Consider the following 55,506-nt stretch of genomic DNA (forward strand, 5'->3'; position numbering starts at 1 on the left):
AGAGGGCATCTGATCTATAACTGACAGATAATGTCCGTATTTGTTGGGGTGGTGCGCCACGTCGATGTTGATTCTCCGGTTAACCGCCGGGACATGTTGTCGATCATTGCCCAGAGAATCATCGTCCGGGATCGGGCCGGGTCGGCCTCGTAGTCCCGGACCAGCCGGCGATGAAGCATCAGCCAGCCCAAGGTCCGCTCGATCGCCCACCGCTTGGGTTGCGGTTTGAACCCGCGCTGGTCGGGATCCTTGGTCACCACCACGACATCGATGCCGTGTGCCGCGCCCTGGTCGATGACGCTCTGCTTGTAGCCGGCATCCACCCACACCCTGACCACATCTGGTCGGTGGGCGGCGAGCTCGTCGACCACGTATCGGCCGCCGGCCGTGTCGTGCACACTCGCCGCAGTGACCAACACGACCAGCAGCAGGCCGAGCACGTCTGTGGCGATGTGCCGTTTCCGGCCCTTGATCCGCTTGCCGGCGTCGATTCCTTGCGATGACTCTGGAACATTGTTGGAGGTCTTGACCGTCTGCGCGTCGATGATCGCCGCGCTGGGCTCCTCGGCCCGCCCGGCGGCCCGCCGCACCCTGCGGCGCAGCGCCTCGTGGATCGCTTCAGTCGTGCCGTCCTTTTCCCACAACGCATAGTAGTGGTAAACCGTCTTATGTGGAGGGAAGTCGTGCGGCAGGTACTCCCATGGAATCCCGGTCCGGTTGATGTACAGGACCGCGTTCACGATCTCGCGTAGGTCATGTTGTATCGGCGCTATCCCCAACCCGACCCGGTCCGCCCGCCACCGCGTCAGGATCGGCTCGATCAACGCCCAGCGCGCGTCGGACAGGTCGGTTCGGTACGGGCGTCGGGAAGCGGTCACCCACGTGCTGTACCAGACCAGATGGACTACGTGTGGGATGTTGTTTTCGAATACATCGTCGCGCCTATACCAAATTATCCCGTATTGAGATCAGATGCCCTCTTAGAGGGACTTGAAGGGAGCTTCGATCACGGACGGAGGGGTCGGCCGAGCCTCAAGCAGCCGTCGCGGTGATGGCCGGCAGGGTGGCGGCGTCGGCACGGGCCAGCACCAACCGGGCCAGTTCGGCGGCGCCCTCCAGCGGCTGGGCCGCCGCCACTGCGCCCGCGTCGAGGGCGGAGCGGATCACGGTGTCGTAGAGCAGGCCGGGCGCCAGGAAGTAGGCGGCGACGCCGATCCGCTCGGCCCCGGCCGCACGTAGCTCGGCCACGGCCTCGGCGCCGGTGGGTGCGGACGCCGAGGCGTACGCCACGCGGGCCGGCAGGCCCAGCGACGCACCGAGCGCGTCGGCGGCCCGTTCCACGGTCTGCCGGGCACCGGCGTCGCGCGTGCCCGCCGCGGCCAGTACCACGGCGTCGAAACCGGAGCCGGCGGCGGCCAGCCGGCGGCGCAGGCCGGCGAGCAACAGGTCGTCGACCGGGCCGGCGCCGGGCGGGCCCAGCACGTCCGCCACCGCGACCGGGACGCGCAGGCCGGCGGCGCGGGCGGCGCGCACCGCGTCGGGCACGTCCACCCGACCGTGGTACGCGGCCGTGAGCAGCAGCGGCACCAGCGTCACCCGCTCGTGGCCGGCCGCCTCCAGCGCGCTCAGCACCTGCCCGGGGCGGGGCAGCGTGTGGTCCAGGTACGACGCTCGCACGTCCACCCCGGGCCGGGCGGCCGCGACCGCGCGGACGAGGGCACGGGTCGCCCGCGCCGCCCGCGGATCGCGGCTGCCGTGCACGACGAGGAGGACCGGGGTCACGTGTGCAGGCCGCACTCGGTCTTGTCGAACATCGCCCACCGGCCGGCCCGCGGATCCTCGCCGGCCTTGGTCCGCCGCGTGCACGGCCAGCAGCCGATCGACGTGTACCCCTTTTTGAAGAGCTCGTTGACCGGCACGTTCCACCGCGAGATGTACGCGTCGACGTCGGCCTGGCTCCACGCCGCGATCGGGTTGACCTTGACCTTGCCGCGCTTGGCGTCGAACGTCACCACCGGCGTGTTGGCCCGGGTCGGCGACTCGTCGCGGCGCAGCCCGGCGGCCCACGCGTCGTAGTCGGCGAGCGCCCGCTCCAGCGGCTCCACCTTGCGCAGGAAGCAGCAGTCGTCGGGGCTCTTGTTGAACAGCCTCGGCCCGTACTCCCCGTCCTGCTGGCCGACGGTCAGCCGCGGGCGGATCGAGCGCACGTTGACCGGCAGCGTGGCGGCCACGGTGTCGCGCACCTTGAGCGTCTCGGGGAAGTGCAGGCCGGTGTCGAGGAAGATCACGTCGACCCCGGGCGCCACCCGGGACACCACGTGTGCCAGCACCGCGTCGGCCATCGAGCTCGTCACGCAGAACCGGTCGCCGAACGTCTCGGCGGCCCACCGGGCGATCTCCTCGGCCGGCGCGCCTTCGAGGGCGACGGCGGCCTCCTCCGCGAGGGACCGCAGCTCCGCCGTGCGATCACGGGCCGGCCCGAGGAGCCCCAGACCGGCGGCGTTCACGACGCTCACGGCGCCTCCCAGTTCGCTCGCTCATGCGGCGCCCAAGGCGCCGTCTTCCCTCGCCACGCCGAAACCCCGACTTCGTCGGCGGCGCAGCTCAGTCCAGACGCCGCCGCGCCAACTCGCTCGCTCACCGGGACACCGCCTTTCGGACCAATCCGACGAACTTGACGGAGAACGCGCGGGCGCAGCCACGGCACTCCCAGGTCCCGTGCCCCTCCTCGGACGGGCGCAGGTCTTCTTCTCCGCAATAGGGGCAGTACAGAGGTGCGGCGCGCTGATCGCTCACGGCCGTCCTCGCTTCGCTGCGGGCGGCCATGAGGCTCCAAACGCGCTGAACCCATTGATTCGCTCGCTGCGCTCGCTCACGGCCGTCCTCGCTTCGCTGCGGGCGGCCATGAGGCTCCAAACGCGCTGAACCCGATGATTCGCTCGCTCCGCTCGCTCATCGGAGTGCATCCTCCTCAACCCTCATGACCCAGCTGGCGAACGCCTCGCCCTCGGTGCGGCCGTCCAGGTAGCGGCGGGCCAGGCGCTCGACGTACTCGGGAAGCTCGTCCGCGGTGGTCTTGAGCCCGCGGAGCTTGCGCCCGAACCCGGCTTTCTGGCCCTCGGCCATGCCGAGGCCACCGCCGAGGTGGACCTGGAAGCCCTCGACCTGCTGCCCGTCCGGACCCATCACGATCTGGCCCTTGAGGCCGATGTCGGCGGTCTGGGTGCGGGCGCAGGCGTTGGGGCAGCCATTGATGTGGATGGAGATGTCGGCGTCCATGTCGCCGAGGCGCTCCTCCAGTCGGGCGACGAGCTCCTCGCCGCGCCGCTTGGTCTCGACGATCGCCAGCTTGCAGAACTCGATGCCGGTGCAGGCCATCGTGCCGCGCCGCCAAGTCGACGGCTGGGCTTCCAGACCCACGCCACGCAGCGCGGCCACCAGCGAGTCGACGCGACCTTGCGCCACGTCGAGGACCAGCAGCTTCTGGTACGGCGTCAGCCGTACCCGCCCACTGCCGTGGGCCTCGGCCGTGTCGGCGAGCTGGGCGAGCTGGGTGCCGGACGTGCGCCCCACCACCGGTGCGGCGCCGACGTAGAACCGCCCGTCCGCCTGCTGGTGCACGCCGATGTGGTCGATGGGCTTGCTCGGGAGCTGGGGCGCCGGCCCGTCCAGCAGGGTACGACCCAGGTACTCCTTCTCCAGCACCTCGCGGAACCGCTCCACGCCCCAGTCGGCGACCAGGAACTTGAGCCGCGCGCGGTGGCGCAGCCGCCGGTACCCGTAGTCGCGGAAGATGCCGACCACGCCGGCCCACACGTCGGGCACCTCGCCGAGCGGCACCCACACGCCGAGGCGCTGGGCGAGCATCGGGTTGGTCGAGAGGCCGCCGCCGACCCAGAGGTCGAAGCCCGGACCGTACTCCGGGTGCTCGACGCCGAGGAAGGAGATGTCGTTCACCTCGTACGGCATGTCGGCCAGCCACGAGATCGACGACTTGAACTTGCGCGGCAGGTTGGAGAGCTTCGGGTCGCCTACGTAGCGCTCCACGATCGCGTCGATCGCGGGCGTGGCGTCGACCTTTTCGTCGGCCGAGATGCCGGCTACCGGGCTGCCGAGCACCACCCGCGGGCAGTCGCCGCACGCCTCGGTGGTCTGCAGGCCCACCGACTCCAGCCGCCGCCAGATCTCCGGCATGTCTTCGACGCGGATCCAGTGGAGCTGGATGTTTTGCCGGTCGGTGATGTCGGCCGTGTCCCGCGCGAACTCCCGCGAGATGCCGGCGATCGTGCGCAGCTGGTCGAGGTCGAGCTGGCCGCCGTCGACGCGGACGCGCAGCATGAAGAACTCGTCGTCGAGCTCGTGCGGCTCGAGGATCGCGGTGCGGCCGCCGTCGATCCCGGGCTTGCGCTGGGTGTAGAGCCCCCACCAGCGAAAGCGCCCGCGCAGGTCCTGCGGGTCGATCGAGTCGAAGCCGCGGTGCGCGTAGATGTTTTCGATCCGGGCGCGCACGTTGAGCGGGTTGTCGTCCTTCTTGGTGCGCTCGTTGGGGTTGAGCGGCTCGCGGTGACCCAGCGCCCACTGCCCTTCGCCGCGCGCCTTGCGCGGGCGTGCGGCCGGCCGGCCTTCCGAGCTTGTGACCGCCATCCTGGGCGTCCTCCGTGTGCTTGGTCAGGATGGACGCGCGAAGCTACGGCAGTGATCTTGAGGCCGGCGCTCTCCACGCGCCCGGGAACAGATCAGATCGGGCGACGTCAGTGGGCCCGACAGATGGCGCTGCGCACGCGGCCGTAGTCAACGTGGCGCCGGGAGGTCAATCCCAGCGACACGGCACGGCGCTCGGCAACGGTCACGAGGGCTAGCCTCTCACAGCGACTCCGGCCCGCCAACCAGCGGCCCAGATGCCGGGAGTGTGGTCTGTAACACCTCGTTAATAGATGATCACCCGGCCGCACCCCTCCGGCCCGCCCGAGCCGCGAAGCCGTCCAGGGCGGTGAGGATCTCCGGCGACCGCCATGCCCGGTGTCGCCGCCGGTCGGTGAACTCGGTCAGGACACCGGCCCGCTCCAGCGGCTCGATGTAGCGGTAGACGTTGCGGTCGGCGACGCCAAGCTCGCCAGCCAGGAGGCCGGCGTTGACGACCGGGTGGCGCATGAGCAGGTCGACCACCTGCCAGACCCGTGAGTCACGCCGGGCGGAGACACGCCCGCGCCAGCCGTTGCGGATCTCCCGGAGCTCGATGACGAGCCGGCGCCCGTTGGCGATGGCCAGGAACGAGGCGTTGGACATCTCCTAGACGATCACCGCTGGATCCCCGGCGCGGTACGCACCGAGCGCGTCGAAGTTAGGACTGCGTGTCGGTCAGCAGACCCGCTGAGATCGGTATCGTGACCTGACGGGTCAGTCCCTTGTTTTCTATCTGGGAGCTGGCGGCCGACTCCGAACGCAACAGTATCGAGCCGAACGGGGCGATCTCGCCGCCCATCTCGGCGTCGAACCGGGCGAGCTCGTTCGCCGCGTCGTCGGCGATGGCCAGCACGTCGCCGGGCAGCCGCGGCTCCGCTTTGCCGATCTCCGGCGCGATCGCCGCCTGGTACGCGCCTCGATGACGCTGAAGCTGAGTGCGCGAAAAGGCACCAGGCGGATACTGCCGGTCCCACGGCAGTGTCTCGTACTTCAGCGCCGGCCAGCCGGTGCCGGTCACCCCGCCCTGACGTGATGTCACACCACTACCGTATTCTCACTTAACGCCCTAAGTGAGAATAAGAGCTATCCTTACCATCACTTGGCCGCGGCGCTAGCGCTTCGTCAGCGGCATGGCCAGCACGGCCTCGGTGCCGCCCTCGGGCCGGGCGCGCAGCTCGATCGTGCCGCTCAGCTCGCCGGTGACCAGCGCGCGCACGATCTGCAGGCCCAGCCGCCCGCCGCGCTCCGCGTCGAACGTCTCCGGGAGCCCGGTGCCGTTGTCGACGACGGTGACGTGCAGCTCCTTGCGGTGGCGATGGGCGGAGACCACCACCTCGCCCACCGCGCCCACCCCGTCGATCTCCGGGAAGCCGTGCTCGACCGCGTTGATCAGCAGCTCGTTGAGGACCATCACCAGCGAGGTGGCCATCTCGGCGGGCAGCACCCCGAACGTGCCCTTGCGCCGCATCGCCACCTTGGACGCGGTCGTACCCACCTCGGCGGCGGCCGCCGCCACCCGGTCGACGATGCCGTCGAACTCCACCGCTTCGTCGCTCGACATCGACAGCGTCTCGTGCACGAGCGCGATCGAGGCGACCCGGCGCACCGACTCCTCCAGTGCGGCCTTCGCCGACGGCGTCTCGACCCGGCGGGCCTGGAGGCGCAGGAGGGCGGCGACAGTCTGGAGGTTGTTCTTCACGCGGTGGTGGATCTCGCGGATCGTGGCGTCCTTGGTGACCAGCGCGCGGTCGCGGCGGCGCACCTCGGTCACGTCGCGCACCAGCACCAGCGCCCCGATCGGCACGCCGGCCGGCATGAGCGGGAGCGCGCGGGTGAGCACGGTGGCCCCCCGCGCCTCGATCTCCTTGCGCGAGGGCGCCTCGCCGCCGAGCGCGGCCAGCACCCGGGCCGAGGCATCGGTCCCCTCCAGCGGGTCGTCGGCGAGGCGGGCGGAGAGCGCGGCCAGGTCTTCGCCGACGAGGTGCGAGGCGAAGCCGAGCCGGCGGAAGGCGGACTGGGCGTTGGGGCTCGCGTACGTCACCTTGCCGCTCGCGTCCAGCCGGATCAGCCCGTCACCGACCCGGGGCGCGGAAGTCGTCTCGATGCGGTGGCTGATCGGCGGAAACGTGCCGTCGGCCATCATCTGCGCCAGGTCGTCGGCGGTGGTGAGGTAGTTGAGCTCGAGCTGGCTCGGCGTACGCGCGGTCGAGAGGTTGGTGTCGCGCCCCACGACCCCGATCACCTCGCCCGGCTCCCCGTCGGCGTCGCGCAGCCGCACCGGGATCGCCTCGTGGCGGGCGGGAGTGTCCCCGTACCAGACCGGGTCGCCTTCGCGCCAGATCCGCCCCTGCCGGTACGCGATGGTCAGGTGCGCCACCTCGGGCCCGCCGACCGTGCGGCCGACCTGGTCGTCCTGGTAGGCGGTGGGTGCGGTCGTGGGCCGCACCTGCGCCACGCAGAGGAACGCCTCGTGGCCGTTGACCGGCACCCAGAGCAGCAGGTCGGCGAAGGAGAGGTCGGCGAGCAGCTGCCACTCACCGGCGAGCCGGTGCAGGTGGTCGATGTCGTCCGAGCCCAGCGAGGTGTGCTCTTCGACCAGGTCGCGCAGCGTGGGCACAGCGCAACTCTAGGGCCTGTCCGGCGGGTCTTGTAGGGCCCGCCGGATGCGCCCTAGAGCGTGGACGTCACCTTCTTGAGACCTCGCGGTGCGTCGGGGTCTTCGCCCCGGGCCAGCGCGAGCGCCAGCGCCAGCCGCTGGAGGGGCAGGATGTCGAGCAGCGGGGCCAGGCGCTCGTCGACGTCGGGCACGGCAAGCTCGCCCCGGGCGCCGACGGTGAGCACGTCCGCCTTGCGCTCGCGCAGCCGGGCCAGCACGTCGGCCATCGCCGCCCCGCCCGGCCCGGAACCCACCACCGCCAGCACCGGCACGTCCGGGTCGGTCATCGCGAGCGGCCCGTGGAGCAGGTCGGCGCCGGAGAAGGCGAGCGCCGGCAGGTAGGACGTCTCCATCAGCTTGAGGGCGGCCTCGCGGGCGGTCGCGTACGCGTACCCCCGGCCGGTCGTGACCAGGCGCGCGGCGAACCGGTAGCGGCCCGCGGCGGTCTCCGGCGCGGGGTCGGCCAGCACCCGCGCCGCGAGGTCGGGCAGGGCCGCGAGCTCCGCGGGTGGCCGGCCGCCGCCCGCGCGCACGCTCTCGACGAGCAGGAGCAGGGCCAAAAGCTCAGCCGTGTACGTCTTTGTCGCCGCCACCGCCCGCTCGTGTCCCGCCACCACGTCGATCGAGAGCTCGGCGGCCGCGGCGAGCGGCGAGTCGGGGTTGTTGGTGATCGCGAGCGTGAGCGCGCCGGACTCGCGCGCCACCCGGACCACCTCGGTGAGGTCGGGCGAACCGCCGCTCTGGCTGACCCCGACGACCAGCGCGTGCGAGAGGTCGGGGCGGGCGCCGTAGACGGTCACCGCGCTCGGCGAGGCCAGCCCGGCGGGGAGCCCGAGACGGATCTCCGCGAGGTACGCCCCGTAGAGCGCCGCGTGGTCGGACGTGCCGCGCGCGGTGAGCACGACATGGCGCGGCCGCCGCTCGGCGATGACGGCGGCGGCGCGGGCGATTGCCTCGACGTGGGCCGGCTCCAGCAGGCGTGCGTAGACCTCGGGCTGCTCCGCGATGTCAGCGGCCATGCCCGCTCCCGGCGTCCCCACGATGACCTCCTGGCTTGCTCCCGCGTGCGCAAAACTGCTCGCTACATGCTCATTCTTGCACGCTAGCAAGGTCAAACACAACGCATCGCGCACGGCACAGCCGTTCCCGGTAACTGGTTCCCCTCTGTGCGGGCTTGACCCGCGGACCCGACAGCGAAGGGCGCCCCTCGTGCGGGGCGCCCTTCATCGGATGAGTTGTCGCTACGGCACCGCGGGCGCGTCGGCCAGGGCGCGCTCGGCCTGCTCCTCGGGCGTCGCGGCCCGGGGTGTGTCGTTGGAGCCGCGCAGCGGGATCTCCTTGACGAACCAGGCCAGCACCGGCACCAGCACCGCGAACGCCACCGCCCACCAGAAGACGCCGGCGATCGAGTCGGCCAGGCTGGTCAGCAATCCGTTGCGGGCGGCCGCCGGGAGGCCGGCCAGCACCGCCGGGTCGAAGGTGCCGGCGCCGCCGCCACCGTTGCTGAACTGCTCGGCCGCCTGGGCGCCAAGCTTGTCGGTGAGCTCGTTCTGGAAGCGGGTGGCGAAGACCGCGCCGAACAGCGACACGCCGAACGAGCCACCGATGGAGCGGAAGAACGTCGCCGCGCCGCTCGCGGCACCCAGGTCGCGCTGCTCGACGCTGTTTTGCGCGATGAGCATCGACGTCTGCATCAGGAAGCCCATGCCGGCGCCGAGCACCACCAGGTACGCCCCGAGCTCGACCCGGCTCGTGTGCGCGTCCAGCATCGTCAGCAGCAGCATGCCGACGGTCATGAGCACGCCGCCGACGATCGGGAAGGCGCGGTAGCGGCCGGTGCGGGTGATCGCGCGACCGCTCAGGATCGAGACGATCAGCATGCCGAACATCAGCGGGAGCAGGAGCAGCCCGCTGCCGGTGGCCGAGGCGCCCTGCACGTACTGCTGGAAGATCGGCAGGAAGTTCATCGCGCCGAACATCGCGAAGCCGAGCAGGAAGCCGACCGCCGAGATGAGCGCGAAGTTGCGGTTCTTGAACAGGCCCAGCGGCAGGATCGGCTCGGCCGCGCGCCGCTCGACGAAGCCGAAGAGCGCCAGCGCCACGGCGCCGAGGCCGACCAGTCCGAAGATCTGCGGCGAGGCCCAGTCGTACTCGTTGCCGCCCCACGTGGTGATCAGCACCAGCGCGGTGATACCCACGGAGAGCAGGCCGGCGCCCAGCCAGTCGATCTTGTGCTCGGTACGGTACTTCGGCAGGTGCATCTGGGTGATCAGCACCAGCAGCGCGACGCCACCCAGCGGCAGGTTGATGTAGAACGCCCAGCGCCACGAGAGGTTGTCCGCGATGAAGCCGCCCAGCAGTGGGCCGGCCACCATCGCGATCGCCATGACGCCGGCCATCATGCCCTGGTAGCGACCGCGCTCGCGGGGCGGCACCAGGTCACCGATGATCGCCATCACGCCGACGATCAGGCCGCCCGCGCCGAGGCCCTGCACGGCCCGGAAGCCGATCAGCTGAAACATGCCGTCCTGCGGCCCGCCCAACATGCTGGAGCCGGCCATGCCGGAAAGGGCGGAGCCGACCAGGAAGACCACGATCGCGGTGAGGAAGACGGTCTTCCGCCCGTACAGGTCGCCGAGCTTGCCCCAGATCGGGGTCGAGACCGTGGTGCCCAGCACGTACGCCGTCACCACCCAGGTGAAGTGGTCGAGCCCGTCGAACTCGCGCACGATGATCGGCAGCGACGTGCTGACGATCATGTTGTCGAGCATCGCGAGCATCATCGCGATCATCAGACCGACCAGCACGACCCGGATCTTGGGCTGAGCGGTCGAAGGCTGATCTGTGACGGTCATGTCACGCCCCCCTGGTAGATTCCTTACTTGCCGTACGGTAAGCTGCCAACTAACCGGTCGTCAAGTAAGTTGCTGGGTCAGGTGATGAAGGTGAGCGAGAGCACAGGCGATACACGGTCGCGCATCCAGGCCGTGGCGCTGGAGCTGTTCACCGAGGAGGGGTACGAAAAGACCTCGCTGCGCGAGATCGCCGAGCGGCTCGGTGTCACCAAGGCGGCGCTCTATTACCACTTCAAGAGCAAGGACGAGATCGTCAACAGCTTCGTCCAGGACCGCATCGACATCATGGATCGGCTGGTCGAGTGGGGCGAGAGCCAGCCGCCGACCGCCGAGTCCCGCCGCACGCTGCTCGCCCGGTACGCGGACGACCTCTTCGGCAACAACCGCTTCTCGGTCATGCGCTTCTTCGAGCAAAACCAGACCGCGCTGAAAAGCCTCTCGGCCGGCAAGGAGATGCGCGCACGCATGATCCGGCTGGCCGACCTGCTGGCCCGCCCGGAGACCTCACACGAGGCCCAGGTGCGCGCCGCGCTGTCGCTCTTTTCGGTGCACAGCACCTGGTTCGCGATCCGCGACCCCAACGTCACCAGCGAGCAGCGCCGCGAGATCGGCCTCAAGATCGCCTACGAGCTGCTCGACAAAATCACCGAAGACGCGGTAGCGGTCAAGGCCTAACTGATCCGCACACGGTGATCGTGGTATTTCAGTGCCCCGTGCGGGGCACCCAGGTACCACGATCTCCGATCGACCGCGCCCCACCACGACGCGGACCGGGGCTCCTCAGAGGGCGAGTCGCAGGCCCAGCAGCTGCACGCCAGGCATCGGGGACCAGTCGAGGTCGGGCTCGCGCACGAAGCCGAGCCGGGCGTAGAGGCGCTTGGCCGAGGCGGCGAAGTCGCGCGTGCAGATGACGACGGCGGCGCAGCCGAGCTCGCGGGCCCGGCGCACACAGGCTTGGGCCAGCGCCTCGCCCACGCCCCGGCCCTGCGCGACCGGGTCGACGGCGAGCATCCGAAACTCCGCCTCGCCCGGGCCGGACAGCTCCGCGTAGGGGGAGCCGGGCAGCACGAAGGTCACCGCGCCGAGCACCTGGTCGTCGGCGTCCACCGCCACGTACACCTCGCCGGCGGCCGCCCGTGAGGCTACGTCGGCGAGGGTCGTCGCGTACTGGTTTTCGCCCTTGAGCTGCCCGTCCGCTTCGTACGCCGCGACGCTGATCCGCGAGATCGCCGGGTGGTCCGACGCCTGCGCCGGGCGGACCCGCACGCTCATTCGATCACCGCGATCAGGTCGCCCTCTTGGACGACGTCGCCTTCGTTCACCGCGAGCTGCCGCACCGTGCCGTCGCTCTCCGCGATCACCGGGATCTCCATCTTCATCGACTCCAGGATGACCAGGGTGTCGCCTTCGGCGACCGGGTCACCGGTGGAGGCGACGACTTTCCAGACGTTCGCCACCATCTCGGCGCGGATCTCCTCGGCCATCGTCGGCCTCCCTCGTGAGCGGAGTGTAGGTGCGTCGGTATCAAATCATGCCGGGCTAGGATCTGTGGGTTCCGTAGACCTCTGGGAGGCCCGCATGGCTAAGAAGTCTCGTAAGAAGAAGGCACGCAAGAAGAGCGCGGCCAACCACGGCAAGCGCCCCAACTCCTGACGGGCCTGCTCAGGGCGTCGCCGAGGCCGTGACGGCTTCGGGGGCGCCCTGATCTCGTCGGCGCGATACGAGCAGCGAGTCGACGGCGGCCACCACCGCGATCAGCACCGCCAGGCGCAGACCGATCGCCTCCTGGATGCCAAACCGCCAGTACTCTCCCGCGCCGAACCAGATGCCGGCCAGCAGGCTCACTCCCGAGCTGACCGCGACGACCGCGCCGGCGAGCGCGAGGTCGGGCCGCCGCCGGGCCGCGAAGACGAGCGCCGCGGCCGCGACCAGCAGTGCGGCGCCGAGCACCTTGAGCACCCAGCTTCGCGGCGGGAAGACCAGCTTCTCCACCGACATCGGCAGCACCCGCTCGGTCTTGGCGTAGTCGGAGCCGGCCACCGAGAGGCGCACCACCTCGCGCATCTGCCGCGCGAACACGCCCGGCTCGGCCCGCGCGTACCGCTGCCACACGTCGGCCGCGTTGCGCTCGCCCCAGGCCTTGAACTCCGGGCACTGCTCGTACGCCGCGGCGAACTTGGCGGTCTCCCACGCCGGCCCGGCGGCGATCTCCTCCATGCCCGGGCAGGCCGGCATGCCGAACTCGCGCTGGAAGATCGCCTTCACCTCGGGGTCGGGCAGCACGTGCAGCCGCAGCCGGAAGAGCATCAGCCCCTCCTCGTGCCGCACCTCGGGCGTGGCGCTCCAGCCGGTGTAGGTGCGGTCGACGACCGGCGTGATCGCGGTGCACCAGGCGGTCGCGAGCACCAGCACGCCGGCCGCGACCAGCGCGGGCCGGCGCCGCGCCGGTCGCCGCCACGCGACCACCGCCAGCGCGAGGATCAGGAAGACCACGAAGACCCGGACGTCGGTCCGGGTGAACGTCCACCAGACCGCCGCCGCGGTCGCCCCCGCCAAAGACCAGACCCATCGGGTACGGGTCCAGAGCAGCAACAGCGCCAGTGTGAGCACGCCCAGCGAGATGGAGAGCGACTCGGAGAGGATCGCGAAGTCCCAGTTGGCCACCGGGGGCAGCAACGCGATCGCGAGTACGCCGGCCGCCGCCAGCACGCGGGCCACCAGCGTGCGCAAGCAGCTCCAGAGCGCCCAGGCCAGCAGCGCCCACGCCAGCGTGCTCACCGCCCACTGGGCCACCGCGCGGGCCTGGTCACCCGGGAAGATCGCGTAAAAAATCGGCACGCCCCACAGGCGCGGGGCGTGCCCGGTCAGCGAGACCAGCGGCCCCCGGTCGAAGGCCGGGTCGCCGCGGTGCGCGTACGAGAACGTGTCGAACGAGGTGAAGACGTCGCCCCGTACGCAGATGAGGATCCGTGCGGCCACGAACAGGGCCAGCAGGCCGGCAAGCACCACCTCGGGCAGTCGCACCAGGCGGCGCAACCGGTCTGTCAGCACGGGAGGACTCCAGTGAGCGAGGATCCGATCAGTCGGGCAGATACTCCCGGGAGTCGGCCTCGAACACAAGCTCACTGAGCCGGACCCGCAGCCGCTCGCGCAGCTCGGTGGGGGCGCGCTCGTCTCCGCAGCAGCGGGCGACCAGCGCCTTTACCTCCTGCTCGATCCCGTACTCCCGAAGGCACGGCGAGCACTCGTCGAGGTGGGTGCGGATCAGGTCGCGCCGCTCGTCGGAGCACTCCAGGTCGAGGTAGAGGTAAACCTCGGCGAGCACGTCACGACAGTCGGTTTCGTGTGGTTCACCGCAACTCACGGTCTGTCACACCTCCTGGCCAGCTGCTGCGGTGTCGGGCGAAGGGCTCCGGTTGAAGCCCCGCTCGGCAGCGTAGCGCTCGAGCAGCTTGCGCAGGTTACGCCGGCCACGGTGCAGCCGGGACATCACGGTGCCGATGGGAGTGCCCATGATGTCGGCGATCTCCTTGTAGGAGAAGCCCTCGACGTCGGCGAGGTAGACCGCGAGCCGGAACTCCTCCGGCAGCTGCTGCAGAGCGTCCTTGACGTCACTGTCCGGCAGGCGCTCGAGCGCCTCGGTCTCCGCCGACTTCAGACCGCTCGACGTGTGGGACTCCGCCTCGGCGAGCTGCCAGTCGGTGATCTCCTCAGTCGGTGCCTGGATCGGCTGGCGCTGCCGCCGCCGGTACGAGTTGATGTACGTGTTGGTGAGAATCCGGTACAGCCAGGCCTTGAGGTTGGTGCCCTCTTCGAACTGGTGGAAGGCCGCGAACGCCTTGAGGAAGGTCTCCTGCACCAGGTCTTCGGCATCGGCGGGGTTGCGCGTCATGCGCAGGCCCGCGGCGTACAACTGGTCGACGAACGGCAGTGCGTCGCGCTCGAAGCGCGCCCGCCGCTCGTCGGTCCTCTCCGGTCGGGTCAACCGAACGTCCCCCCTCGACTGTCCCGCCGAGGATACGCGGAACGCCTGGTCGGCGCCGGAGGAAGGCTCACCTGTCGCCGGGTTTGCCGCGAGCCAGTCAGGCCCGTCCAGGAGCTGACGCACGCGCTCGACCTCGGGGTTCACCCGATCAGAGGGTCGCGTACTGGTTTGCACCGATTCTGCCCCTTCCGCAGTTTGTGCTTCCGGGGTCTAGAACACGTACCCCTTGGGGTCCATTCCCCGCACCGCAGGTCAGGCCTCCTACCGCGCGAGACCTCGCCCGCGGAGCCAGTCGACCGCTAGGCCCGCCGTGCCCTTGGGGTCGCGCCGCAGGTCATGCCCCTCACCCGGACGTACCTCGACCAGGGTGTCCGGGCCGCCGGCCGGGATGCCGAACGGATCGCGGTCTCCGTTGAGCACCAGCGTGGGCATCCCGGCCGGCAGCTCGTCCTGCCGGGAGCGCTCCGGCCGGCCCGGCGGGTGCAGCGGGAACGCGAGGCAGACGATCGCCACGGCGCCGAGGGCGGCGGCGGTGCGGCAGGCGACCCGGGCTCCGCTGGAGCGCCCACCCACCACCAGCCGCGCCTTCGGCCGGTCGGCGAGCAACTCGCGCACGACCGCCGTCCACGCCTCGTCGAGCTGCGGCGCGGGCGCCGGGGCGCGCCGTCCGGCGACCCGGTAGGGCTGGGTGACCAGCGCCACGGTCACGCCGGCGGCGCGTGCGGCGTCCCGGAGCGCGACCAGGTCGGGGGCGCCCACCCCACCACCGGCGCCGTGCCCGAGGACGAGCAGGCTCCGGGCGCGGCCGGACGCGGGGGTCAGGTCGACCAGGGCCGGCCCGCGGGGCGTGACGATCTCACGGCTGGTGTCAGACACCCGCCCATCGTGACCCAGACGGGACGGTCAGCGCGTGTGTAACGGGACCAGGGTGAGGAGCTGGTCGCGGACCGGTGGGCCCGCACCCTCCATCGCCTCGCCGTCCCGCTGCACCTGGCCGCGCCAGGCCACGAGCATCGCCCGGCGCTCGCGTGGTGTCGTCGCGCCCCAGACGCCGTGACAGTCACCCACCTCGAGCGCCCAGGCCAGGCAGGCGCCCTGCACGTCGCAAGTGCGGCAGAGCGCCACCGCGGCGTCCGCCGGCTCACTGGGAGCCGGAAAGAACGTCTCGGGGTCAACGCTCTGGCACACGCCTCGCGTGCGCCACGCATCGTCGAGCTGCCGCTCGCTCAGCGCCCGAAGCAACCTCGGGTCACGCCGTGCAGCGGCAACCTCGTGCGGGCGTGGCATCCGCGCCCGTGTCATCCACCCACCTCCCCCGTGGGACCGGCGAAGTAATGGTCGTTGCCGTCCGCCCAGTGCGAATCGACACCTCTGCCGGCGCTGTGTTCTATCGCATTCGCGGCTTGCAATTCAAGAGGTTGCATAGATCCTGGCCGAAAGGCCAAGCGTCCATTCACCACTAATAGTGGAAATCAACACACAGCGTGATGGGAGCGCTCCCGTGCGCTATCGCTCGGTACTTTTTCTGATCACGGTGCGTCAGAAGCGCGGTAACCAATCAGAAACACTAACGATCAAAATAGCGTCAACTCGACCGGTTCCTCGGGAGGCCCGCCGAGTGGCGCCCCGGGCACCCGGGCCACGAGGTGCGGGCCGTCGTTGCGTACGTCGCCGACGTCCGGCCCCACCGGACGGATCTCCAGCCCGGCCAGGAACTCGTCGCTCGGCGCGGCCAGCAGCTCGTCCGGCTCGCCCCCGCCGGCCAGCCACCCGGCCCAGCGCTGCCATGGCAGCAGCAGCGGCATGCGGTCGTGCACCAGCGCCAGGTCGCCGATCGCCGCGGTGGTGACCACGCTGAACGTCAGCCCTTCGCCCCACGGCGACCACAGCCCGGCCATCGCCAGCACGCCGCCGTGCGCGGGCGTCATGAAGTACGCCTGCTTGCGCCCGTCCGGCCGGCGCAGCCACTCGTACCACCCGTCGGCCGGCACCAGGCAGCGGCGCTTGGCGAACGGTGCCGAGTACGCGCCGGAGGTGGCGACGGTCTCCGCCCGTGCGTTGATCATCCGGGCCGCGCCCTTGGCGTCCTTGGCCCACGTGGGTACCAGGCCCCACCGCGCCGGGGCCAGCACCCGCTCCCCGCGCGAGGTGGACATCCGCACGATCGGCACCGGGTCGGTCGGCGCGACGTTGTAGTCGGGCGCCAGGGCGCCGGCCGTGTCGTCGTACGCCTCGAAGAGCGCGCTCAGATCCGCCGCGCTGCGGGTGGTCGCGTACCGGCCGCACATGCCGCTCACGCTACCGCGCCCCGGGCTGGCGACCGCCGATCCGAGGAGCGCAGCGACGAGGCGGCGGAAGCTGGCCGCCCGAGGCGCCCAGCGAGCGCTGCGAGCACAGCCCGTCTCGACACTCGGGAGAAGCCGGAACGGCGATCACCGGTTGTCCGCGGCGGACGGCAGACTGTACGGGTGGCCGACACGACCATCACCCGCGCACCCGTGCCGTGGACCGCGCCGACCGCCAAGGACCCGGTCGCGACCACGGTGCGCCTGCCCGGCTCCAAGTCGATGACCGCCCGGGCCCTGGTGCTCAGCGCGATCGCCGAGGGGCCCTCGACGCTCCGCCGCCCGCTGCGCGCCCGCGACACCGAGCTGATGGCCGCCGGCCTGCGCGCCATGGGGGCACAGGTGTCCACACTGGACGACGACCGCTGGGTGGTCCGCCCCAACCCGCTGGCCGGCCCGGCGCACGTCGACGTCGGCCTCGCCGGCACGGTCATGCGCTTCGTACCGCCGATCGCGGGGCTCGCCACCGGCACGGTCACGTTCGACGGCGACCCCCGCGCCCGGCTGCGGCCCCTCGGCCCGCTGGTCGGTGCGCTGCGCTCGCTCGGCGTCCGGATCGACTCGGCGGAGACCGGCGGGCTGCCGCTGGCCGTGCACGGCACCGGGCGGGTGCCCGGCGGCGAGGTGGAGATCGACGCCTCCGCCTCCAGCCAGTTCGTCTCCGGGCTGCTGCTGGCCGGCGCGGCGTTCGAGCGGGGTGTGGTCGTGCGCCACGCCGGCCCGCCCGTCCCCTCCGCCCCGCACCTGCGGATGACCGCGCTGATGCTGCGCGCGGCCGGCGGCGCGGTCGACGACACCACGCCGGACGTGTGGGCGGTGCAGCCCGGCCGGCTCTCCGGACGCGCCTGGATCATCGAGCCGGACCTCTCCGGCGCCGCGCCGTTCTTCGCCGCCGCGCTGGTCACCGGCGGCCAGGTGACGCTGCTCGGCTGGCCGCGTACCAGCTCCCAGCCGGTCGACCGGCTTCGCACCCTGCTCGACGAGATGGGCGGCCAGGTCTCCCTCGGCACCGACGGGCTGACCGTCCGCGGCACCGGGGCCGTGCATGGGCTGGACGCCGACCTCTCCGACGTCAGCGAGCTGACCCCGGTGCTGGCCGCGCTGGCGGCGCTCGCCGACTCGCCGTCCCGCCTGCGCGGGATCGCCCACATCCGCGGCCACGAGACCGACCGTGTGGCCGCGCTCGCCCGCGAGCTCAAGGCGCTCGGCGCCGACGTGACCGAGAGCCACGACGGGCTGGAGATCCGCCCCCGGCCGCTGCGCGGCGCCCCCTTCCAGACGTACGACGACCACCGCCTCGCCCACGCCGCCGCAGTCATCGGGCTGGCCGTCCCCGGCGTCGAGGTCGACGACGTGGCGTGCACGTCGAAGACCCTGCCCGAGTTCCCGGCGCTATGGTCGGCAATGGCGGCCGGAAGCTAGCAGCAGCGCCTTGGAGGGATCCTGACGGGGAAGCGGCGGGAGTACGACGAGGACGACGTACGGGTCCGCCCGTCCCGTTCCTCGCGCCCGCGCACCCGCACCCGCCCCAAGCACGCCGACGCGGTCGAGGGGTTCGTGGTCGCGGTCGACCGCGGGCGGTACACGTGCCAGGTCGGCGACGTGGGCGTCACCGCGATGCGGGCCCGCGAGCTGGGCCGCAAGTCGGTGGTGGTGGGTGACCGGGTGGCGCTGGTCGGCGACGTCTCCGGGGCGCCGGGCGCGCTGGCCCGGATCGTCCGGATCGCCGAGCGCACCTCGGTGCTGCGTCGCACGGCCGATGACGACGACACCACGACCGAGGGGCGGCTGGAGCGCGTCGTGGTCGCCAACGCCGACCAGCTCGTGATCGTCAGCTCGCTCGCCGACCCGCCGCCACGCACCGGCTTCATCGACCGGTGCCTCGTGGCCGCGTACGACGCCGACATCGACCCGCTGCTCTGCCTCACCAAGGCCGACCTGGCCGGGCCGGACGCCGTTCTCGGCTACTACGCCGAGCTCGACCTCCCGCACGTGCTCTGCCGGCCGGACGCCGACGTCGACGACCTCAGATCCTGGCTCAGCGGACGGATCTCGGTGCTCGTCGGCCACTCCGGCGTCGGCAAGTCCACGCTCGTCAACCGCCTGGTGCCGGACGCCGACCGGGCGGTCGGCGCGGTCAGCGCGGTGGGCAAGGGGCGGCACACGTCGACCAGCGCCGTCGCGCTCCAGCTCCCGGACGACAGGCCCAGCTGGATCATCGACACCCCGGGGGTACGCAGCTTCGGCCTCGCCCACGTCTCCGCGGAGAGCCTGCTGCACGGCTTCCCGGACCTGGTCGAGGCGACCGTCGAGTGCCGGCCCGGCTGCGAGCACACCGCCGACGACCCCGGCTGCGCGCTGGACGCCTGGGTGGCCGCCGGGCACGCCGACGAGCGCCGGCTCCGCTCGTACCGCCGCCTGCTCGCCTCACGATCCGGCGACCCCGACCCCGAGGCCTCACCCTCCGCTCCCTAACGCCCGCACCCGCCCACCTCGCTGGTGATCGCCCCTGAGCACTTTTCCCTTGATCGACACTCCAAGATCAGCCCCCGACGCAGATCGTGGTACCCGACTGCCTCCGGAGGGGCACCGATGCACCACGATCTACACAGAACCAGCCACCACCGACACCGATCACGGAATGGGTTGATCTTCTAGCGAGCGCCACTGCGGACCGTTTGCGCGGGGTCCCTGGGGAAACGTGGAGCGCAGCGGAGCTCTTCTTGGGGTGCTTTTCCGCGGGCACCACTGCGGCCGGCGGCGAGCTGGCGCTCGCCGAGTTCCCCGGCCTCCACTGCCGGCTCCGCGACACAAGCCCAACCCTGGGGCGAGGTCCGCGCTGAGGTCGCGGTCACGCCCACGGCGGGTGCGGGGCAGCTGCGCTGTCGCACGCACAGACGGGGCAGCTCCAGAGCCTCCCGCACACACATCCGCCCGCGCGGCGGCGGCGCGGTGGCCGAAGCCACCCCGACTCCGAAAGCTCGCTAGCGGGCACGGCTGGGCGGGCGGAGTCCGCGCGAGCGGCGGTCAGACCTCGACGTAGCCGCCGCTGCGCCAGTAGACGCCGTCCTCGCGCGACATCAGCCCCTCGTCGATCAGGTAGCGGCGGAGCGAGGCGTGGTCGTCGTGCCAGGCACGCAGGATCGCGTCCACGGCCCGCTCGGGATAGCGGATGCCCGGCTCGAACGAGGCCGCGATGTGCTCCAGGATGATCCGCCGCTTGCTCCGCGCCGCCGGCATGCGCACGATCCGCCCGGCGCGGACGAAGACCCGCAACACCGCCGCCTTGGCCCGGTCCGGGTCGAGGTCCGCCTCGGCGGCCGGCACCGGGGCGTGCTCGCGCACCGCCTCCTTGAACGCGTTGGCCTCGGCCACGATGCGCCCGTCGACGCTGGTCAGCAGCCCACCGGTGGCGAGGCGGCGGAGCGCGACCACGACCTGGCGGGCCGGCAAGCCGGTGCGGGCCGCCACCTCGGAGGGGGTGGCCGCGCCGAGCACCACGGCGGCGAAGGTGGCGAGCCGGTCGGGCTCGGCGAGCAACCCACACAACGCATCCGGTCTCATAACCGGGACGCTATCGCGTACGGGGTGCCGGGATCAGCTACCTTTCCCGCCATGGCCCGGTACGCCGACGACCTCTCCCTCGCCCACGTGCTCGCGGACACCGCGGATTCCATCTCCACCGCGCGGTTTCGAGCGCTCGACCTGCACGTGGAGTCCAAGCCGGACCTCACGCCGGTCTCCGACGCCGACACAGCCGTGGAACGCGCGCTGCGCGCCACCCTCGCCCGCACCCGGCCGCGGGACGCGGTGCTCGGCGAGGAGTACGGCGCGACCGAGGCGGCGGCCGGCCCGGGCACCCGGCAGTGGGTGATCGACCCGATCGACGGCACGAAGAACTTCATCCGCGGCGTACCCGTCTGGGCGACGCTGATCGCGCTGATGGAGGGCGACCAGCCGGTGGTGGGGCTGGTCTCCGCCCCGGCGCTGGGGCGCCGCTGGTGGGCGGCGGTCGGCCACGGGGCGTACGCGGGGCGGCACACCGCCGCGGCCACGCCGATCAAGGTGTCCGGGGTGAGCCGGCTCGCCGACGCCAGCTTCTGCTACTCCGACCTGATGGGCTGGGAGGAGAATGGCCGCCTCGGCGCCATGCTCGGCATTCTCCGGCAGACATGGCGTAACCGGGCATACGGCGACTTTTACGGATACATGCTCTTGGCCGAGGGTGCCCTCGACGCCATGGTCGAGCCCGAACTCTCGCTCTGGGACGTCGCCGCGCTGGTGCCGATCGTGACCGAGGCGGGCGGCTCGTTCACCGATCTGGACGGCCGGCCCGGACCGGGTGGCGGCAGCGCGGTGGCCACAAACGGCAAGCTCCACGGCGACCTGCTCGAACGCCTTTCCACCTCGGGAATTGCGGCGCTCTGACGGGTGGTCGACGCGAGCCGACGAGGCGGGGACTGGACAATCCCGCTAGAGTCGCCGGGTGGCATCCACTGGCGGCTGGTGTTTCCTCGCAGCGATGATCTTGGCGTACGGTGTCGCCAACCTCCTCCAGTCGATGGCCGCCACACGCACCACAGTGCACCACACGTTCGACCCGGGGCTCCTGCTCCGCCTGGCCAGCCACCGTACGTACCTCGTCGGCCTCTCCTGCCAGGCCCTCGGCTTCCTGCTCGCCTTCCTGGCCCGCCGCGACCTGCCGCTCTTCCTGGTGCAGGCGAGCGTGGCCGCCGGCCTCGGGGTGACCGCCGTGCTCGGCGTGCTGATCCTCAAGTGGCGGCTCCCGGCGGCCGAGGTGGGGCTGCTGGTCCTGCTCTTCGCCGGCATCGGCGCGCTGGTGCTCGCCGCCGAGCCGGCCCCCTCCCGGCGGATCGGGCCGCTCGGCCTGGTCGCCCTGGTGGTCGCGCTCGCGCTGATCGGCGTGCTGGGCTTCTTCGCGGCACGGCTGCACGGCGCGCCCGGCTCGGTCGCGCTCGGCTCGCTGGCCGGCCTCGCCTTCTCCGGCGCGGCGGTGGCGGCCCGCCCGCTCGCGGCCGTGCACTCGTTCGAGGCGCTGCTGATCCACCCCCTGCTGTACCTGCTGCTGGCCCACTCGGTGGTCGGCCAGCTGCTGCTCGGCCTGGCCATGCAGCGCGGTTCCACGACCGCCGCGGTCGCCGCCATGGACGCGGCGGGTGCGGTGCCGGCCGCCATCATCGGCCTGCTCTTCCTCGGCGACCGGATCTGGCCGGGCCGGGAGTGGCTCGCCATGATCGGCTTCCTGATCACGCTGGCCGCGGTGATCGGCCTGACCCGCTACGCCGAGCCACAACACCACCACCAGGTCGCGTCCGCCCACCGCCGCCAGCCGGTGCGCCTCCCCCAGCCGGTGCCGGCCGCCCGCCGGTAGCCGCCCATCTGTGATCGCTGGCTAAGGGCCGTCGAGGCCCTGCTCGATGGCGTACCGGGTCAGCTCCACCCGGTTGTGCAGCTGAAGCTTGCCGAGCGTGTTCTGTACGTGGTTTTGCACGGTGCGGTGCGAGAGCGTGAGGCGGGCCGCGATCTGCTTGTACGACAGCCCCTTCGCCACCAGCCGCAACACCTCGGTTTCCCGCTCGGTCAGCCGGGGCGCGCCGCCGTCCTCGGCCGGCCCGCCGCCCTTGGCCAGCCGCCGGTACTCGCCGAGCACCAGACCGGCCAGCCCGGGCGTGAAGACCGCGTCGCCGGCGGCCGTGCGGCGTACCGCCTCGAGAAACTCCTCGGTGCTCGCCGACTTGAGCAGGTAGCCGGTCGCGCCCGCCTTCACCGCGTCGAGCACGCTCTGCTCCTCGCCGCTGGCCGAGAGCATCAGCACCCGTACGCCGGGGAGGGCGGCGAGCAGCCCGCGGATCACCTCGACGCCGGAGATGTCGGGCAGCTGGAGGTCGAGCACCACGACGTCGGGGCGGGCGGCAGGCGCGATCCGCACCGCCTGACCGCCCTCGCCGGTCGTGGCGACCAGGTCGTATCCGGCCTCGGCCAGGTCGCGGGCGACCCCCTGCCGCCACATGGGGTGGTCATCGACAACCATCACGCGGATGCTCACCGGCTCACCCTAAGGCGGAGCTCCACCTCGGTGCCTTCGCCCGGCGCCGAGATGATCTCCACCGCACCACCCAGGTCGGCGATCCGGCCGCGGATCGACTGCGCCACCCCCAGCCGCCCCTCCCGGGCCGCCTCGGCGAGCCGGCCGGCCGGGATGCCGGGCCCGTCGTCGCGTACCGCCACCGTCACCGTGCCGTCCTCCTCTTCCAGCAGGACCCAGGCACGCGCCTCCGGCCCGGCGTGGCGGGCGACGTTGTCGAGGGCCGCGCCAACGGCCGCGCCGACCTCGTGCGCGACGTCCGCCGGCAACCGGACCGGCGTGGCCGGCGCGGCGATCGAGACCGCCGGTGAGGCGTACCCGTCGAGGATCGCGCGGAGGTCGACCTCCGGTCCGGCGCGCTGCCGCGGCCGGGCGCGCCGCCGCGCTTCCTGGCGCGGCGGCTGCCAGCTCCGCGGCGGGCGGCCGGCCACCAGCGCGCGCAGCGCCGCCTCCTGCTCGCCGGCGAGCCGGGCCAGCTCGGCCGCCTCGCCGTCCAGGTGCGCGGCGCGCCGCTGCACCAGGGCGAGCACCTGCAGTACGGAGTCGTGGATGCCGCGGGCCAGCCGCTCCCGCTCGCGGGTGGCGGCCTCCAGCTCGACCGCCCGCTGGAGCCGCTGCTCGGACTCCACGCCGAGGCGGGCGACGTGCCCCACCGCCACGCCGGCGAGCAGCATCAGCATCAGGCCGGTGGCCGAGGCGTGAGTGAGCTTGGCCCGCACGCTCACGTCCGCCAGGCCGACGACGACGGCCGCGACCGCACCCCGGCGGCGGCCCCCGGAGACCGCCCAGGCCAGCACCGGGCCGGCCTGCCAGGCGACGGCGAGGGAGGGTACGCCGTTGTCGATCGCGGTGCGGCCGACCACCCAGGGCGAGGCGAGCAGCAGCACGAGCGTCACGGCCAGGTCGGCGCCGAGCAGCGGCCAGCCGCGCCAGGCCGGGCGGGCGTACAGGTACGCGGCCGCCACCGACCAGCCGACGAGCAGGGCCAGCGCCGGGATGGCGCCGAGCGGGTGAGCGTAGTCGGTGAGGTTGACGGCGGACATCGCCACCACGTACGCCATGGAGGCGAACCGGAACACCGCGATCGCCCGCCACAGCGGCACCTGGAACGTGCCGGACGGCTCGTCAGCCATCGACGACCGCGCGCAGGGCGAGTACGCACGTGTCGTCGTCGGCGCTCGCCGGCTGGAGGCGGGCCAGCAGGGCCTCCAGCGGCAGCTCGGCCGCCCCGGCGACCGCGCGGAGCACGGGGCCGAGCCAGTCGCTGTCGTACGTGCGCCGCTCGATCAGCCCGTCCGTGAAGATCAGCATCGTGTCGCCGGGGGCCAGCTCGGTGACCGCCGTCGCGTATTCGGAGCCGCGGAGGGCGCCGACAAGCATGCCCTCCGGCCGGTCGAGCGGCGTCGCCCCGGCCCGGGTGAGCAGCACCGGCGGTGGGTGCCCGGCCTGGGCCCAGGTGACCGAGGAGGTCTCCGGGTCGAAGCGGGCCACGGCGGCGGTCGCGGTCGGGCCGGTCGGGTCGTCGCAGACCATCTGGTTGAGGTACGCGAGCAGCCGGGCGGGGTCGTCGGTGGTGACGGCGAGCGCGGAGAGCGCGTGCCGCAGCCGGGCCATCGTGGCGGCCGCCGGCATCCCGTGTCCGGCCACGTCGCCGACCGCCAGGAGCGTACGGTCGCCGGGCAGGTGCACCAGGTCGAACCAGTCGCCGCCGACCCGGGCCAGCTCCTCGGCGGGCTGGTAGCGCACGGCCGCCCGCAGGCCGGGGCGGCGCACCGTGCCCTCCGGCACCGGCAGGATGACCTGCTGGAGCGCGGCGACGACCCGGTGCTCGGTCTGGAGGCTGGCCTGGAGCTCGGCCGACTCGGCTTCGATGTCGGCGAGCCGGGCCCGGTCACGCTCGGCCGCCTCGAAGACGCTGACGTCCTGCATGATCCCGTACGCCACGCGGACCCGCCCGTCCCGCCCCCGCTCGGCCTCGAAGATCGCCCGGATGTGCCGTACCCCGCTGGGGACCACGATCCGGCAGGTGACGTCGATCGGCTGGGCGTCGCCGATCAGCGCCTGGGCCGCCTTGTCAAAGCGCCCCACGTCGTCGGGGAGGACGTACTTGCGGACCCGCGCGAGGGTGGCGGGACCGGCCGCCCGGTCCCGCTCGAAGATCTCGTAGAGATGGTCGGACCAATGGACCGTGTCGGTGGTGAGGTCCCACTCCGCCCAGCCCAGGTTGCCCAGCCTCTCGGTCCGCGTGAGCCGGTCGAGGATCTCGGCCGTACTCCTCGCGGTGCTTTCTGGCACCCCTTGACCATCCCACAAGCCGTCCACGGCCGGCGAGAGTCGTCAGACTCGGGGCTGACCGGCGGCGATGGCCCTACCACCAGACGGCGGCGGCCGCACCCCTTCGGTACGGTTGGCCCATCGACACGGTCCCGCTCCTCACTGAGACGTTCGAGCGCAGCCAGGTCACCCGGCTGCGCCATGCGGTCGCGTCGTGCGTGGGCAAGGCGGGGCTGGTCGGGCAGCGCCTGGACGACTTCGTGCTGGCGGTCAACGAGCTGCTCACCAACGCGGTACGGCACGGGGGTGGCAAGGGCCGGCTGCGGCTCTGGCGCCGGGGTGACGAGGTGATCTGCGAGGTCTCCGACCGCGGCGGCGGCTTTGACGACACGCGGCTCTCCACCGGCGCCCCGCCGGCCGCCGACGTGCCGGGCGGGTGGGGCCTGTGGCTGGCCGGCAAGCTCAGCGACCGGATGGAAGTGCACACCGGACCGGGCGGCACCACCGTGCGCATCAGCGCGGTCTTAGCCGAAGAGGGCGCTCACTGATTCTCCATTGTGGATGCGGCGCATCGCCTCGGCGAGCGCCGGCGCCACCGAGAGTACGCGCAGCTTGGGCACCCGCTTCTCGGCCGGGATCGGCACGGTGTTCGTGCAGACGATCTCCAGTACCCCCTCCTGCTCGCTGAGCCGGCGCAGGGCGTTGCTGGAGAAGAGCCCGTGGGTGCAGGCGAGCCGGATCGAGCGGACCTTGAGATCGCGCAGGTGCTCCATCAGCTCGATCATGGTGCTGCCCTTGGCGATCTCGTCGTCCAGCACGATCACGTCCCGGTCGACCACGTCGCCGATCACCGCGCTGATCTGCACCCGGTCGTCCGGGAAGCGCTGCTTGGCCCCGGCCGCCACCGGCGTGCCGATCATGCGGGCGAAGTGCGAGGCCTCCTTGGCGTTGCCCAGGTCGGGCGAGACCACCACGGCTTCGTCGAGGTCGTACTGGCGGAAGTGGGCGGCGAGCTCGCGCAGCGCGTGCAGGTGGTCGACCGGTATGCCGAAGAAGCCGTGCACCTGCGGCGAGTGCAGCGTCACGGCCAGGACCCGGTCGGCGCCGGCCGTCTTGAGCAGGTCGGCCACCAGGCGGGCGCCGATCGAGATGCGCGGCGCGTCCTTCTTGTCCGAGCGGGCGTACGCGTAGTGGGGCATCACGACGGTGATCCGGCCGGCGGAGGCGCCCCGGGCGGCGTCGAGCATCAGCAGCAGCTCGACCAGGTGCTCCTGTACGGGCGGCACGAGCGGCTGGATGAGGAACACGTCGCGTTCCCGGCAGTTGGCCTCGAGCTGGACCTCCAGGCAGTCATTGGCGAAGCGGGACACCCGCACGGGGTGCAGGGGGACGTCGAGGTGGGCGCAGATCTCCTCGGCTAGCTCGGTGTGGGCGGTTCCGCTGAACACGGCGATGTCACGCACGCTCCGGATCCTAGGGGCACGACCGAAAGCGCCCGGTATCGCCTCCAACATGCCACTGGAAAACGCTCTCTTGACATCATGTTTATCGATCTGCCAAGTTTGTTAACTACATATCGAGCCCCGGCGGGACGCGGAGCGGAGCGGAGCATTTCGTTGGGTGGTTCAAGGAGGGTGAGGCCAGATGCGGAGAGCCCTGTTGGTCCTGGCGCTCGTGGCGGCCGGCTTGGTCGTGCCGGCGGCGAGCAGCCCGGCGGTCGCCGCGCCCGGGGCCATGACGTGGTCGGACGAGTTCAACGGTGCGGCCGGCACCGCCCCGGACCCCGGCAAGTGGCGGTATGACATCGGCGGTGGCGGCTGGGGCAACAACGAGCGGCAGTACTACACGAACAGCACGCGCAATGCCGCGATGGACGGCGCCGGCAACCTGGTGATCACGGCCCGCCGGGAAAACCCGTCCAACCTCCAGTGCCACTACGGCACCTGCGAGTACACGTCGGCCCGGCTGCTCACCTCCGGCACCTTCACGCAGACGTACGGGCGCTTCGAGGCCCGCATGAAGCTCCCCTTCGGGCAGGGGATCTGGCCGGCGTTCTGGATGCTCGGCACCCCGGTCAACTGGCCCACCAGCGGCGAGATCGACATCATGGAAAACATCGGCCGCGAGCCGAACACCGTGCACGGCACCGTGCACGGGCCGGGCTACTCGGGCGCCGGCGGCATCGGCGGCGGCTACAGCGGGCCGCGCTTCGCGGACGCGTTCCACACGTTCACGATCGACTGGGCGCCGGACTCGATCACCTGGTACGTGGACGGCAACCAGTACTTCCGCATCACGCCGGCCTCGCTCAACGGCAACCAGTGGGTCTTCAACCACCCGTTCTTCCTGATCCTCAACCTCGCGGTCGGCGGCAACTGGCCGGGCTACCCGGACGGCAGCACGACGTTCCCGCAGACGCTCACGGTCGACTACGTACGGGCCTGGGCCTGGGACACCGGCGGCGGCAACCCGCAGCCAGGTGCCGGCGCGATCGTCGGCCTCGGCGGCAAGTGCGTCGACGTGGCCGGCGCGAACAGCGCCAACGGCACGGCCGTGCAGCTCTGGACCTGCAACGGCACCGCCGCGCAGAGCTGGAGCAGCGGCGCCAGCTCCTCGCTCCGCGCGCTCGGCAAGTGCCTGGACGTCACCGCCGCCGGCACCGCGGACGGCACGGCCGTGCAGTTGTACGACTGCAACGGCACCGGCGCCCAACAGTGGCGGGTCGAGGCCGCCGGCGACATCGTCAACGTCGCCTCCAACAAGTGCCTCGACGCCCGCGGGGCCAGCTCGGCCGACGGCACCCGGCTGCAGATCTGGACCTGCAACGGCACCGCCGCCCAGAAGTGGCGCCGTACCTGAGAGACCGCTCTCAGGCTCGTCCGGCCCTCGCTTCGGCGAGGGCCGGCGCGTCGTGGGCCGGGCGGGCCGGCAGCGGCAGCAGCGTCGCCGCGCGCTGGTCCGGTACGTGCGCCGCCGCGTCGACCTGCGGGTGGGCTCGCGCGTCCGGGACCGGTGGGTCTACCAGGAGAGCCCGGTCAGCCGCTCGTAGACCTCGATGTACCGCGCGCGGGTGGCCGCCACGACGTCCTCGGGCACCTCCGGCGCCGGGGGCCGCTTGTCCCACCCGGTGCTGGTCGCCCAGTCGCGCACGAACTGCTTGTCGAACGAGAACTGCGCCCGCCCCGGCTGCCACGAGTCGGCCGCCCAGAACCGGGACGAATCCGGCGTCAGCACCTCGTCGGCGAGTACGAGCGTGCCGTCCGGCGCCCAGCCCAGCTCCAGCTTGGTATCGGCGATCACGATCCCCCGGTCGGCCGCGATCTCGGCACCCCGCCGGTAGACCGCGAGGGTGATCCGGCGCAGCTCCGCGGCGGTCTCGTCACCGACCTCGGCGGCCACGTCGTCGTACGTGATGAACTCGTCGTGCTCGCCGACCGGCGCCTTGGTCGTCGGCGTGAAGATCGGCTCGGGCAGCCGGTCGGCCTCGACCAGCCCGGCCGGCAGCGGTACGCCGGAGACCGCACCGGACTTCTCGTACTCCGTTAACCCCAGACCGGTGAGGTAGCCCCGCGCGATGCACTCGACCGGCACCATCCGCAGCCGGCGACAGCGGATCGCCCGCCCGGCGAACTCCGGCGGCACGTCGGTCGCGGAGATCACGTGGTGCGGTACCAGGTCGGCGAGCTGCTCGAACCACCACAGCGACAGGCGGGTGAGCACCGCGCCTTTGTCCGGGATCGGGGTGGGCAGCACGACGTCGTAAACGGACACGCGGTCAGAGGCGACCAGTATGAGATCGTCGCCGTCCGCGTACACGTCGCGGACCTTCCCGGAATGCAGCAGCTCCACTCAGTGCTCCTCGATGTGCCCGGCGCTAGAGCGCTACCCTAACGCGGTGACAAATGCAGTCGAGTTGCCCGCCCCGTGGTGCGACGCGCGATTGACGGTCGTCGTTCCCACCTACAACGAGGTGGATAACCTGCCCCGACTCGTCGAGCGGCTCCTCACGCTGCCCATGCCGGGCCTGCACGTGCTCATCGCCGACGACAACTCTCCCGACGGCACCGGCGAGGTCGCCGACAAGCTCGCGGCGGAAAATCCGGGGCGGGTCACGGTGGTGCACCGGGCGGGCAAGGAGGGTCTCGGCCGGGCGTACGTGGACGGGATGGCCCGGGCACTCGACGCCGGCGCCGAGTTCGTGGCGCAGATGGACGCCGATCTGTCGCACCCGCCGGAGGCACTGCCCGGCCTGCTCGGCACGCTCATGTCCACCCGTGCCGGCGTGGTCATCGGCTCGCGCTACGTGCCCGGCGGCGAGCTCGACGAAAACTGGCCCTTCTACCGCCGCGCGCTCAGCGGCTGGGCCAACTTCTACGTCCACACCCTGCTCAACGTGCGGATCCGTGACCTCACCGCGGGCTTCAAGGTGTGGCGGGCCGACGTGCTGCGCGACATCGGCCTCGACCGCGTGCAGTCGAACGGCTACAGCTTCCAGGTGGAGATGCACTACCTGGCGACCCAGCTCGGCCACACGATCATCGAGGTGCCGATCCGGTTCGAGGAGCGCACCAGCGGCGCCTCCAAGATGACCACGAAGACCAAGTTCGAAAGCGCGGTCATGCCGTTTCGCCTGCGCTGGAAGCACCGGGCCAAGGGCGACTGACCCTCAGCGCCCCTTGTTGCGGCGCCCGCGGGTCACCGCCAGCAGGCTGATCACGATGATCGCCACCACAATCAGGCAGCAGAGGCCGGCGAAGAGCCCGAAGCCGCCCAGGCGGGGCCGGCGCCGGGCAGCCTCCAGGACCACCTCGTTGTCGGCCGCCCACGCCGCGGCCGGGACGAGCACCGCGGCCACCATGCCGATGAGCACGGCCGTCGCGCGCGCCCACCATCGAGTCAGAAACGACATAGACCCATGGTCCCCCCTGCGGGCAACACCCGACCGCCTATTCCCAGGCGCGCCGCCGCGGGGTTGTGGACCGCGGACGGTGAGGCCGCGGGAGCGACGGTCCGGACCACCGCGGACGTCGCGGTAGCTCGAAAAGACTCTCTTGAACGGCGACCGGGGCGCCCTCGCGGTGAGAGCGCCCCGGTGCATCTGTCGATCGTGCGCTAGCCGACCGAGCCGATCGCCACGCCGGCGCGGCCCACCACGGCGCCCTCGTCGGTCAGGAGGACCGCCTCGCCGAGGAAGCTCCGGCCACCGGCCGGCGCCGCGTTGACCGTGACCGTGCCGCTGACCGTGGTCGACGCGCCGTTGGCCAGCGGGGCGACCGTCGACGGCACCGCGATGGTGCCGAGCGCCGTCGCGAAGAACACGTCGCGGTAGTCGTACGCCGTCGTGCCGGACGGTACGGCGAAGCCGTCGACCTCGATCCGGTACGTGCCCGGGGTCGGGTTGGAGATGGAGACCGACTCCTCCGAGTCACCGTCGGCGTCGAAGTCCACCTCCTCGTCACCCAGGAACACATAGAGGTCGAGGTCCGCGCCCGGATCGCTCGGGTTGCCGATCCGCACGTCGAGCCGGGTCGCGCCCGCCGGTACCGCCACCTCGAACGTCTGCACGTCGTGGTTGGCGATGGTGGGACGCTGGGTCGAGGCGCTGCCGAGCGGCCCGCCCTGCGCCGACACGTTGATCGGTCCGAACTGGTTGGTCACCTTCCAGCTGACCGGGTTGGCCTCGCCGGCCGTCACGCTCGGCAGGTCGACCACCGGCGGCTCCACCGCGACGCCCTGGATCCGCGCGGTGAGCTGGTACGGGTTGTTGAGCGCCGGCGAGGTGCGCCGGGACTCGACCTCGATCTCCCACACGCCCGGCACCGGGTTCTCGTACGACCGCTCCTGCGGCTTGCACGCGGCCGCGTCGGAGAAGTTCGTGTAGCAGGACAGGCTGTTGTTGTTCTCCTGCCGTACCCCGTGCGGGTTGAACGTGATGAACCGGGTCTGCGAGCCGGTCGCGATGCCGGAGAGGTTGACCTGCAGCGCGGCCGCGCCCGGCGGCACGGTGACGAAGTAGGTCTCGAACGAGTTGCGGTCCACCTCACCGCTCGCGCTGAACGAGTAGTTCGGCTTCTTCACGTCGTTCGACGCGACCACCGTGTTGAGCACCTCGAAGTCCACGATAGACGTCGAGGGATCGTCCACCCGCAGGATCGCGCCGTGCGCGCCCGCCGACGGCTTCGCCCGCACCGTGACGCTGACGGTCTTGTTCAGCGGGAGCGCCACGCTGCCCGGGGCGGAGAACGTGCCGTCGTTGCCGAGCCAGCTCAGCTTGTGCCGGATGGTGCCGGCCGGACCGCTCGTCCGGGTCAGCTTGACCGTGTACGACTTGGACTGTCCGGCCTTGTGCCCGCCGTTCGCCGCGGCGCACCGGTTGTAGATGCCGGTCCCCGTGTCCGGCGGGGTGAGGAAGTCGGACAGCTCGGTGCAGACCGGCGCCGACGAGGTGTACGTGCGGGTCTGTACGCCACCGCGCAGCAGCTGCCACGCGCCCGGCACGTTGACCATGCCGCTGCCCTGCCCGTACGCCGGTACGCCGTCGATCCACTTCGCCGAACTGTAGAGCGCCCGGCGCAGGGCGGCCGGGGTAACGCCCCGGTCGGTCGCCTTCGCGGCGGAGAGCAGCAGTGCCGCCGCACCCGTCGCCTGCGGCGAAGACATCGACGTGCCGTTGGAGTGGAGGTAGCCCGGCGGCAGGGAGTAACCCGCCTCGGCCACCGGCGCGCCGGCCTGCCACATCGGCCCGGTGGAGATCGCCGAGCCCGGTGCGGTGATGTTCGGCTTGGTGCCGCCGTCCTCACGCGGACCGCGCGAGGAGAAGGTGAACAGCGCGTTCTTGACCCGCACCGCCGAGCCGTAGTTGGCCAGCCAGGTCTCCTTGCTGACGCTGGCGGCGACGCCGACCACGTCGGTGGCGACCGCGGGGTCACCGGCCGAGTTGACGCCCGGGCCGTCGTTGCCGGCCGAGATGACCAGCTGTACGCCGTAGTCGTTGATCAGCCGGTTGTAGAGCTGCGTCTGCGCGTTGTTGCCGTCGTTGAACGCCGGCAGGCCGCCGATCGACATGTTGACCACGTCGACGCCACGGTTGATGACCAGGTCGGCCATGCCGTCCATGGTCGCCGCGGCGGTGCAGAAGCCGGTCCAGGTGCAGGCGCGGCCGGATACGATCTTCGCGCCGGGGGCGGCGCCGTCGAAGACCGGGTTGCCGAGCATGTCGTTGGCGGCCGTGATGCCGGCGACGTGCGAGCCGTGTGAGCTCTCCACGAGGCCGATGTTGACGAAGTCGGCGACGCCGGGCAGACCGGCCGGGGTGGTGTCGACGTCCTCGCGGAACTCGACCGTGAACGGCATCCGCTCGTGCACCGCGGTGGCCGGGTTGTCCGTACCGAAGTAGCCGACGTCGAACTTCTCCGCGTACGGCCGCATGACGGCGTCGTCGGTGAAATCGAGGTTCTGGTTGCTGTCGACCCGGATGTCGTTGGTCGCCGGGTCGTACAGCACGCCGAAGAAGTCGCTGGTGTCACCGTCGCGGTTGACGTCGCCGGCGGGGTCGCCGCCCGCGGTGATCCCCTCGTTGAACCGGTTGATCCGGTAGGAGCCGGCCGGCGCGGTCCAGGTGGCACCCGCGAACGTGAAGGACGGTCCGTCCACCGTGGTGAGCATGGCGCGCCAGGTGCCGTCGCCGTCGAAGATCGGATCGGTCGCGGTGAACCAGTCGACGACCTTCCGCTCACCCGTGGACGTGGTCTGCAGGGCGGGGTTGTCGAGGGCGACACCGGAGTCGAGGATGCCGATCGTCACGCCGCGGCCGTCCCAGGTCGGGTGCTGCTGCTTGAACTTGACGGCGCCGGTCTCGTTCGTCGGCATGAAGGGGTTGGCGGCCGGCGTGTCCGCGCCGGGGCCGGCGACGGTCTGCGCCTTCGCGCCCTTGGCGGCGGCCGCGGCCTCCGGGGTCGGGTCGGGCAGCCGGATCGACTCGTTGAGGTCGACGGCGGCGACGCCCGGCAGCTTCGCGGCCTTCTCCACGGAACCGGTGGGGACGCGGGCCCGGACGTAGCCGATCGAGTCGTACCGCTTGGCGACGGTGCCGCCCAGCTTGGCGATCTCGGCCGCGACATCCTTGGCGTCGCCCTTGTCGGTGGCGACGATGAGCATGACGTGCTGCTCACCCTTCGCCTTGGCCTGGGCCAGCAGGTCGGCGTCGTGCGCGTCGAGGGTGTCGGCCGGTGCGCTCTTGACGTTGTCAGGTGAGTCCGTCGGATCGGCGCTGGCGGGCGAGGGAAGACCCGCGATCGTCATGCCTGCCGCTACGCCCGACGCGAGCAGCAGGGCAGCGCTACGCCGACCCCACTTGGGGTGTTTTCTCACGTACCGTTCCTCCGGGAGTGCAGGCGCCCTGTTGTGCAGGGCGCGACAGGCGAGATCCTGTCGCTTTCTGACAATGGGTGTCACTGCATGGAGAACGGTTGTGACCTTCTCGTGACGTTACTCAGTACAATTTAGACAATCACGCTCAGTACAAACCCTTGGCGTACTCGGGGCCGTAGTGCTTTTCCAGCACCTCGATCGGATCGTCGGGGCGCTCGACGCACTGGACGATCCTGGCCCGCGAGGGCAGCGCGTCCGGGTCCCAGGTCTCCGGCCGCCACAGCTTCGAACGCATGAACGCCTTGGCGCAGTGGAAGAAAACCTGGTCGATCTCGACCACGAGCGCCAGCCGCGGCCGATGCCCCTTGACCACCATCTCGTCGAAGAACGGCGCGTCCCGCACCAGCCGCGCCCGGCCGTTGATACGCAGCGTGTCGCCCCGCCCGGGCACCAGGTACACCAAGCCGACGTGCGGATTGCTCAACACGTTGCGAAAGCCGTCGAGGCGGCGGTTGCCCGGCCGGTCCGGGATGGCGATCGTGGTGTCGTCGAGTACGAGCGTGAAGCCGGCCGGATCACCCTTCGGCGAGACGTCGCAGTTACCCTCCGCGTCCGCGGTGGCAATGAGGCAAAACGGCGAGGCCGCCAGCCACTGCCGGTGCACGTCCTGCAACGCCGTGCGCACCTTGTCGACCACGGCCGCCGTGGGCGCGCCGCCGACGATCTCGTTGAGCTCCTCGTCCGACGTGACCTCGACCAGCCCGTCCAGCACCGTCATTGACCGACCTCCCCGTTGTCCGCGGGCAGCTCGAAGCGGGCCCGCTGGTCGAGCGGCACCAGGTCCAGGTACTCGTGGTGCCGCGAGATGTACCGGCGGACGAACGGGCAGAACGGCAGCACCGCCGCCCCCTGCGCCCGGGCCGCGTCGAGCGCGCCGCGCACGAGCACCGAGCCCAGGCCCCGCCCCTCGAACCGCTCGTCGATCTCGGTATGGGTGAAGGAGATCGTGGCCCCGTTCCGCCGGTACGCCGCGAAGCCCGCCGCCTCCCCGTCGACCAGCACCTCGAACCGGTTGGCCGGCGCGTCCTCCACCACTACAGCGTCACTCATGCCCCCGATTCTCCCCCACGTCGTTCGGGCGTCAGCCTCCTGTCACCTGGCGGCGCGAGGCTGGTCTCCTATGAAGAGCGCCGGTGTCGCGGCCCGGGTCCTGGCGACCGTCGCCGGGCTGGCGCTGCTGTTGGCGGGCACCTTCTGGGGGTCGGACGACGACTTTCCGTTCGCGCCGTTCCGGATGTACGCGGGCGTCAACCCGCCGGACGACGACGCGCCGGACCCGCGGGTGGAGGGCACGCTCGCGACCGGTACGCCCGTCCCGCTCGGCCAGGTCGAGACCGGCATCCGGCGGGCCGAGGTGGAGGCCAAGCAGGAGCGGTACCTGGCCGAGCCGGCCCTGCTCGCGGAGATCGCCGAGGCGTACGCCCGGCGGCACCCGGGCGGGCCGGCCGTGGTCGAGGTACGCCTGGTCATGCGGTGGCACGAGATCCGGGACAGCCGCCCGACCGGCCACCACCGCGACGAGGTCCTCGCGGTGTGGCGGGCGCCGTGACGGTCACCCGGTGGGGCGGGTTCGCCGCCGCCGCGCTCCTGGCCGCGGGCTCGTACACCGCGGGCGCCCTCCCGGGCGGCGACCCGGGTGCCGCCCTGCGCCGCTCCGGCCTCGGCGCGACCCCGCTGCCGTTCCAGATCGGGTTGGCCGCCTGCCTGGTGGGGCTGGCCGGGCTGGTCGCGGCCTGGTGGCGGCTCGGCGCGACGGTACGGGCCGGCGAGGTGGGCGGCCGCGCGCTGGCGGTCACCGGCGCGCTGTGGACGCTGCCGCTGCTCGTGGCCGCGCCGCTGGGCAGCCGCGACGTCTACTCGTACGCCTGCCAGGGCTGGCTGTACGCGAGCGGCGCCGACCCGTACGCGCTCGGTCCCGCCGAGGGTGGATGCCCGTGGGTGGCGGCGGTGGCGCCGGTGTGGCAGGACGCGACCGCGCCGTACGGTCCGGTGGCGATCGCCCTCGCCGCCGCCGCGGCCTCGGCCGGCGGCGGCCTGCTCGGGACGGCCGGCCTGCTACGGCTGGTCGCGGTCGCCGGGGTGGTGCTGGCCGCCGTCGCCCTGCCCCGGCTGGCGCGCTCCTGCGGCGTGGAGCCGGCCCGCGCCGCCTGGCTCGGGGTGTGCACGCCGCTCGTGGCCGTACACGCGATCGCCGGCGCGCACCACGACGCGCTCGTCGCCGGCCTCGTGTTGGCCGCACTGGCCGCCGCGCCCCGCCGGCCCGCGGGTGCCGGCCTGCTGCTCGGGCTGGCGGTGGCGGTCAAGGTGACCGCGGTGGTGGCGCTGCCGTTCGCCGTGTTGCTGGTGGCCGCCCCGGTGCGGCGGTGGCTGCTCGGCGGCACGGCCGCTGCCGCCTTCGCCGCCGTGTCGTTGGCGACCGGGCTCGGCGTCGGCTGGGTCGCGGCCGTCTCCGGGACCACCGACCAGACACAGTGGACATCCCTGCCGACCGGGGTCGGGATGAGCGTCGGCTACGTGCTGCGCGGCTTCGGCGCCGGCGCGGGCGCGGACGACGCGGTGCTCGCCGCTCGCCTGTCCGGCCTCGGGCTCCTCGCGCTCGCCCTGGCCGCGCTCGCCACCGGCGCCTGGCGGCGGCGCACCCAACCCCGCACGGTGGTCCTGCACTGCGGCGCCGCCCTCGCCGCGCTCGCGCTGCTCTCCCCGGTCTTCTACCCCTGGTACGCCCTCACCGCCCTGGCCGTGCTCGCCGTGGCGGCGCAGGCCCCGGTGCGCCGCTGGCTGGCGGTCGCCACCGGCGCGCTCGCGTTCCTCACCCTGCCGAACGGGCTGGGCGTCGCCGCGCTCACCAAGCTCCCCGGCGCCTTCTTCGACCTGGCCCTCGCCGTCGTCGTGGCCTGGCTCTGGCTGCGCCCGCAGCTCTCCCGACGCCTTTCCGGCGTCCGGGTGTGAATCGGGCTCCGGCATGCGTCTCGCACCGGTCCCCGCCCGTGATCGAAGCTCCCGCCAAGTCGCTAGAACGACGTGAGGGGAGCTTTGATCACCGTGGGGCGGCGGGGAGGGTGACCGTGACGACCAGGCCGCCGCCGTCGCGCGGGCGGGCGGTCGCCTCGCCGCCGTGCGCCCGGGCCACCGCGCGCACGATCGACAGCCCCAGGCCGGCGCCGGGTGCCGAGCCGAGCCGGTCGCCATCCAGCCGGTGGAACGGCTCGAAGAGGCGCGGCACCTCGTACGGCGGCACGACCGGGCCGGTGTTGCTGACCACCAGCACGGCGGAGCCGTCCGGCAGGGTGTCGCTGGTGATGCCGACCCAGCCGTCGGCGGGCACGTTGTAGCGGATGCCGTTCTCCACGAGGTTTTGCACCAGGCGCTCCAGCAGCACGGAGTTGCCGGCCGTGGGCGCCGAGCCGGCCTCGGTGAGGATCGTCACCTGGCCCTGCTTGGCCTGCTCCGCCACGTGTTCGACGATGTCCACGAGGTCCACATAGGAGCGTTCCACGACCTCGCGCTCGGAGCGGGCCAGCACGAGCAGCCCGTCGAGCAGCCGCTCGTGGCGTCCGTTGATCTCCAGCAGCGTCTCGCCCAGCTGCCGTACCTCCAGCGAGGCGCTGCGCCGGTGCACGGCCACCTCCAGCAGCGCCCGGTTGAGCGTCAGCGGGGTACGCAGCTCGTGCGAGGCGTTCGCCACGAAGCGCCGCTGGCCGTCGAAGGACTGGTCCAGCCGTTCCAGCATCACGTCGAACGTGTCGGCCAGCCGCTTCACCTCGTCGTGCGGGCCGTCCAGCGCGATCCGCTCGTGCAGGCCGCGGTCGGCGGCCGGGGCGTCGGCGATCCGCGCGGCCGTCTCGGTCATCCGCTGCAGCGGCTGGAGCAGCCGGCCGGCGATGAGCCAGCCCAGCGCGGTCGCCGCGACGCCGGCCAGCACCAGCGCGATCCCGCCCTGGGTGAGCAGCGCGTCCAGCGCGTCGTCCCAGGTGTTTTCGACGACCTTCGACTCGACCACGCCACCGACGGGGCCCTCGCCCGGGCCCGGAGTCGCCGGCGCCTCCACCCCGCCGTTGAACGTGACCCGCTGGTCGGGGTCGGGGATCCGCTGGGCGAGCAGCGCGTACGTGACGCCGAGCAGCAGCACCCCGGCCACGAGGAAAAGCCCGCCGTAGACGAGGGTCAGCCGGGCGCGGATGGTGAGCCGGGAGAGTCGGGTGAGCTTCACGGGATCCGGTACCCCACTCCCGGGTCGGTGAGCACGACGGGCGGGTCGCCGAGCTTGCGGCGCAGCTTGAGGATCGTCATCCGCACCGCGTGGGTGAACGGGTCGGCATGCTCGTCCCACGCCTTCTCCAGCAGAAGCTCGGCGGAGACGGCCGCACCCTCGGCCCGCAGCAGCTCGGCCAGCACCGCGAACTCCTTGCGCGACAGCGGGACGTACCGCCCGTTCCGGTACACCTCGCGCCGGTGCAGGTCGAGCCGGATCCCGGCGCGCTGGAGCACCGGCGGGGCGGCCGGGCGGGAGCGGCGGCCGAGCGCCACGACCCGGGCGGCCAGCTCCGGGAAGGCGAACGGCTTGGGCAGGTAGTCGTCGGCGCCGAGGCTCAGCCCGGCGACCCGGTCGTCGATCTCGGCGGAGGCGGTGAGCATCAGCACCCGTACCGGGGACTCGCCGGCCACGATCGCGCGGCACACGTCGTCGCCGTGCACCACCGGCAGGTCGCGGTCGAGCACCACCACGTCGTAGTCGTTGACGTCGATCCGTTCGAGCGCGGACCCGCCGTCGTGCACGACGTCGACCGCGTGCGCGTCGCCGCGCAGCCACTCGGCCACGGCGCCGGCGAGCAGCGGCTCGTCCTCGACCACCAGGATCCGCATACCCCCATGGTGACCCACGGTGATGTCACTTCGGCGTCATCGTTTTCGGAAACGCCCGCGTGATCCCCGCCCCGCTCTACTCGGCCATGGCGGCCGGATGGCCCGGCCGCCGCCATCCAAAGACGGCCGGGGGACAAGACGGCCAGGGACAAGGACGGTCAGGGAGAGATCATGCGGATCAGGACAGGCGTCGTGCTCGGGCTGCTGGTGGCCCTGAGCGCGGCCGGCTGCGGCGGCGGGGACAGCGGCGACCAGGTGGCCACGGCCGGCGGCAAGACCCCGGAGGCCACGGCGAGCGCCGAGCCGGCCGGCGCAGACGAGAAGGACGCGATCCTCGCGTACTCGAAGTGCATGCGCGAGAACGGCGTACCGGAGTTTCCCGACCCGGAGGTGGGCGAGGGCGGCGAGTTCCGGCTGGCGCTGCCCGAGGGGGTCGACAAGGCGAAGGTCGACGCCGCCCAGGCGAAGTGCAAGAAGTACATGCCGAACGGTGGCGAACCGCAGAAGGTCGATCCGGAGCGGCTCGAGCAGATGCGCAAGTACGCCAAGTGCATGCGGGAGAACGGCGTTCCCAAGTTTCCGGACCCGCAGGAGGGCGGCGCCGGCTTCCAGATCAACGGTGACGAGGTCGGCGACCCGAACAGCGCGGCGTTCCGGGCGGCCGAGGAGAAGTGCCGCTCGGTGCTGCCGGACGGGCCGGGTGGCGGCCCGAAGACGACCACCGAACGGAAGGAGTCGTGAGCGGGCGGCGACGGCGGCGGACCGGCCGGGTGGCGGTCGCGGCGGGCGTGGTGGTGGTCGCCGGCGCGGTGGCCGCCACCGGGTTCGGCCTCGGCCTGCCGGGCGGCGACGCGCCCAGCGAGGCGAGCAGCGACCTGCCGCCGGCCACCGCCGAGGTGACCCGGCAGACGCTGGTGGACACCCAGGCCGAGAGCGGCGAGCTCGGGTACGGGGCGACGATCTCGGCGGCCGCCCGCTCGGGCGGGACGGTGACGGGCCTGCCGGCGACGGGGTCGACGGTCGAACGGGGGCAGGCCCTCTACCGGCTGGACAACGCGCCGGTCGTCCTGCTGTACGGGTCGCTGCCGGCGTACCGGGCGCTCGCGGTGGGCACGGAGGGCGCGGACGTCACCCAGTTCGAGAAAAACCTCAAGGCCCTCGGGTACGGCGGGTTCACGGTCGACGACGAATACTCCGGCGCGACCGCCGAGGCGGTGAAGGAGTGGCAGGAGGACCTCGGCCTGCCGGAGACCGGGACGGTGGAGCTGGGCCGGGTGGTCTTCGCCGCCGGCGAGGTGCGGGTCGACAGCCACGACGCCGAGGTGGGCGAGGCCGTCCAGCCCGGCACGGCCGTCGTCTCCTACACGGGTACCGCGCGCGTGGTCACCGTCGAGCTTGAGGTCGCCGACCAGCGGCTGGCCCGCAAGGGCGCGGCCGTCACGGTCACGCTGCCGGACGGCACGGAGACCCGCGGCAAGATCACGAAGACCGAGCTGGTCATCAAGCCGGCCGAGGGGCAGGAGCCGGCCTCGACCACAGTGGAGGTGACCATCGGTGTCGACGACGCCAAGGCGGTGGCCGGCCTCGACCAGGCGACCGTGGACGTGGCGTTCACCGCCTCCCAGCGGGAGAACGTGCTCACCGTCCCGGTCGCCGCGCTGCTCGCGCTCGCCGAGGGCGGTTACGGGGTACAGGTCGTGGAGGGGGCGGCCACCCGGATCGTGGCGGTGGAGACCGGCATGTTCGCCACCGGCCGGGTGGAGATCTCCGGCGACGGGATCGCCGAGGGCGTGACCGTGGGGATGCCGTCGTGACGGCGTCACATGCAGCTCGTCGGAATGGGACCAAGCAAGCGCCTTCAGTGGTCGAGCTGGACGGGGTGACGAAGGAGTACGCCGGCGGCGTGGTCGCCGTGCGCGGCGTCTCGCTGACCGTCGGGTACGGCGAGGTGGCCGCGATCGTCGGCCCCTCCGGCTCGGGCAAGTCGACGATGCTGCACCTGATCGGTACGCTCGACCGCCCCTCGGCCGGCACCGTCCGGATCGACGGGTACGACGTGGCCGCCCTCTCCGACCGCCAGCTCTCCGCGCTCCGGGCACGCCGGATCGGCTTCGTGTTCCAGCAGTTCCACCTCGCGAGTGGACAGTCCGCATTGGACAACGTCGCGGACGGGCTGCTCTACGCGGGCGTACCCCTGAAAGAGCGCAAGCGGCGCGCGGAGGCCGCGCTGGACCGGGTGGGGCTGGCGCACCGCCTGGACCACCGGCCGCACGAGCTCTCCGGCGGGGAACGGCAGCGGGTGGCGATCGCCCGCGCGGTGGCCGGCGAGCCCGCGCTGCTGCTCGCGGACGAGCCGACCGGCAACCTCGACTCCGCCGCCGGCGGCGGGGTGATGGCGCTGCTGCGCGAGCTGCACGCCTCGGGTACCACGGTGCTCGTCATCACCCACGACCGGGACATCGCGGCGAGCCTGCCCCGGCAGGTGTCCATGTTGGACGGGGCGGTGGTCTGAGTGGCCACCGTGCTCTCCCCCGCCCGGCTGCGCCCCCGCGACGTGCTCCGGGTCGGCGGCGCCGGGCTGCGCACCCGGCCGCTGCGGGCGTTCCTCTCCGCGCTCGGCATCGCGATCGGCATCGCCGCGATGACCGCCGTGGTCGGCATCTCCTCGTCCAGCCGGGCCGAGCTCGACCGCGAGCTGGCCACGCTCGGCACCAACCTGCTGACCGCCGGGCCGGGCAAGACGATCTTCGGTGGCGACGCGAAGCTGCCCACCGAGTCGGTGGCGATGGTCGCCCGGATCGGCCCGGTGAACGAGGTCGCCGCGACCGGAAAAGTACCGGATACGAAGGTCTACCGCAGCGACCGGATACCGGAGGCGGAGACCGGCGGCATGAGCGTGCAGGCGGCCCACCTCGACCTGCTCGGCACCGTCGGCGCCAAGCTCACCAGCGGCACCTGGCTGAACGCGGCCACGTCCCGCTACCCGGCGACCGTGCTGGGCGCGTCGGCGGCCCGCCGGCTCGGCATCGGCGCGGCCGGCCCGGACATCCAGGTGTCGGTGGGGGGTGTCTGGTTTACGGTCGTCGGGATCCTGGACGAGGTGCCGCTCGCGCCGGAGCTCGACAGCGCCGCGCTGGTCGGCTGGGCGGCGGCGGAGGGCTACCTGGACTTCGACGGCCACCCCACGACGCTGTACACCCGCTCGGACGACGCGGCCGTGGAGGCGGTCCGGGCGGTGCTCGCCGCGACCGCCAACCCGGAGTCGCCGAGCGAGGTCGAGGTCTCCCGCCCCTCCGACGCGCTGGAGGCGCAGCGGGCGACCGACCGGGCGTTCACCGGGCTGCTGCTCGGGCTCGGCGCGGTCGCGCTGCTCGTCGGCGGCGTCGGGGTGGCCAACACGATGGTCATCTCCGTGCTGGAACGGCGGGCGGAGATCGGCCTGCGCCGCTCGCTCGGCGCCACGCGGGGGCAGATCCGGGTCCAGTTCCTGGCCGAGTCGCTGCTGCTGTCGGCGCTCGGCGGGGCGGGCGGGGTGGTGCTCGGCATCGCGGTCACGACCGTGTACGCCAGCACCCGCTCGTGGCCCTCGGTGGTACCGGCCTGGGCGATGGCCGGCGGGGTGGGCGCCACGCTCCTGATCGGGGCGGTCGCCGGCCTCTACCCGGCGATCCGGGCCGCCCGCCTCGCACCGACGGAGGCCCTGGCCACGCCCTGAGTCGCGGATGGCGCCGTGCCGCGCTCGTCAGCGGCGCGGCGCCTGGTCGAGCATGGCCCAGACGACCTTGCCGCCCTCGGTGGGCAGGCTCCCCCAGTGGCGGGAGACCGCGTCGACGAGGGCCAGGCCGCGGCCGGCGAGGGCGGTGTGCGAGACGTCCCGGCGGAGCACGGGCTCGACCGGGCTGCCGTCCCGTACGGCGATGTGCAGGTAGGGGTCACGCAGGGAGAGCCGGAGGGTCATCATCGTGTGCGCGTGCGCGACCACGTTGTTGACGAACTCGGTCACGACCGTGCACGCCGGCCCCACCAGGCCCGGCACCTCCCACTGGAAACACACCTCGGTGGCGAGCTCGCGGGCCCGACGGCCGGCGCCCACCACCGGGAGCAGCTCCTCGCTGACCGAGGGCGCCGCCGAGCCGGGCTCGAGCGAGCGCACCGCGTCGGCCAGGCTGGGCAGCACGGGCAGCTCGCAGTCGAACGCGCGGCGCTGCAGGAACTCGGCCGCGTCCGCCTGGGGCGCGCAGAGCACGAGGGGTACGGCCGGCCAGCGCTCCGCCTGCCGGGCCACGGCGAGGAAGACCGAGAGCGCACTCGGATCGGCCAGGCGCATCTCGGACAGGTCGACGAAAACCGCCTCCGGCTGCTCGGCCAGGCACTTGATCAGAGCCGACCGCACCGCGACCGCGCCCATGCCGTCCAGGACGCCCACGACGCGCGCGACCGCGTACGCCTGGCGATCGTCGATCAGACACTGGACGGCTGTCGGCATGGCACCTCGTTGTCCGCAGGGGGCCCTCAAGCGAGGTTACCCGCCGTTCGCCCAGGAAAACCGTGATCACTGTGGGTTAGCAGGGCCGCTGGCGCCAGCCACCGATCACCAAAAGGTGACGATACGCGGAGGCTCGCGGCGGGTCCTGACTCAACGGGCGTTACGGCCGAGCGGTCCTCGGGTACGGTCCCTTGCGGAGGGTTGGTCGATGACATACGACTTCGACCTCCGGGTGGAGATGCCGAGTGGGGGCACCGCACGGGTGGTGGTCAGCGGCGAGATCGACATGGCTGTCGCAGAGGCGCTTTCGGCGAGTGTGCTTGGCGTTCTCCGCGCCGACGGGGTCCGGCTTGTCGAGGTGGAGCTGTCCGCGGTGGGGTTCATCGACGCCTGCGGCGTGGGTGCCCTGGTCGCCGCGCGCAACGACGCGCGGGGACAGGGCAAGACCCTGGTGGTACGCGGCGCCCGCGGCCTGCCCCGGCGCGTCCTGGAAATGACCGGCGTCTTCGGCGTACTGGTCGGAAAGCCGGTCGGAGCCAGGTGATGCTCCAGCGCCTGCGGTGCACGACCGCCCACGAGCCGCCGCTCGCGGTGCTCCGCGCCGACGGCGCGCTCACCCTCCGCACCGCCGCCCAGCTCCGCGCCGCACTGCTCAAATGCCTTGCCGAGCAACCGATCGCGATCCTCGTCGACGCGGCCGGGCTCACCGTCGGCGAAGACCTGAGCCTCACCGCGTTCATGGCGGCGGCCCGGCACGCGGCCGCCTGGCCGGCGGTGCCGCTGCTGGTCTGCGCGCCCCCGCGCGACATGCGGGCGGCGCTGCGCCGGCTCGGCGCCGACCACCATCTGCGGCTCTGCACGGATCTCGACCACGGCCGCGCCGTCGCCACCCGCCGCGAGCCGCCCGCCCAGGTGCGCGACGAGTTTCCGGCCGCCGCCGCATCGGTACGGGCGGCCCGCTCCCTCGTCTCCGGCCTCTGCGAGCGCTGGCGGCTGCCGGTGGTCGAGCCGGCCCGCCTGGTCACCACCGAGCTTGTCGACCACGCGGTCCGCCACGCCGGTACCCCGATCGAGCTGACCGTCACGCACGGCCGGCGCCACCTTCACCTCGCCGTACGCGACTTCCGCCAGCGGCGCTCGCGGCTCCTGGGTCCAGAGGGGACAGCCGCGCCTGGTGGCCGCCGTCCACCGCTGATCGAGGCGGTCTCGGCAAGTTGGGGTTGCACTCTCTTGCCCGACGGTAAGGTCACGTGGGCAAGCCTTCATTTAACGGCACGTTCGCGTATCTGATCCGGTGGGATATTCCGCCAGCCGACTGGGTAGGAATCGCGAGTCCGCCCGCGCCCGTTCGGGGCCGTGCCATCCCAGGCTTCTGTCGTAAGGAGGCGGTGAATGCACTCGGAACAGGACACTGCCCAGCTGAACCTCGACGAGGAAGCGGCGCGGTACGGGGAACGCGCCGCGCGTGAACCGTCCGCTCGGGCGGAGTTCGTGGAGCTGTGCCTGCCGCTTGCCCATCGGCTCGCCCATCGCTACCGCGGAAGGGGTGAGCCGTTCGCGGACCTGGAGCAGGTGGCCCGTCTCGGGCTGGTCAAGGCGGTCGACCGGTACGACGCCGAACGTGGCTCGTTCACCGCGTTCGCGGTCATCACGATCCTTGGTGAGCTGCGCAAACACTTCCGCGACCGCACCTGGGGCGTACGCGCGCCACGGCGGCTGCAGGACCTCGTCGTGCAGATCCGGCACGCCGGTTCGGACCTGACCAACACGCTCTCCCGGGCGCCGAGCACCACCGAGCTCGCCGATCGCCTGCACACCACCACCGACGAGGTGGACAAGGCGATGCTCTCCGCCGCCGGCTACACGCTGCTGTCACTGAACGCGCCGGTCACCAGCCCCGGCTCCGGCGGCGGTACCGCCGAGCGGGGCGACCTGATCGGCGAGGTCGACGGTGACCTGGCCGCGATCGACGACCGGCTCACCATCCAGTCCCTGCTGGACCGGCTCCCCGAACGCGAGCGGCGGATCCTGATCCTTCGCTTCTACGGCAACCTCACGCAGGTCGAGATCGCGCAGCGGTGCGGCATCTCCCAGATGCACGTCTCCCGGCTGCTCTCCAAGACGCTGGCCTGGCTGCGCCACGCCATGCTCAGCGACACCCCGCCACACTGGGGCGAGGTCGACGAGGCGAGCCTGGAAGCACCGCGGCTGCGGGTCACCACCACGCCGGCCGGCGGCGGCACGCTGACCGTCGCGATCGGCGGCGAGGTCGACCGGGACAGCGCCGACGAGCTGCGCCAGGCCATCCTCAACGGCCTGGCCCGCCGGCCACACACCCTGCACCTCGACCTGTCCGCGGTCCCGTTCATCGACGCGGCCGGGATCGCCGCGCTGATCTCCGGGTACCAGGAGTCCCGGCGGGCCGCGGTCGAGTTTCGCCTGCGCGGCACCCAGCCGCACGTCCGGCGGGTCCTCGCGGTCGCGCGGCTGCCCTATATGTAGGAGCGAGTTCGGACCTCTCGGAGCCGTCCGGCGAGGAAGGCGCGCTTTGGGGGCGCGCGTGATCCGCACGGCCATCGTCGCCTCCTGCACCGGGTACGCCCCTGCCACCTCTGCCATGGACAGGCCGCACACCAGCCGCAGGGTCAACGCGATCTGCGCGTCCCGCCCGATCGCGGGGTGGCAGCAGGTGAAGATCAGCCGCAACCGGTCGTCGTCGAGCCCGTCCTCCGGCCCGGGCCCCGGCTCGTCGGCGACGAGCCGGGGCATCGCCCGCCGGACGGTCGACTCGCGCCGCAGCACGTCCCGCGCCCGGTGGTGACGCAGGTGGTCGCCATCGGCGCGAGCTCCAGCTCGTGCCCCCGAGTATCCGCGACCCGCCCAGATCGACAATCGGTCCCAGGCAAAGCCACCGACGGGCGACCACGGGCCGGCGGGGTCTCGCGTATTGGGGACTTTCGCCTCTGCACGGCCGGCGCGCACCCGCGACAAGATCGAGTTGTGAGTGATCGTCTCGTACGCAAGCCGGATCCCCGCTGCCCCGTGCGGCCGGGCGAGCCGTGCCTGCTGTGCCAGCCGGGCGCGACCGGGCCGCAGGACTGCGGGCTGGTGTACCTGGTGATGAGCGATCCCGAGCTGCGCGAGGCCGTACGAGCGGCGGGCGCGCGACGCTGAGATGTCGCGGAAGGAGGCGAGCCGGCGATGGCAGACATCGACCTGGTCGGCCGGATCGTGGTGGGAATCGACGGATCGGAGGCGTCGAAGGACGCGCTACGGTGGGCCGTGCGGCAGGCGAAGCTGACCGGTGCGCCGATCGAAGCCGTGATGGCGTGGGAGTTTCCCGCCTACTACGGGTGGGCCCCGGCCGATGACTTCGACCTGGCTGAGGTGAGCCGCGACGCGCTACGCGCGGCCGTCGACGACGCGCTGGGCGTGGAGCGAACGGCGCAGGTGCGGCAGGTGGTGGCGGAAGGAAACCCGGCCCGCGTGCTCATCGACGCGGCCAAGGACGCGAGCCTGCTGGTCGTGGGGAGTCGGGGCCACGGTGGGTTTGCCGGCGCGCTGCTCGGCTCGGTGAGCCAACACTGCGCACAGCACGCCCCCTGCCCCGTCGTGGTGGTGCGACACACCGCCTGACGGCGTGCGACACGCCGTCCAGGACGCCCGGGCCGGCCCTTGACGGGCCAGCCCGGACCGGCACGATCCGCGTCAGCGGGCCAGGGCCTGACCCCGCTTGTCGTCGAACTTGCCAACGATGATCATGATGAGGTCGATCAGGACCCAGATGCCGAGCCCACCGAACGTCACGATCTGCAGGATGGCGGTGCCAACCTTGCCGACGTAGAAGCGGTGCGCCCCGAGCATGCCCAGGAAGAAGCAGAGCACGAGGGCAACCACCCAGGACTTCTGCGCGGTCACGGCTGTCGTCGCGGTGCTCACAGGTTTCCCTTTCGATCGATTGTCACGACTGATCCACTGTCGAGACAGGCTTCTGTGGCAGAACCATCTGCCGCCGGTTGCCGAGGGCACGGCCACCAGATAGAGCATTGGCGGCCCGGCGGTCGGAATGGTAACCACAACCGCCGCGACCTTGCTGCCCCGTCCAGCGCCCGGATCAGGCTCCTCGGCCGCTCACGGGGTCCGATGTGGATACGCCATTTCCCGCCTGCTCGGCAGGGAGCGCCGAGCAGGCGGGACGGCGGTGCGCGTACCAGATGATGCGCGGAGATGGAGCCCGACGGCGGTGGCCTTTTCGACGCTGCCGGGCCTCGCGGGGTCAGTTGAGCCGGTAGAGGATGTTGCCGTCGATCTCCTCGCGGACGATGCCGAGCCCGTCGACGGGGCGGTCGGGGACCGCCTCCCAGGGGGTGCCGGGCACCCAGCTCCGGACGACCAGGACCGATCGGAAGCCCATCTGGCGCAGGTAGGCGACGCTCGACGCGTCCGGAAACGCGGTGCTGACCGACCGGATCTGCTCCTGCGTGGTGGGCACCCAGGTGACGATGCCGTTGGGGATCCGCGGGAAGCCATTGGTCGACCACAGCATGACCGGCATTTCCAGCACGCCCTCGCTGGGCAGCACGAGGATCGGCTCCGGGGCGCCGCGCATCGCGGACGGGTAGGGCGGGACCTCGGGGTGCGGCGTTCGGTTGATCCCCTCCACCAGCACCAGGGCGAGCGGCAGCAGCAGGGCGGCGCGGACGGCCAGCTGCCGCACGCTCCGGAGGCCCCCCGCGGGCTTTCCGCTCTCCTCCTCGGCTTCGTCGCCACCGTCGGCCTTGTCGCTCTGCCTGGCCTCGTCGCTCTCGTCGCTCGCCGCGGGCTTTTCGCTCGCCTCCGGCCTCGATGCCGGCCGGAGGACCGCCGCGACGATCGCGCTGACCGCTCCGGCGGCCAGGATGGCGAGGAGCAGGCTGATCCAGACCATCAACCGGCCGGGCGTGCGCAGCGCGTCCCACCCGGGCAGCACCTTGGAGAGCGTCAGGTAGCCGGGATCGCCGTCGCGGCCCAGCGTGGAGCCGAGCGACAGCAACGCCGTGACGACCACGCCCAGCGCGAGCAGCACCCGGTGCCGGAGCCGGAACACCGAGAAGAACAGGCCCATCCCGGCCAGTACGATCACCGCCAGGCCGGGCATCAGCGCCATCTCCGGCGGCCAGGAGAGCTGCTCGCGGGCGACCGCGTGCCGGTCGCCCCACAGCCACGACTCGGTCGGCGCGATGAACAGGCCCTGCCACGGCGGCGAGAACATGCGGGTCCAGTCCAGCGACCGCCCGGCCTGCGGGTTGAGGTCGACCACCTGGAGGTAGGCGGTGCCCATGTAGAGGGTGGCGGCGCCGAAGAACGCGCCGCCGACCAGGTCGGCCACCAGCAGCCGGCGCCCGAACCCGGGCCGCTCGCGCCGCCGCCACCAGGACCAGGCGAAGAATGCTGCGGCGGCGAGGCAGACGATCAGCACCACGTACACGAAGACCAGGCCGGTGGCGAGACCGAGCGTGATCTGCCAGGCGGCGACCAGCCAGCCGGCCAGCGCCCAGCCCGGTCTGTGCCGCTCGGGTCTATGGCCGTGCCGCAGCGACCACCCGTGGCCGCGGGCGATCATGGCCAGGCTGAGCGCGATGCCGCCGGTGGAGATGACGTTCATGTGGCCGGCATGGGCCAGCCGCCACGGCGCGTACGCCCACGCCACGCCGGCCACGGCCGCGCCGATCGGGTGCGCACCCAGCTGGCGGGTCAGGGCGTACGCACCGATGAAGGCGAGGGCGTGCAGCAGCACGTACAGCAGGTTGTAGCGCAACACCGCGGCGTCCATGCCCGAACCGATCATGCCGAACGGGGCGTAGCCGAGCAGGGTGTCGGTGAAGGCGAGGGAGTTGGGGCTGGGGTAGAAGGTGTTGGAGTCCCAGATGCCCAGCGGGTCGGTACGCAGCGCGTGCCCACCCCAGGCCACCTGCCAGGCGAAGACGGTGGGGTCGCCGATGTCGCCGGGAACGGTGTGCTTGGGGTCGCGCATCGTCGGCCAGGTGAGCACCATCGCCAGCAGCAGGCCGCCGAGGATCGCCAGGGTCCACTCGTGGCGCAGCCATCGCCAGCTCATCCCGGTGCGCACGGCACTCTCCCCGGCTGAGTCGCCCGTTGCCCGCCGGCGCAGGGGGTGCCACTTGCTCGGATCCTTCGAGGGCAACTTCGTCTGGAGAATCAGTTGTTGCTCCCGTCCGGAAACGCCATCACGAGCAGCGCACAGCACCGACACACCGATCCGAACGGCCGTGGGCCATCTGGTCGGTCACCCGCAGCTACAGTGCGGATCCAGAGGCTACCATGAATGTGCCTGGGATGGCTGGATGTGGCGTCTGGCCTGGTGACGCCGGGTGCGGGCGTTTGTCGGGGGTTTGCCGCCGCCTCCTCGCGGTGCCACCGCGTCGTCGGGCCGCATCCCCTTCGTCGGTCGGGGGGTGCCGCTTCGTCCGTCGGGGGTGCCGCTGCTTTGTCGGGGTGTTGGGGCCGTCGCCGGTCGCGCCTGCGCGCTTCGCGCGGCACGGGCGCGCTTCGCCTGGCACGGCGGGCCTGGTGCCGCGCGGGCGGGCCTGGCACGCGGCGTTGTCACGCCTGGTACGCGGGCCTAGCGCGGGGCGCGCCTCGCGCGGTACGGGCGCGCCTGGCGCGCGGCGGGCCTGGCGCGGGCGGGCCGGATGGGTTTGGCTGGAAGCGGCTTTTGTCCGTCATGGGTGGCGGGCGCATACTCGGGCCATGACCGGTACGCAGCAGCTAAGCCCCGCGTCCCGCATCGTGAGGCCGGTGGTCACCACCCGGCAGACCCAGCGAATGATCCCCTTCCTGGGCGAGTGGTACCGCGTCTGGGTCTCCGGCCAGGACACCGCCGGCACCTTCGCCGTGCTGGACACCGAAGCCACCCGCGGCCACGGCAGCCCGATGCACCTGCACCGCAACGACTGCGAGGTGTTCCTCGTCCTCGAGGGCACGCTGCGGGTGGTCGTGGACGGCCAAGAGCACGAGGCCGGCGCCGGCAGCGCCGCGGTGCTGCCCGCGGGACGCCCGCACGGCTTCGTCGTCACCAGCGAGACCGCCCGCTACCTGACCGTGCACCACGGCCCCACGTTCGAACAGTTCATAGCGGCCGCCTCCGGCGAGGACGACCAGGTTCCTGACGCGTCGCGGTTGGCGGAGATCGCCGCCGCGCACGGCATCGACATCGTCGGCCCGCCGCTCGTTCCCTGACCCGGGTATGGAAAACGCCCTCCCAGATGATCTCTGGGAGGGCGTTCCTCCTAAGGGATGTCTCGTAACTCGGTGGATGGGTTGGTCGTGTTCACCTGCTTTCCGCCGCGTGGAAGCCACATCAACGCGGGCAAGCGGCCGGCGCCGGGTCCCCGGTGGTCGGCGAAGCGGCCAGCGAAACGTCGAGCAACAGTGCGGGTCGCCATCCGCCTGGGAAGCCCGGTCCGCACGCTGACGAAGACCGTTGCTAAATCGCACAGAGCAGCTGATGCAAGACGGCATTCGTTACTGTACGAAGGTGCATACCGCCGAACTCGTAGAGCGGATCACCGAACGCGACGCCGGCGGCATCGCCCGGTGCCTAGCAGGGCTGATCCACGATCGCGCGCTGCCGGCGGGTGCCCGGCTGCCGACCGTGCGGAAGCTGGCTACGGCCCTCGGAGTCAGCCCGACCACCGTCTCCGAAGCATGGCGGGAGTTGCAGCGCCACGGCCTCATCGAGGCACGCGGCCGGGCCGGCACCACGGTCAGCTACGACCCGCGGCCAGCCGCTGAGAGCCGGTTCGGGTCGCTGCAGCCGCAGCGGCCCGGCCGGCTCGACTTGTCCACCGGAACGCCCGACCCGGCGCTGCTGCCTTCGCTGCGCCCGGCGATGACCACCGCCCCCGGCGACGCCCGCATCAGCTCGTACTTCGATCCGCCGGTGCTGCCCGAGCTCGAGGCCCTGCTGCGGGCCGACTGGCCCTACGAGGCCGGCGAGCTGATGGTGGTCGACGGTGCGATGGACGCGATGGAGCGGGTCATCGCCGAGACGGTGCGATACGGCGACACCGTGCTGGTCGAGAATCCCACGTTCCCGGCGATCCTCGACCTGCTGCAGCGGGCCGGCGCCACCGTGGTGGGCATCCCGCCCGGGCCCGACGGGCCGGACCTCGAACCGTTGCGGGAGGCGCTGGCCGGCGAACCCGCGTGCCTGATCCTGCAACCCCGCGCGCACAACCCCACCGGGCACCGCTTGACCGGTCGGCGGGCTGCCGGGATCGCCGCACTGCTGCCCGAGCGCACCATCGTGATCGAGGACGACCACAGCGCGGCACTGTGCCAGAGCCCGCTGGTGAGCCTGGGCGGCCACCGGCCGGAGCAGACGGTGCACATCCGCGGCTTCTCCAAGGCACTCGGCCCCGACCTGCGCCTCGCCGCGCTGTCGGCGCCACCGGCCGTCATGCGCCCGCTGGTCGGCCGCCGGCAGCTCGGCCCGGCCTGGTCGAGCCGACTGCTGCAGGCGATGCTGGTCAACCTGCTCACCAGTGACGTGTCGCGCGCCGAGGTGGCCGCCGCGCGAGCCGCCTACGCCGAACGCCGACTCCGGCTCACCACCGCCCTCGCGGCGTACGGCATTGCGGTCGAGGGGCATGACGGGTTCAACCTGTGGCTGCCGGTGCGCGACGAGTCGGCCGCGCTCGTCCACCTGGCCAGCCACGGGGTCACGGTCGCGCCGGGTTCGCCGTTCTGGGTCAACGGGCTACCCCGCGCGCCGCACGTCCGGATCACTGCGGCGTGCGTGACCGACGGCTTCGACGAGCTCGGCCTGCTGCTCGCCGAGGCCGCCCAGCTCGGTTCCTACGCGTTGGGCCCGGCCCGGTAGTACCGGTCGGCGACGTCGAGGGCGTCGTCCAGGATGGCCAGGCCCTCGCGTATTTCCTGCTCGCTGGCCGTGCACGGCGGCACGACGTGCGTGCGGTTGAAGTGGGTCATCGGCCAGAGCCCGCGCTGCTTACACGCCGTGGCGAACTCGTTCATCGGCTGTGCGTCGGCGCCGGTGGCGTTGTAGGGCACGAGCGGTTCCCGGGTGTCGCGGTCGCGCACCAGTTCCACCGCCCAGAACACGCCCATGCCGCGCACCTCGCCGACCGACGGGTGCCGGTCGGCCAGCTCGGCCAGTCCGGGGCCGATTACGTCGGTGCCGAGCCAGCGGGCGTGCTCGATGACGCCCTCGTCGTAAAAGATGTTGATCGAGGCGACCGCGCTCGCGCAGGCGAGCGGGTGGCCGGAGTACGTCAGTCCGCCCGGGTAGACCCGCCGCTGGAACGTTTCGTTGATCGCGTCGTTGATCAGTACTCCGCCGAGTGGGATGTAGCCGGAGTTCACACCCTTGGCGAAGGTGATCAGATCGGGTGTCACGTCCCAGCGGTCGACGGCGAACCACTCCCCGCAGCGGCCGAACCCGGCCATCACCTCGTCGGCGACCATGACGATGCCGAACTCGTCGCACAACTCCCGCACGCCCTGCAGGTAGCCGTGCGGCGGCACGAGGACGCCGTTGGTGCCCACGACCGTCTCCAGCACCATCGCGGCGACGGTGTGCGCACCTTCGACCATGAGCAGGTCGCGCAGGTGCCGCAGAGCCCGTTCGCACTCCTGCTCCGCAGTAGTGGCGTGGAATGCCGAGCGGTACAGGTACGGCCCCCAGTAGCGCACGACCCCGGCGATTCCCGGCTCGACGCCCCAGCGGCGTGGATCGCCGGTGAGGGTGAGCGAGCCGGCCGTCGCGCCGTGGTAGCTGCGGTAGGCGGCGAATACCTTGTGTCGTCCGGTGTGCAGCTTCGCCAGGCGAATCGCGTTCTCGTTGGCCTCGGCGCCGCCGTTGGTGAAGAACACCCGGTTCAGGTCGCCGGGCGCCACTTCGCAGATCAGCCGGGCGGCCTCGCTGCGCGCGTCGTTGGCGAAGGCCGGCTGGATGGTGGTCATCCGGGTGGCGTACTCCTGGATCGCGGCGACCAGCTTCGGGTGCTGGTGGCCGAGGTTGACGTTCACCAGTTGGGCGGCGAAGTCGAGGTAGCGGCGGCCGTGGTAGTCGGTGAAGTAGCTGCCCTGGGCCGAGGCGATCGGCAGCGGGTCGATGAGCGCCTGGGCAGACCAGGAGTGGAACACGTGCGCGCGGTCGAGCCGTCGCACCGTTTCGGCATCGGCCGGGATGGTGGCAAGTGGGTCCATGGAGGCCTACCGGGTCCGGGGGAAACCGAGGTCGACGGTGGAGGTGGCCGGGTCGGGCCAGCGGGAGGTGACGACCTTGCCGCGGGTGTAGAAGTTGATGCCTTCCGGGCCGTACATATGCATGTCACCGAAGAGCGACGCCTTCCAGCCTCCGAAGGAGTAGTAGGCCACTGGCACCGGGATCGGGACGTTGATGCCGACCATGCCGACCTCGACGTCGAACTGGAACTGGCGGGCCGCGCCGCCGTCGCGCGTGAAGATGGCGGTACCGTTGGCGTATTCGTGGGCATTGATAAGGTCCAGGGCATCTTCGTAGGTGTCGGCGCGCACCACCGACAGCACCGGGCCGAAGATTTCGTCGTGCCACACGCTCATGTCGGGCCGCACATGGTCTAGCAGCGTGGTGCCGAGGAAGAAGCCCTCGGCCGGCACGTCGGCGGTGCGACCGTCGACCACCACGCGGGCGCCGGACCGCTCACCGGCGGCGATGTAGCTCGCCACCCGGTCGCGGTGCTCGGCGGTGATCAGCGGGCCCATGTCGGTGTCGGGCTCGGCGCCGTCGCCGACCTTCAGCTCCGGTAGCCGGGCGGCGATCGCGTCGACCAGCCGGTCGCCGGCGTCTCCCACCGCCACGGCCACCGCCACGGCCATGCAGCGCTCACCGGCCGCGCCGTAAGCGGCCGAAACCGCGGCGTCCGCGGCGAGGTCGATGTCGGCGTCGGGCAGGACGACCATGTGGTTCTTCGCCCCGCCGAGGGCCTGCACCCGTTTGCCGTGCCGGGTGGCCGTCTCGTAGATGTACCCGGCGATCGGAGTGGAGCCGACGAAGCTCACCGCCTTGACGTCGGGGTCGGTCAGCAGTGCGTCCACGGCCTGCTTGTCGCCCTGCACCACGGTGAAAACCCCGTCGGGCAGGCCGGCCTGCCGCCACTTGCGGGCCAGCCACAGCGCCGCCGACGGATCCTTCTCGCTGGGCTTGAGCACGAACGCGTTGCCACAGGCGATCGCGTTGGCGCACATCCACAGTGGCACCATGGCCGGGAAGTTGAACGGCGTGATGCCAGCGACCACGCCGAGCGGCTGCCGGATGGAGTACACGTCCACTCCGGTGGCCGCCTGCTCGCTGAAGCCGCCCTTGAGCAACTGCGGCACGCCACAGGCAAACTCGACGTTCTCCAGCCCGCGGGCGATCTCGCCGTGCGCGTCGGCGAGCACCTTGCCGTGCTCGGCGGTGATGATCTGGGCCAGCTCGTCGGCCCCGTCGAGCAGCAGCTGGCGGAAGGCGAACAGCACCGCCGAACGCTTCGACAGCGACGCGCTGCGCCACGCCTTGAACGCCGCCTTCGCGCTCGCAACGGCTGCCGCGACCTCGCTGGCCGAGGCGAGGTCGACCTCGCCGGACTGCTTACCGCTGGCCGGATTGAACACAGGACTGGTGCGGCCGGAGGTGCCGGCGCGGACCGCGCCGTCCATCCAGTGCGGGATGCGGTTCGCCATGCCGAGGACAGTACGTTACACGCAGTGCTGGCACAATTGTCATTTTGTTACTGGTACAAAATGTCGCGGAGCGCTAGCGGCTCAGAGCTGACTGCGCGAACGCCTCCGTCACGGCGGTAACCGCAGGTGAGCTGTCTGCCGCCGCCCGGTGCGCTGTGAACACAGAACGGGACGGACGGCCCGGAAATTCAAGTCGATCGACGCGGGGCCGCTCTCTCCGAAGGAGCAACTCTGGAACGACAGCGATCGCGTGTCCGGTCTCGACCAGGCGCACCTGGACCAGCAAATCGGGGGACTCGTATTGGACACGAGGCTCGACGCCCAGGTCCCGGCACGCCGCCACCGCCCATTGCCTCGCGTCGTTGCCCTCGGGCTCCATGACCCAGGCCCGCGCGAAGATCAGCTCACCGACCGACTCGTGTCTGGTGCCGGGGGAGACGACAAGCACAAGCGGATCCTCGAACAGCGGCACCAGCGTGATCCCGGCCCGACGGGCGACCGGACGTCCGGGGTACTCCTCGCCGAGAACGATGTCGTGCTCCCGCGCCGCCAGTGCCGGCAGAGCTCGGGCCGGATCGATGTGACTGACCACGACACGCAGCTTGGGATGAGACGAGGCCAGCAGATCGAGCGCCGTCGGCAACACCGAGAGTGCCGCGGTCTGGAACACGGCGACGCGGATCGTACCGGCGGCCGTACCGCGCAGTCGCGCGAGATCCGACTCGGCCTCCTCCATCCGCGCCAGGATGTCGCGTGCGTGCTCGGCGAGCGCGCGGCCCTCGCGCGTCAGCACGAGGCCCCGCCCGACCCGTTCGACGAGAGCCACCCCGACCTCCTGCTCCAGCACCTTGAGCTGCTGCGACACCGTGGACGGGCTATAGGAGAGGGCACCGCCGACGGCGTGCACCGTCCCGGATCGCGCCAACTCATCCAGCAGCGCAAGGCGATTCGCGTTCAGCACTCGCAACACCATCCATTCGATTTCTCCGAATGATATCCGGCGTAAATGTGCGATGGACTCGGAGAGTCGCCTGGGCGAGTCTCGGAACATGCCACGCACCGAGTTCCTGTTCCTCTCCGAGCACGACATGGT

Annotated in this window: 59 protein-coding genes (1 of these 59 only partly in view); 24 read left to right on the forward strand and 35 right to left on the reverse strand. The window is 71.9% G+C overall.

All coding sequences use genetic code 11. From position 1 onward, the window contains the following. Positions 1–14: 14 nt before the first annotated feature. From RB614_RS30940 to RB614_RS30980, 9 genes are all read right to left on the reverse strand, one after another. The gene (locus RB614_RS30940; protein WP_308711415.1) at positions 15–878 is read right to left on the reverse strand and encodes an IS5 family transposase; all 864 of its coding nucleotides are present in this window, start codon (positions 876–878) and stop codon (positions 15–17) included. 154 nt (positions 879–1,032) lie between these two features. Then, on the reverse strand, positions 1,033–1,797 hold the full coding sequence (locus tag RB614_RS30945; RefSeq protein WP_428983146.1) for a sirohydrochlorin chelatase: 765 nt from the start codon (positions 1,795–1,797) through the stop codon (positions 1,033–1,035). Beyond that, on the reverse strand, positions 1,779–2,516 hold the full coding sequence (locus RB614_RS30950) for a phosphoadenylyl-sulfate reductase (protein WP_308716218.1): 738 nt from the start codon (positions 2,514–2,516) through the stop codon (positions 1,779–1,781). Before RB614_RS30950 ends, RB614_RS30945 begins: the two co-directional genes overlap by 19 nt. Before the next feature lie 436 nt (positions 2,517–2,952). Then, positions 2,953–4,644, reverse strand: a complete 1,692-nt coding sequence (locus RB614_RS30955; protein WP_308716219.1) for a nitrite/sulfite reductase — start codon at positions 4,642–4,644, stop codon at positions 2,953–2,955. A 294-nt stretch (positions 4,645–4,938) separates the two neighbouring features. Continuing rightward, complete coding sequence (locus tag RB614_RS30960; protein ID WP_308716220.1) at positions 4,939–5,286, reverse strand: helix-turn-helix domain-containing protein; 348 nt, start codon at positions 5,284–5,286, stop codon at positions 4,939–4,941. A gap of 55 nt (positions 5,287–5,341) precedes the next feature. After that, positions 5,342–5,701: a hypothetical protein gene (locus RB614_RS30965; RefSeq protein WP_308716221.1), complete on the reverse strand. Its 360-nt coding sequence runs from the start codon at positions 5,699–5,701 to the stop codon at positions 5,342–5,344. 93 nt (positions 5,702–5,794) lie between these two features. Continuing rightward, positions 5,795–7,300, reverse strand: coding sequence for a histidine kinase N-terminal domain-containing protein (locus RB614_RS30970; RefSeq protein WP_308716222.1), 1,506 nt, complete (start codon positions 7,298–7,300; stop codon positions 5,795–5,797). Positions 7,301–7,353: 53 nt separating this feature from the next. After that, positions 7,354–8,358 (reverse strand): SIS domain-containing protein, encoded by a 1,005-nt coding sequence (locus tag RB614_RS30975; RefSeq protein WP_308716223.1) that lies wholly within the window; start codon positions 8,356–8,358, stop codon positions 7,354–7,356. A gap of 222 nt (positions 8,359–8,580) precedes the next feature. After that, the gene (locus RB614_RS30980; protein WP_308716224.1) at positions 8,581–10,194 is read right to left on the reverse strand and encodes an MDR family MFS transporter; all 1,614 of its coding nucleotides are present in this window, start codon (positions 10,192–10,194) and stop codon (positions 8,581–8,583) included. Between the two features lie 84 nt (positions 10,195–10,278). Here RB614_RS30980 and RB614_RS30985 point away from each other — a divergent pair, with 84 nt between their 5' ends. Next, entirely contained in the window at positions 10,279–10,869 is a 591-nt protein-coding gene (locus RB614_RS30985) for a TetR/AcrR family transcriptional regulator (RefSeq protein ID WP_308716225.1), read from the forward strand. Positions 10,870–10,974: 105 nt separating this feature from the next. Here the strand turns inward: RB614_RS30985 and RB614_RS30990 are convergent, their stop codons facing one another. Together RB614_RS30990 and RB614_RS30995 are read right to left on the reverse strand one after the other, a co-directional pair. After that, entirely contained in the window at positions 10,975–11,466 is a 492-nt protein-coding gene (locus RB614_RS30990) for a GNAT family N-acetyltransferase (protein WP_308716226.1), read from the reverse strand. Further along, entirely contained in the window at positions 11,463–11,678 is a 216-nt protein-coding gene (locus RB614_RS30995) for a biotin/lipoyl-binding carrier protein (protein WP_308716227.1), read from the reverse strand. The genes RB614_RS30990 and RB614_RS30995 overlap by 4 nt, the downstream gene beginning before the upstream one ends. A 94-nt stretch (positions 11,679–11,772) precedes the next feature. On the opposite strand from RB614_RS30995, the gene RB614_RS44395 reads away from it, so the two are divergent. Beyond that, positions 11,773–11,847 (forward strand): 50S ribosomal protein bL37, encoded by a 75-nt coding sequence (locus tag RB614_RS44395; protein WP_369814844.1) that lies wholly within the window; start codon positions 11,773–11,775, stop codon positions 11,845–11,847. 9 nt (positions 11,848–11,856) lie between these two features. On the opposite strand, the gene RB614_RS31000 is transcribed toward RB614_RS44395, so the two are convergent. The 6 genes from RB614_RS31000 to RB614_RS31025 form a co-directional block, all read right to left on the reverse strand. After that, the gene (locus RB614_RS31000; protein ID WP_308716228.1) at positions 11,857–13,245 is read right to left on the reverse strand and encodes a hypothetical protein; all 1,389 of its coding nucleotides are present in this window, start codon (positions 13,243–13,245) and stop codon (positions 11,857–11,859) included. A 28-nt stretch (positions 13,246–13,273) separates the two neighbouring features. After that, positions 13,274–13,558: a mycothiol system anti-sigma-R factor gene (gene rsrA, locus RB614_RS31005; RefSeq protein WP_173056428.1), complete on the reverse strand. Its 285-nt coding sequence runs from the start codon at positions 13,556–13,558 to the stop codon at positions 13,274–13,276. A 6-nt stretch (positions 13,559–13,564) separates the two neighbouring features. After that, on the reverse strand, positions 13,565–14,323 hold the full coding sequence (locus tag RB614_RS31010; protein ID WP_346434208.1) for a sigma-70 family RNA polymerase sigma factor: 759 nt from the start codon (positions 14,321–14,323) through the stop codon (positions 13,565–13,567). 117 nt (positions 14,324–14,440) lie between these two features. After that, positions 14,441–15,055, reverse strand: coding sequence for an alpha/beta hydrolase family protein (locus RB614_RS31015; RefSeq protein ID WP_308716230.1), 615 nt, complete (start codon positions 15,053–15,055; stop codon positions 14,441–14,443). Between the two features lie 27 nt (positions 15,056–15,082). Beyond that, positions 15,083–15,481, reverse strand: a complete 399-nt coding sequence (locus RB614_RS31020) for a WhiB family transcriptional regulator (protein ID WP_308716231.1) — start codon at positions 15,479–15,481, stop codon at positions 15,083–15,085. A gap of 272 nt (positions 15,482–15,753) precedes the next feature. Beyond that, entirely contained in the window at positions 15,754–16,467 is a 714-nt protein-coding gene (locus tag RB614_RS31025) for an SOS response-associated peptidase (protein WP_308716232.1), read from the reverse strand. Positions 16,468–16,647: 180 nt separating this feature from the next. Between RB614_RS31025 and aroA the strand changes: the two genes are divergently transcribed. After that, positions 16,648–17,946: a 3-phosphoshikimate 1-carboxyvinyltransferase gene (gene aroA, locus RB614_RS31030; RefSeq protein WP_308716233.1), complete on the forward strand. Its 1,299-nt coding sequence runs from the start codon at positions 16,648–16,650 to the stop codon at positions 17,944–17,946. A 135-nt stretch (positions 17,947–18,081) separates the two neighbouring features. Continuing rightward, positions 18,082–18,999 carry a ribosome small subunit-dependent GTPase A gene (gene rsgA, locus RB614_RS31035; RefSeq protein WP_308716234.1) on the forward strand — a complete coding sequence of 306 codons (918 nt, stop codon included), beginning with the start codon at positions 18,082–18,084 and terminating at the stop codon, positions 18,997–18,999. A gap of 552 nt (positions 19,000–19,551) precedes the next feature. Here rsgA and RB614_RS31040 read toward each other — a convergent pair. Further along, positions 19,552–20,088: a DUF2087 domain-containing protein gene (locus RB614_RS31040; RefSeq protein ID WP_308716235.1), complete on the reverse strand. Its 537-nt coding sequence runs from the start codon at positions 20,086–20,088 to the stop codon at positions 19,552–19,554. 51 nt (positions 20,089–20,139) lie between these two features. On the opposite strand from RB614_RS31040, the gene hisN reads away from it, so the two are divergent. Together hisN and RB614_RS31050 are read left to right on the forward strand one after the other, a co-directional pair. Then, positions 20,140–20,952 carry a histidinol-phosphatase gene (gene hisN / locus RB614_RS31045; RefSeq protein WP_308716236.1) on the forward strand — a complete coding sequence of 271 codons (813 nt, stop codon included), beginning with the start codon at positions 20,140–20,142 and terminating at the stop codon, positions 20,950–20,952. A gap of 94 nt (positions 20,953–21,046) precedes the next feature. After that, a complete protein-coding gene (locus tag RB614_RS31050; RefSeq protein ID WP_308716237.1) occupies positions 21,047–21,916 on the forward strand; it encodes a hypothetical protein in 870 nt (289 codons plus the stop codon). Between the two features lie 21 nt (positions 21,917–21,937). Here the strand turns inward: RB614_RS31050 and RB614_RS31055 are convergent, their stop codons facing one another. Genes RB614_RS31055 through RB614_RS31065 form a run of 3 tightly spaced genes read right to left on the reverse strand, consistent with a single transcriptional unit; the run spans position 21,938 to position 24,925 of the window. Further along, the gene (locus RB614_RS31055; protein WP_308716238.1) at positions 21,938–22,576 is read right to left on the reverse strand and encodes a response regulator; all 639 of its coding nucleotides are present in this window, start codon (positions 22,574–22,576) and stop codon (positions 21,938–21,940) included. Positions 22,577–22,587: 11 nt separating this feature from the next. Further along, positions 22,588–23,763, reverse strand: coding sequence for a MacS family sensor histidine kinase (gene macS, locus RB614_RS31060; RefSeq protein WP_308716239.1), 1,176 nt, complete (start codon positions 23,761–23,763; stop codon positions 22,588–22,590). Beyond that, positions 23,756–24,925 (reverse strand): PP2C family protein-serine/threonine phosphatase, encoded by a 1,170-nt coding sequence (locus tag RB614_RS31065; RefSeq protein ID WP_308716240.1) that lies wholly within the window; start codon positions 24,923–24,925, stop codon positions 23,756–23,758. The genes macS and RB614_RS31065 overlap by 8 nt, the downstream gene beginning before the upstream one ends. 119 nt (positions 24,926–25,044) lie before the next feature. Here RB614_RS31065 and RB614_RS31070 point away from each other — a divergent pair, with 119 nt between their 5' ends. Continuing rightward, the gene (locus RB614_RS31070) at positions 25,045–25,452 is read left to right on the forward strand and encodes an ATP-binding protein (protein ID WP_308716299.1); all 408 of its coding nucleotides are present in this window, start codon (positions 25,045–25,047) and stop codon (positions 25,450–25,452) included. On the opposite strand, the gene RB614_RS31075 is transcribed toward RB614_RS31070, so the two are convergent. Continuing rightward, the gene (locus tag RB614_RS31075) at positions 25,429–26,367 is read right to left on the reverse strand and encodes a ribose-phosphate diphosphokinase (protein ID WP_308716241.1); all 939 of its coding nucleotides are present in this window, start codon (positions 26,365–26,367) and stop codon (positions 25,429–25,431) included. The two genes, RB614_RS31070 and RB614_RS31075, sit on opposite strands and share 24 nt — an antisense overlap. A gap of 181 nt (positions 26,368–26,548) precedes the next feature. Between RB614_RS31075 and RB614_RS31080 the strand changes: the two genes are divergently transcribed. Continuing rightward, positions 26,549–27,763, forward strand: a complete 1,215-nt coding sequence (locus RB614_RS31080; protein WP_308716242.1) for a family 16 glycosylhydrolase — start codon at positions 26,549–26,551, stop codon at positions 27,761–27,763. Positions 27,764–27,922: 159 nt separating this feature from the next. Here RB614_RS31080 and RB614_RS31085 read toward each other — a convergent pair whose 3' ends face one another. After that, complete coding sequence (locus tag RB614_RS31085; RefSeq protein ID WP_308716243.1) at positions 27,923–28,753, reverse strand: phosphoribosylaminoimidazolesuccinocarboxamide synthase; 831 nt, start codon at positions 28,751–28,753, stop codon at positions 27,923–27,925. A gap of 46 nt (positions 28,754–28,799) precedes the next feature. Here RB614_RS31085 and RB614_RS31090 point away from each other — a divergent pair, with 46 nt between their 5' ends. Next, positions 28,800–29,567 carry a polyprenol monophosphomannose synthase gene (locus RB614_RS31090; RefSeq protein ID WP_308716244.1) on the forward strand — a complete coding sequence of 256 codons (768 nt, stop codon included), beginning with the start codon at positions 28,800–28,802 and terminating at the stop codon, positions 29,565–29,567. Between the two features lie 3 nt (positions 29,568–29,570). Here RB614_RS31090 and RB614_RS31095 read toward each other — a convergent pair whose 3' ends face one another. From RB614_RS31095 to RB614_RS31110, 4 genes are all read right to left on the reverse strand, one after another. Next, entirely contained in the window at positions 29,571–29,813 is a 243-nt protein-coding gene (locus tag RB614_RS31095) for a hypothetical protein (RefSeq protein ID WP_308716245.1), read from the reverse strand. A gap of 203 nt (positions 29,814–30,016) precedes the next feature. Beyond that, positions 30,017–33,274: a S8 family serine peptidase gene (locus tag RB614_RS31100; RefSeq protein ID WP_428983147.1), complete on the reverse strand. Its 3,258-nt coding sequence runs from the start codon at positions 33,272–33,274 to the stop codon at positions 30,017–30,019. Positions 33,275–33,419: 145 nt separating this feature from the next. Next, on the reverse strand, positions 33,420–34,052 hold the full coding sequence (locus RB614_RS31105; RefSeq protein ID WP_308716247.1) for a pyridoxamine 5'-phosphate oxidase family protein: 633 nt from the start codon (positions 34,050–34,052) through the stop codon (positions 33,420–33,422). Beyond that, positions 34,049–34,384 carry a GNAT family N-acetyltransferase gene (locus tag RB614_RS31110; RefSeq protein ID WP_308716248.1) on the reverse strand — a complete coding sequence of 112 codons (336 nt, stop codon included), beginning with the start codon at positions 34,382–34,384 and terminating at the stop codon, positions 34,049–34,051. The genes RB614_RS31105 and RB614_RS31110 overlap by 4 nt, the downstream gene beginning before the upstream one ends. Positions 34,385–34,454: 70 nt before the next feature. Between RB614_RS31110 and RB614_RS31115 the strand changes: the two genes are divergently transcribed. After that, positions 34,455–34,883 carry a hypothetical protein gene (locus tag RB614_RS31115; protein WP_308716249.1) on the forward strand — a complete coding sequence of 143 codons (429 nt, stop codon included), beginning with the start codon at positions 34,455–34,457 and terminating at the stop codon, positions 34,881–34,883. Beyond that, complete coding sequence (gene mptB, locus RB614_RS31120; RefSeq protein WP_308716250.1) at positions 34,880–36,283, forward strand: polyprenol phosphomannose-dependent alpha 1,6 mannosyltransferase MptB; 1,404 nt, start codon at positions 34,880–34,882, stop codon at positions 36,281–36,283. The genes RB614_RS31115 and mptB overlap by 4 nt, the downstream gene beginning before the upstream one ends. A gap of 88 nt (positions 36,284–36,371) precedes the next feature. Here mptB and RB614_RS31125 read toward each other — a convergent pair whose 3' ends face one another. Next, the gene (locus RB614_RS31125; protein ID WP_308716251.1) at positions 36,372–37,544 is read right to left on the reverse strand and encodes a sensor histidine kinase; all 1,173 of its coding nucleotides are present in this window, start codon (positions 37,542–37,544) and stop codon (positions 36,372–36,374) included. Then, complete coding sequence (locus tag RB614_RS31130) at positions 37,541–38,197, reverse strand: response regulator transcription factor (protein WP_308716252.1); 657 nt, start codon at positions 38,195–38,197, stop codon at positions 37,541–37,543. Before RB614_RS31130 ends, RB614_RS31125 begins: the two co-directional genes overlap by 4 nt. Before the next feature lie 171 nt (positions 38,198–38,368). On the opposite strand from RB614_RS31130, the gene RB614_RS31135 reads away from it, so the two are divergent. From RB614_RS31135 to RB614_RS31150, 4 genes are read left to right on the forward strand one after another with little or no spacing between them, the layout of a single operon-like run. After that, complete coding sequence (locus tag RB614_RS31135; protein ID WP_308716253.1) at positions 38,369–38,938, forward strand: hypothetical protein; 570 nt, start codon at positions 38,369–38,371, stop codon at positions 38,936–38,938. After that, entirely contained in the window at positions 38,935–40,011 is a 1,077-nt protein-coding gene (locus RB614_RS31140; protein ID WP_308716254.1) for an efflux RND transporter periplasmic adaptor subunit, read from the forward strand. Before RB614_RS31135 ends, RB614_RS31140 begins: the two co-directional genes overlap by 4 nt. Before the next feature lie 47 nt (positions 40,012–40,058). Continuing rightward, a complete protein-coding gene (locus RB614_RS31145) occupies positions 40,059–40,709 on the forward strand; it encodes an ABC transporter ATP-binding protein (RefSeq protein ID WP_308716255.1) in 651 nt (216 codons plus the stop codon). Next, positions 40,710–41,912 carry an ABC transporter permease gene (locus RB614_RS31150; RefSeq protein WP_308716256.1) on the forward strand — a complete coding sequence of 401 codons (1,203 nt, stop codon included), beginning with the start codon at positions 40,710–40,712 and terminating at the stop codon, positions 41,910–41,912. It begins immediately after the preceding gene. 27 nt (positions 41,913–41,939) lie between these two features. Here RB614_RS31150 and RB614_RS31155 read toward each other — a convergent pair whose 3' ends face one another. After that, positions 41,940–42,683 (reverse strand): STAS domain-containing protein, encoded by a 744-nt coding sequence (locus tag RB614_RS31155; protein WP_308716257.1) that lies wholly within the window; start codon positions 42,681–42,683, stop codon positions 41,940–41,942. Positions 42,684–42,891: 208 nt separating this feature from the next. Between RB614_RS31155 and RB614_RS31160 the strand changes: the two genes are divergently transcribed. From RB614_RS31160 to RB614_RS31185, 6 genes are all read left to right on the forward strand, one after another. Next, entirely contained in the window at positions 42,892–43,227 is a 336-nt protein-coding gene (locus RB614_RS31160) for an STAS domain-containing protein (RefSeq protein ID WP_308716258.1), read from the forward strand. Beyond that, on the forward strand, positions 43,227–43,973 hold the full coding sequence (locus RB614_RS31165) for an ATP-binding protein (protein ID WP_308716259.1): 747 nt from the start codon (positions 43,227–43,229) through the stop codon (positions 43,971–43,973). Before RB614_RS31160 ends, RB614_RS31165 begins: the two co-directional genes overlap by 1 nt. 102 nt (positions 43,974–44,075) lie before the next feature. Then, positions 44,076–45,185, forward strand: coding sequence for a SigB/SigF/SigG family RNA polymerase sigma factor (locus RB614_RS31170; protein ID WP_308716260.1), 1,110 nt, complete (start codon positions 44,076–44,078; stop codon positions 45,183–45,185). Positions 45,186–45,300: 115 nt separating this feature from the next. Then, the gene (locus RB614_RS44400) at positions 45,301–45,504 is read left to right on the forward strand and encodes a hypothetical protein (RefSeq protein WP_428983148.1); all 204 of its coding nucleotides are present in this window, start codon (positions 45,301–45,303) and stop codon (positions 45,502–45,504) included. Between the two features lie 179 nt (positions 45,505–45,683). Continuing rightward, positions 45,684–45,857 (forward strand): DUF6767 domain-containing protein, encoded by a 174-nt coding sequence (locus tag RB614_RS31180; RefSeq protein WP_308716261.1) that lies wholly within the window; start codon positions 45,684–45,686, stop codon positions 45,855–45,857. 27 nt (positions 45,858–45,884) lie between these two features. Continuing rightward, positions 45,885–46,319, forward strand: coding sequence for a universal stress protein (locus tag RB614_RS31185; RefSeq protein WP_308716262.1), 435 nt, complete (start codon positions 45,885–45,887; stop codon positions 46,317–46,319). 72 nt (positions 46,320–46,391) lie between these two features. On the opposite strand, the gene RB614_RS31190 is transcribed toward RB614_RS31185, so the two are convergent. Together RB614_RS31190 and RB614_RS31195 are read right to left on the reverse strand one after the other, a co-directional pair. Beyond that, the gene (locus tag RB614_RS31190) at positions 46,392–46,622 is read right to left on the reverse strand and encodes a TM2 domain-containing protein (RefSeq protein WP_308716263.1); all 231 of its coding nucleotides are present in this window, start codon (positions 46,620–46,622) and stop codon (positions 46,392–46,394) included. A gap of 337 nt (positions 46,623–46,959) precedes the next feature. Then, complete coding sequence (locus RB614_RS31195; RefSeq protein WP_308716300.1) at positions 46,960–48,780, reverse strand: hypothetical protein; 1,821 nt, start codon at positions 48,778–48,780, stop codon at positions 46,960–46,962. 653 nt (positions 48,781–49,433) lie between these two features. Here RB614_RS31195 and RB614_RS31200 point away from each other — a divergent pair. Continuing rightward, positions 49,434–49,922 carry a cupin domain-containing protein gene (locus RB614_RS31200; protein ID WP_308716264.1) on the forward strand — a complete coding sequence of 163 codons (489 nt, stop codon included), beginning with the start codon at positions 49,434–49,436 and terminating at the stop codon, positions 49,920–49,922. 298 nt (positions 49,923–50,220) lie between these two features. Next, positions 50,221–51,567, forward strand: coding sequence for an aminotransferase class I/II-fold pyridoxal phosphate-dependent enzyme (locus RB614_RS31205; RefSeq protein WP_308716265.1), 1,347 nt, complete (start codon positions 50,221–50,223; stop codon positions 51,565–51,567). Here RB614_RS31205 and RB614_RS31210 read toward each other — a convergent pair. The 3 genes from RB614_RS31210 to RB614_RS31220 form a co-directional block, all read right to left on the reverse strand. Next, the gene (locus tag RB614_RS31210) at positions 51,543–52,916 is read right to left on the reverse strand and encodes an aspartate aminotransferase family protein (RefSeq protein WP_308716266.1); all 1,374 of its coding nucleotides are present in this window, start codon (positions 52,914–52,916) and stop codon (positions 51,543–51,545) included. The two genes, RB614_RS31205 and RB614_RS31210, sit on opposite strands and share 25 nt — an antisense overlap. Before the next feature lie 6 nt (positions 52,917–52,922). Then, positions 52,923–54,413: a CoA-acylating methylmalonate-semialdehyde dehydrogenase gene (locus RB614_RS31215; RefSeq protein WP_308716267.1), complete on the reverse strand. Its 1,491-nt coding sequence runs from the start codon at positions 54,411–54,413 to the stop codon at positions 52,923–52,925. Positions 54,414–54,486: 73 nt separating this feature from the next. Next, positions 54,487–55,374, reverse strand: coding sequence for a LysR family transcriptional regulator (locus tag RB614_RS31220; RefSeq protein ID WP_308716268.1), 888 nt, complete (start codon positions 55,372–55,374; stop codon positions 54,487–54,489). Positions 55,375–55,462: 88 nt separating this feature from the next. On the opposite strand from RB614_RS31220, the gene RB614_RS31225 reads away from it, so the two are divergent. Beyond that, a protein-coding gene (locus RB614_RS31225) for a Rossmann-fold NAD(P)-binding domain-containing protein (protein ID WP_308716269.1) crosses the window boundary here: on the forward strand, positions 55,463–55,506 show its 5' end (the start). The gene runs 1,054 nt beyond the window's last position; 44 of the gene's 1,098 nt are visible here — the first part of the coding sequence; its start codon is at positions 55,463–55,465; the stop codon falls past the right edge of the window.

Origin of the sequence: Phytohabitans maris (assembly GCF_031085175.1) — a bacterium.
GTDB classification, from domain to species: Bacteria; Actinomycetota; Actinomycetes; order Mycobacteriales; family Micromonosporaceae; genus Phytohabitans; species Phytohabitans maris.

What these genes read in the sequence shown, in the direction of transcription:
- RB614_RS30955 (WP_308716219.1), bottom strand. Translation starts at nt 4,644, where the DNA reads ATGGCGGTCACAAGCTCGGAAGGCCGGCCGGCCGCACGCCCGCGCAAG.
- RB614_RS30960 (WP_308716220.1), bottom strand. Translation starts at nt 5,286, where the DNA reads ATGTCCAACGCCTCGTTCCTGGCCATCGCCAACGGGCGCCGGCTCGTC.
- RB614_RS30975 (WP_308716223.1), bottom strand. Translation starts at nt 8,358, where the DNA reads ATGGCCGCTGACATCGCGGAGCAGCCCGAGGTCTACGCACGCCTGCTG.
- RB614_RS30980 (WP_308716224.1), bottom strand. Translation starts at nt 10,194, where the DNA reads ATGACCGTCACAGATCAGCCTTCGACCGCTCAGCCCAAGATCCGGGTC.
- RB614_RS30985 (WP_308716225.1), top strand. Translation starts at nt 10,279, where the DNA reads ATGAAGGTGAGCGAGAGCACAGGCGATACACGGTCGCGCATCCAGGCC.
- RB614_RS30990 (WP_308716226.1), bottom strand. Translation starts at nt 11,466, where the DNA reads ATGAGCGTGCGGGTCCGCCCGGCGCAGGCGTCGGACCACCCGGCGATC.
- RB614_RS30995 (WP_308716227.1), bottom strand. Translation starts at nt 11,678, where the DNA reads ATGGCCGAGGAGATCCGCGCCGAGATGGTGGCGAACGTCTGGAAAGTC.
- RB614_RS31020 (WP_308716231.1), bottom strand. Translation starts at nt 15,481, where the DNA reads ATGACACGGGCGCGGATGCCACGCCCGCACGAGGTTGCCGCTGCACGG.
- RB614_RS31025 (WP_308716232.1), bottom strand. Translation starts at nt 16,467, where the DNA reads ATGTGCGGCCGGTACGCGACCACCCGCAGCGCGGCGGATCTGAGCGCG.
- RB614_RS31040 (WP_308716235.1), bottom strand. Translation starts at nt 20,088, where the DNA reads ATGAGACCGGATGCGTTGTGTGGGTTGCTCGCCGAGCCCGACCGGCTC.
- hisN (WP_308716236.1), top strand. Translation starts at nt 20,140, where the DNA reads ATGGCCCGGTACGCCGACGACCTCTCCCTCGCCCACGTGCTCGCGGAC.
- RB614_RS31050 (WP_308716237.1), top strand. Translation starts at nt 21,047, where the DNA reads ATGATCTTGGCGTACGGTGTCGCCAACCTCCTCCAGTCGATGGCCGCC.
- RB614_RS31055 (WP_308716238.1), bottom strand. Translation starts at nt 22,576, where the DNA reads ATGGTTGTCGATGACCACCCCATGTGGCGGCAGGGGGTCGCCCGCGAC.
- macS (WP_308716239.1), bottom strand. Translation starts at nt 23,763, where the DNA reads ATGGCTGACGAGCCGTCCGGCACGTTCCAGGTGCCGCTGTGGCGGGCG.
- RB614_RS31080 (WP_308716242.1), top strand. Translation starts at nt 26,549, where the DNA reads ATGCGGAGAGCCCTGTTGGTCCTGGCGCTCGTGGCGGCCGGCTTGGTC.
- RB614_RS31095 (WP_308716245.1), bottom strand. Translation starts at nt 29,813, where the DNA reads ATGTCGTTTCTGACTCGATGGTGGGCGCGCGCGACGGCCGTGCTCATC.
- RB614_RS31105 (WP_308716247.1), bottom strand. Translation starts at nt 34,052, where the DNA reads ATGACGGTGCTGGACGGGCTGGTCGAGGTCACGTCGGACGAGGAGCTC.
- RB614_RS31110 (WP_308716248.1), bottom strand. Translation starts at nt 34,384, where the DNA reads ATGAGTGACGCTGTAGTGGTGGAGGACGCGCCGGCCAACCGGTTCGAG.
- RB614_RS31115 (WP_308716249.1), top strand. Translation starts at nt 34,455, where the DNA reads ATGAAGAGCGCCGGTGTCGCGGCCCGGGTCCTGGCGACCGTCGCCGGG.
- RB614_RS31130 (WP_308716252.1), bottom strand. Translation starts at nt 38,197, where the DNA reads ATGCGGATCCTGGTGGTCGAGGACGAGCCGCTGCTCGCCGGCGCCGTG.
- RB614_RS31135 (WP_308716253.1), top strand. Translation starts at nt 38,369, where the DNA reads ATGCGGATCAGGACAGGCGTCGTGCTCGGGCTGCTGGTGGCCCTGAGC.
- RB614_RS31155 (WP_308716257.1), bottom strand. Translation starts at nt 42,683, where the DNA reads ATGCCGACAGCCGTCCAGTGTCTGATCGACGATCGCCAGGCGTACGCG.
- RB614_RS31160 (WP_308716258.1), top strand. Translation starts at nt 42,892, where the DNA reads ATGACATACGACTTCGACCTCCGGGTGGAGATGCCGAGTGGGGGCACC.
- RB614_RS31165 (WP_308716259.1), top strand. Translation starts at nt 43,227, where the DNA reads ATGCTCCAGCGCCTGCGGTGCACGACCGCCCACGAGCCGCCGCTCGCG.
- RB614_RS31170 (WP_308716260.1), top strand. Translation starts at nt 44,076, where the DNA reads ATGCACTCGGAACAGGACACTGCCCAGCTGAACCTCGACGAGGAAGCG.
- RB614_RS44400 (WP_428983148.1), top strand. Translation starts at nt 45,301, where the DNA reads ATGGACAGGCCGCACACCAGCCGCAGGGTCAACGCGATCTGCGCGTCC.
- RB614_RS31185 (WP_308716262.1), top strand. Translation starts at nt 45,885, where the DNA reads ATGGCAGACATCGACCTGGTCGGCCGGATCGTGGTGGGAATCGACGGA.
- RB614_RS31195 (WP_308716300.1), bottom strand. Translation starts at nt 48,780, where the DNA reads ATGAGCTGGCGATGGCTGCGCCACGAGTGGACCCTGGCGATCCTCGGC.
- RB614_RS31200 (WP_308716264.1), top strand. Translation starts at nt 49,434, where the DNA reads ATGACCGGTACGCAGCAGCTAAGCCCCGCGTCCCGCATCGTGAGGCCG.
- RB614_RS31210 (WP_308716266.1), bottom strand. Translation starts at nt 52,916, where the DNA reads ATGGACCCACTTGCCACCATCCCGGCCGATGCCGAAACGGTGCGACGG.
- RB614_RS31215 (WP_308716267.1), bottom strand. Translation starts at nt 54,413, where the DNA reads ATGGCGAACCGCATCCCGCACTGGATGGACGGCGCGGTCCGCGCCGGC.